This window comes from Pseudomonas benzopyrenica, from assembly GCF_036884265.1.
Classification (GTDB): Bacteria; Pseudomonadota; Gammaproteobacteria; order Pseudomonadales; family Pseudomonadaceae; genus Chryseomonas; species Chryseomonas benzopyrenica.
In genome coordinates, this window is sequence record NZ_CP145723.1 from 1,758,111 (window position 1) to 1,813,001 (window position 54,891).

At 65.2% G+C, this 54,891-nt stretch carries 54 protein-coding genes and 6 tRNA genes (2 of these 60 running past the window's edge); 33 read left to right on the top strand and 27 right to left on the bottom strand.

What is annotated here, in order from left to right:
- Window positions 1-1,147, bottom strand: partial view of a glycosyltransferase gene (locus V6W80_RS08130; protein ID WP_338546534.1) — the 5' portion only. 122 nt of this gene lie to the left of the window's left edge; only the first 1,147 of its 1,269 coding nucleotides appear in the window; its start codon is at window positions 1,145-1,147; the stop codon falls past the left edge of the window.
- A gap of 26 nt (window positions 1,148-1,173) precedes the next feature.
- Window positions 1,174-2,223, bottom strand: coding sequence for a type 2 isopentenyl-diphosphate Delta-isomerase (fni, locus tag V6W80_RS08135; protein WP_338546536.1), 1,050 nt, complete (start codon window positions 2,221-2,223; stop codon window positions 1,174-1,176).
- Between the two features lie 135 nt (window positions 2,224-2,358).
- Here fni and V6W80_RS08140 point away from each other — a divergent pair, with 135 nt between their 5' ends.
- Together V6W80_RS08140 and V6W80_RS08145 are read left to right on the top strand one after the other, a co-directional pair.
- Window positions 2,359-3,240: a polyprenyl synthetase family protein gene (locus V6W80_RS08140; RefSeq protein WP_338546537.1), complete on the top strand. Its 882-nt coding sequence runs from the start codon at window positions 2,359-2,361 to the stop codon at window positions 3,238-3,240.
- Between the two features lie 67 nt (window positions 3,241-3,307).
- A complete protein-coding gene (locus tag V6W80_RS08145; RefSeq protein WP_017641806.1) occupies window positions 3,308-3,532 on the top strand; it encodes a hypothetical protein in 225 nt (74 codons plus the stop codon).
- A 193-nt stretch (window positions 3,533-3,725) separates the two neighbouring features.
- Here V6W80_RS08145 and pdeM read toward each other — a convergent pair whose 3' ends face one another.
- Window positions 3,726-4,385 carry a ligase-associated DNA damage response endonuclease PdeM gene (gene pdeM, locus V6W80_RS08150; protein WP_017641805.1) on the bottom strand — a complete coding sequence of 220 codons (660 nt, stop codon included), beginning with the start codon at window positions 4,383-4,385 and terminating at the stop codon, window positions 3,726-3,728.
- A gap of 261 nt (window positions 4,386-4,646) precedes the next feature.
- On the opposite strand from pdeM, the gene V6W80_RS08155 reads away from it, so the two are divergent.
- The 6 genes from V6W80_RS08155 to V6W80_RS08180 all read left to right on the top strand — a co-directional run bounded on the left by V6W80_RS08155 (window position 4,647) and on the right by V6W80_RS08180 (window position 11,854).
- Window positions 4,647-4,910 carry a YeaC family protein gene (locus tag V6W80_RS08155; protein ID WP_059314391.1) on the top strand — a complete coding sequence of 88 codons (264 nt, stop codon included), beginning with the start codon at window positions 4,647-4,649 and terminating at the stop codon, window positions 4,908-4,910.
- Window positions 4,911-4,994: 84 nt separating this feature from the next.
- Window positions 4,995-5,828, top strand: a complete 834-nt coding sequence (locus V6W80_RS08160; protein ID WP_017641804.1) for a DUF2797 domain-containing protein — start codon at window positions 4,995-4,997, stop codon at window positions 5,826-5,828.
- A gap of 12 nt (window positions 5,829-5,840) precedes the next feature.
- Window positions 5,841-8,480 (top strand): aminopeptidase N, encoded by a 2,640-nt coding sequence (gene pepN, locus V6W80_RS08165; protein ID WP_338546539.1) that lies wholly within the window; start codon window positions 5,841-5,843, stop codon window positions 8,478-8,480.
- A gap of 377 nt (window positions 8,481-8,857) precedes the next feature.
- Window positions 8,858-9,466: a hypothetical protein gene (locus V6W80_RS08170; RefSeq protein WP_338546540.1), complete on the top strand. Its 609-nt coding sequence runs from the start codon at window positions 8,858-8,860 to the stop codon at window positions 9,464-9,466.
- A 122-nt stretch (window positions 9,467-9,588) separates the two neighbouring features.
- Window positions 9,589-10,176, top strand: a complete 588-nt coding sequence (locus V6W80_RS08175; protein ID WP_338546542.1) for a LemA family protein — start codon at window positions 9,589-9,591, stop codon at window positions 10,174-10,176.
- A 4-nt stretch (window positions 10,177-10,180) separates the two neighbouring features.
- Window positions 10,181-11,854: a M48 family metallopeptidase gene (locus tag V6W80_RS08180; protein ID WP_338546544.1), complete on the top strand. Its 1,674-nt coding sequence runs from the start codon at window positions 10,181-10,183 to the stop codon at window positions 11,852-11,854.
- Between the two features lie 177 nt (window positions 11,855-12,031).
- Here V6W80_RS08180 and V6W80_RS08185 read toward each other — a convergent pair whose 3' ends face one another.
- Complete coding sequence (locus V6W80_RS08185) at window positions 12,032-13,222, bottom strand: serine hydrolase domain-containing protein (RefSeq protein ID WP_338546545.1); 1,191 nt, start codon at window positions 13,220-13,222, stop codon at window positions 12,032-12,034.
- Between the two features lie 53 nt (window positions 13,223-13,275).
- On the opposite strand from V6W80_RS08185, the gene def reads away from it, so the two are divergent.
- Window positions 13,276-13,815: a peptide deformylase gene (def, locus tag V6W80_RS08190; RefSeq protein ID WP_338546546.1), complete on the top strand. Its 540-nt coding sequence runs from the start codon at window positions 13,276-13,278 to the stop codon at window positions 13,813-13,815.
- On the opposite strand, the gene V6W80_RS08195 is transcribed toward def, so the two are convergent.
- On the bottom strand, window positions 13,812-14,450 hold the full coding sequence (locus V6W80_RS08195; protein ID WP_017641797.1) for a DsbA family oxidoreductase: 639 nt from the start codon (window positions 14,448-14,450) through the stop codon (window positions 13,812-13,814). The two genes, def and V6W80_RS08195, sit on opposite strands and share 4 nt — an antisense overlap.
- 304 nt (window positions 14,451-14,754) lie before the next feature.
- Between V6W80_RS08195 and V6W80_RS08200 the strand changes: the two genes are divergently transcribed.
- Window positions 14,755-15,672 (top strand): bestrophin family protein, encoded by a 918-nt coding sequence (locus V6W80_RS08200; RefSeq protein WP_051226173.1) that lies wholly within the window; start codon window positions 14,755-14,757, stop codon window positions 15,670-15,672.
- 41 nt (window positions 15,673-15,713) lie between these two features.
- On the opposite strand, the gene cprA is transcribed toward V6W80_RS08200, so the two are convergent.
- The gene (gene cprA / locus V6W80_RS08205; protein WP_338546548.1) at window positions 15,714-16,865 is read right to left on the bottom strand and encodes a cationic peptide resistance protein CprA; all 1,152 of its coding nucleotides are present in this window, start codon (window positions 16,863-16,865) and stop codon (window positions 15,714-15,716) included.
- Window positions 16,866-17,004: 139 nt separating this feature from the next.
- On the opposite strand from cprA, the gene V6W80_RS08210 reads away from it, so the two are divergent.
- The 13 genes from V6W80_RS08210 (at window position 17,005) to V6W80_RS08270 (ending at window position 23,101) form a co-directional block, all read left to right on the top strand.
- A complete protein-coding gene (locus V6W80_RS08210; RefSeq protein ID WP_017641794.1) occupies window positions 17,005-17,244 on the top strand; it encodes a DUF2789 domain-containing protein in 240 nt (79 codons plus the stop codon).
- A gap of 61 nt (window positions 17,245-17,305) precedes the next feature.
- Window positions 17,306-17,437 (top strand): hypothetical protein, encoded by a 132-nt coding sequence (locus V6W80_RS08215; RefSeq protein ID WP_007162893.1) that lies wholly within the window; start codon window positions 17,306-17,308, stop codon window positions 17,435-17,437.
- A 187-nt stretch (window positions 17,438-17,624) separates the two neighbouring features.
- Window positions 17,625-18,614: a DctP family TRAP transporter solute-binding subunit gene (locus V6W80_RS08220; protein ID WP_338546550.1), complete on the top strand. Its 990-nt coding sequence runs from the start codon at window positions 17,625-17,627 to the stop codon at window positions 18,612-18,614.
- Window positions 18,615-18,686: 72 nt separating this feature from the next.
- Window positions 18,687-19,808, top strand: coding sequence for a beta-ketoacyl-ACP synthase III (locus V6W80_RS08225; protein WP_338546552.1), 1,122 nt, complete (start codon window positions 18,687-18,689; stop codon window positions 19,806-19,808).
- 71 nt (window positions 19,809-19,879) lie between these two features.
- A complete protein-coding gene (locus tag V6W80_RS08230) occupies window positions 19,880-20,758 on the top strand; it encodes a ParB/Srx family N-terminal domain-containing protein (protein WP_338546553.1) in 879 nt (292 codons plus the stop codon).
- 99 nt (window positions 20,759-20,857) lie between these two features.
- A tRNA-Ala gene (locus V6W80_RS08235) sits at window positions 20,858-20,933 on the top strand.
- Window positions 20,934-20,974: 41 nt separating this feature from the next.
- Window positions 20,975-21,050, top strand: a tRNA-Glu gene (locus tag V6W80_RS08240).
- 39 nt (window positions 21,051-21,089) lie between these two features.
- Window positions 21,090-21,165: transfer RNA gene (locus tag V6W80_RS08245), tRNA-Ala, on the top strand.
- A 34-nt stretch (window positions 21,166-21,199) separates the two neighbouring features.
- Window positions 21,200-21,275 (top strand) — tRNA-Glu (locus tag V6W80_RS08250).
- A gap of 40 nt (window positions 21,276-21,315) precedes the next feature.
- A tRNA-Ala gene (locus V6W80_RS08255) sits at window positions 21,316-21,391 on the top strand.
- A 34-nt stretch (window positions 21,392-21,425) separates the two neighbouring features.
- A tRNA-Glu gene (locus tag V6W80_RS08260) sits at window positions 21,426-21,501 on the top strand.
- 134 nt (window positions 21,502-21,635) lie between these two features.
- Window positions 21,636-22,778, top strand: a complete 1,143-nt coding sequence (locus V6W80_RS08265; RefSeq protein ID WP_064307227.1) for a GNAT family N-acetyltransferase — start codon at window positions 21,636-21,638, stop codon at window positions 22,776-22,778.
- Entirely contained in the window at window positions 22,772-23,101 is a 330-nt protein-coding gene (locus tag V6W80_RS08270; protein ID WP_007162734.1) for a YnfA family protein, read from the top strand. The genes V6W80_RS08265 and V6W80_RS08270 overlap by 7 nt, the downstream gene beginning before the upstream one ends.
- A 15-nt stretch (window positions 23,102-23,116) precedes the next feature.
- On the opposite strand, the gene V6W80_RS08275 is transcribed toward V6W80_RS08270, so the two are convergent.
- From V6W80_RS08275 to V6W80_RS08290, 4 genes are read right to left on the bottom strand one after another with little or no spacing between them, the layout of a single operon-like run.
- Window positions 23,117-23,347 carry a YheU family protein gene (locus tag V6W80_RS08275; protein WP_007162735.1) on the bottom strand — a complete coding sequence of 77 codons (231 nt, stop codon included), beginning with the start codon at window positions 23,345-23,347 and terminating at the stop codon, window positions 23,117-23,119.
- 54 nt (window positions 23,348-23,401) lie between these two features.
- Window positions 23,402-24,589, bottom strand: a complete 1,188-nt coding sequence (locus V6W80_RS08280) for an osmoprotectant NAGGN system M42 family peptidase (RefSeq protein ID WP_017640298.1) — start codon at window positions 24,587-24,589, stop codon at window positions 23,402-23,404.
- A complete protein-coding gene (gene ngg / locus V6W80_RS08285; RefSeq protein WP_338546556.1) occupies window positions 24,586-26,325 on the bottom strand; it encodes an N-acetylglutaminylglutamine synthetase in 1,740 nt (579 codons plus the stop codon). Before ngg ends, V6W80_RS08280 begins: the two co-directional genes overlap by 4 nt.
- 13 nt (window positions 26,326-26,338) lie before the next feature.
- A complete protein-coding gene (locus tag V6W80_RS08290; protein ID WP_338546557.1) occupies window positions 26,339-28,111 on the bottom strand; it encodes an N-acetylglutaminylglutamine amidotransferase in 1,773 nt (590 codons plus the stop codon).
- A 397-nt stretch (window positions 28,112-28,508) separates the two neighbouring features.
- On the opposite strand from V6W80_RS08290, the gene V6W80_RS08295 reads away from it, so the two are divergent.
- Entirely contained in the window at window positions 28,509-28,769 is a 261-nt protein-coding gene (locus tag V6W80_RS08295; RefSeq protein ID WP_007162739.1) for a type B 50S ribosomal protein L31, read from the top strand.
- A gap of 22 nt (window positions 28,770-28,791) precedes the next feature.
- Here V6W80_RS08295 and metR read toward each other — a convergent pair whose 3' ends face one another.
- From metR to V6W80_RS08320, 5 genes are all read right to left on the bottom strand, one after another.
- The gene (gene metR, locus V6W80_RS08300) at window positions 28,792-29,709 is read right to left on the bottom strand and encodes a transcriptional regulator MetR (RefSeq protein WP_064307222.1); all 918 of its coding nucleotides are present in this window, start codon (window positions 29,707-29,709) and stop codon (window positions 28,792-28,794) included.
- 148 nt (window positions 29,710-29,857) lie between these two features.
- Window positions 29,858-31,387: a glycerol-3-phosphate dehydrogenase gene (gene glpD / locus V6W80_RS08305; protein ID WP_338546558.1), complete on the bottom strand. Its 1,530-nt coding sequence runs from the start codon at window positions 31,385-31,387 to the stop codon at window positions 29,858-29,860.
- Window positions 31,388-31,543: 156 nt separating this feature from the next.
- Window positions 31,544-32,308, bottom strand: coding sequence for a DeoR/GlpR family DNA-binding transcription regulator (locus V6W80_RS08310; RefSeq protein WP_338546560.1), 765 nt, complete (start codon window positions 32,306-32,308; stop codon window positions 31,544-31,546).
- Between the two features lie 171 nt (window positions 32,309-32,479).
- Window positions 32,480-33,988 (bottom strand): glycerol kinase GlpK, encoded by a 1,509-nt coding sequence (gene glpK, locus V6W80_RS08315; RefSeq protein ID WP_093249319.1) that lies wholly within the window; start codon window positions 33,986-33,988, stop codon window positions 32,480-32,482.
- Between the two features lie 30 nt (window positions 33,989-34,018).
- Window positions 34,019-34,891, bottom strand: a complete 873-nt coding sequence (locus tag V6W80_RS08320) for an MIP/aquaporin family protein (RefSeq protein ID WP_017640304.1) — start codon at window positions 34,889-34,891, stop codon at window positions 34,019-34,021.
- A gap of 295 nt (window positions 34,892-35,186) precedes the next feature.
- Here V6W80_RS08320 and V6W80_RS08325 point away from each other — a divergent pair, with 295 nt between their 5' ends.
- Entirely contained in the window at window positions 35,187-35,969 is a 783-nt protein-coding gene (locus tag V6W80_RS08325; RefSeq protein WP_017640305.1) for a PhzF family phenazine biosynthesis protein, read from the top strand.
- 45 nt (window positions 35,970-36,014) lie between these two features.
- Here V6W80_RS08325 and argF read toward each other — a convergent pair whose 3' ends face one another.
- Window positions 36,015-36,932: an ornithine carbamoyltransferase gene (gene argF, locus V6W80_RS08330; RefSeq protein ID WP_026083758.1), complete on the bottom strand. Its 918-nt coding sequence runs from the start codon at window positions 36,930-36,932 to the stop codon at window positions 36,015-36,017.
- A gap of 193 nt (window positions 36,933-37,125) precedes the next feature.
- The gene (locus V6W80_RS08335) at window positions 37,126-37,530 is read right to left on the bottom strand and encodes a DUF3597 domain-containing protein (protein ID WP_231356353.1); all 405 of its coding nucleotides are present in this window, start codon (window positions 37,528-37,530) and stop codon (window positions 37,126-37,128) included.
- Between the two features lie 243 nt (window positions 37,531-37,773).
- Here V6W80_RS08335 and grxD point away from each other — a divergent pair, with 243 nt between their 5' ends.
- Window positions 37,774-38,100 (top strand): Grx4 family monothiol glutaredoxin, encoded by a 327-nt coding sequence (gene grxD / locus V6W80_RS08340; protein WP_017640308.1) that lies wholly within the window; start codon window positions 37,774-37,776, stop codon window positions 38,098-38,100.
- A gap of 59 nt (window positions 38,101-38,159) precedes the next feature.
- Here grxD and bfr read toward each other — a convergent pair whose 3' ends face one another.
- The 4 genes from bfr to pyrC all read right to left on the bottom strand — a co-directional run bounded on the left by bfr (window position 38,160) and on the right by pyrC (window position 40,881).
- Window positions 38,160-38,636 carry a bacterioferritin gene (gene bfr, locus V6W80_RS08345; RefSeq protein WP_017640309.1) on the bottom strand — a complete coding sequence of 159 codons (477 nt, stop codon included), beginning with the start codon at window positions 38,634-38,636 and terminating at the stop codon, window positions 38,160-38,162.
- Between the two features lie 193 nt (window positions 38,637-38,829).
- Window positions 38,830-39,045: a bacterioferritin-associated ferredoxin gene (locus tag V6W80_RS08350; protein WP_026083759.1), complete on the bottom strand. Its 216-nt coding sequence runs from the start codon at window positions 39,043-39,045 to the stop codon at window positions 38,830-38,832.
- A 118-nt stretch (window positions 39,046-39,163) separates the two neighbouring features.
- Complete coding sequence (rnt, locus tag V6W80_RS08355) at window positions 39,164-39,835, bottom strand: ribonuclease T (RefSeq protein ID WP_371099781.1); 672 nt, start codon at window positions 39,833-39,835, stop codon at window positions 39,164-39,166.
- A gap of 2 nt (window positions 39,836-39,837) precedes the next feature.
- Window positions 39,838-40,881, bottom strand: a complete 1,044-nt coding sequence (pyrC, locus tag V6W80_RS08360; RefSeq protein ID WP_338546564.1) for a dihydroorotase — start codon at window positions 40,879-40,881, stop codon at window positions 39,838-39,840.
- A 141-nt stretch (window positions 40,882-41,022) separates the two neighbouring features.
- On the opposite strand from pyrC, the gene V6W80_RS08365 reads away from it, so the two are divergent.
- Both V6W80_RS08365 and V6W80_RS08370 read left to right on the top strand, forming a co-directional pair.
- Window positions 41,023-41,973 (top strand): flagellar protein MotY, encoded by a 951-nt coding sequence (locus V6W80_RS08365; RefSeq protein ID WP_338546566.1) that lies wholly within the window; start codon window positions 41,023-41,025, stop codon window positions 41,971-41,973.
- A 116-nt stretch (window positions 41,974-42,089) separates the two neighbouring features.
- Window positions 42,090-43,307 carry an argininosuccinate synthase gene (locus V6W80_RS08370; RefSeq protein WP_017640314.1) on the top strand — a complete coding sequence of 406 codons (1,218 nt, stop codon included), beginning with the start codon at window positions 42,090-42,092 and terminating at the stop codon, window positions 43,305-43,307.
- 50 nt (window positions 43,308-43,357) lie between these two features.
- Here the strand turns inward: V6W80_RS08370 and V6W80_RS08375 are convergent, their stop codons facing one another.
- The 5 genes from V6W80_RS08375 to V6W80_RS08395 all read right to left on the bottom strand — a co-directional run bounded on the left by V6W80_RS08375 (window position 43,358) and on the right by V6W80_RS08395 (window position 48,900).
- A complete protein-coding gene (locus V6W80_RS08375; RefSeq protein WP_338546568.1) occupies window positions 43,358-43,546 on the bottom strand; it encodes a PA3496 family putative envelope integrity protein in 189 nt (62 codons plus the stop codon).
- A gap of 140 nt (window positions 43,547-43,686) precedes the next feature.
- Window positions 43,687-44,325, bottom strand: a complete 639-nt coding sequence (gene nth, locus V6W80_RS08380) for an endonuclease III (RefSeq protein WP_160923034.1) — start codon at window positions 44,323-44,325, stop codon at window positions 43,687-43,689.
- The gene (locus tag V6W80_RS08385) at window positions 44,322-45,296 is read right to left on the bottom strand and encodes an RnfABCDGE type electron transport complex subunit B (RefSeq protein WP_338546570.1); all 975 of its coding nucleotides are present in this window, start codon (window positions 45,294-45,296) and stop codon (window positions 44,322-44,324) included. Before V6W80_RS08385 ends, nth begins: the two co-directional genes overlap by 4 nt.
- A 192-nt stretch (window positions 45,297-45,488) precedes the next feature.
- Window positions 45,489-47,528, bottom strand: a complete 2,040-nt coding sequence (metG, locus tag V6W80_RS08390) for a methionine--tRNA ligase (RefSeq protein WP_338546572.1) — start codon at window positions 47,526-47,528, stop codon at window positions 45,489-45,491.
- A 220-nt stretch (window positions 47,529-47,748) separates the two neighbouring features.
- Window positions 47,749-48,900, bottom strand: a complete 1,152-nt coding sequence (locus V6W80_RS08395; protein ID WP_231356345.1) for a M14 family metallopeptidase — start codon at window positions 48,898-48,900, stop codon at window positions 47,749-47,751.
- A 122-nt stretch (window positions 48,901-49,022) separates the two neighbouring features.
- On the opposite strand from V6W80_RS08395, the gene apbC reads away from it, so the two are divergent.
- The 5 genes from apbC to V6W80_RS08420 all read left to right on the top strand — a co-directional run bounded on the left by apbC (window position 49,023) and on the right by V6W80_RS08420 (window position 53,572).
- Window positions 49,023-50,117, top strand: a complete 1,095-nt coding sequence (apbC, locus tag V6W80_RS08400) for an iron-sulfur cluster carrier protein ApbC (protein WP_158896505.1) — start codon at window positions 49,023-49,025, stop codon at window positions 50,115-50,117.
- 80 nt (window positions 50,118-50,197) lie between these two features.
- The gene (gene dcd, locus V6W80_RS08405; protein ID WP_007162761.1) at window positions 50,198-50,764 is read left to right on the top strand and encodes a dCTP deaminase; all 567 of its coding nucleotides are present in this window, start codon (window positions 50,198-50,200) and stop codon (window positions 50,762-50,764) included.
- A 115-nt stretch (window positions 50,765-50,879) separates the two neighbouring features.
- Entirely contained in the window at window positions 50,880-51,809 is a 930-nt protein-coding gene (locus tag V6W80_RS08410) for a chemotaxis protein CheV (RefSeq protein ID WP_017640322.1), read from the top strand.
- A 72-nt stretch (window positions 51,810-51,881) separates the two neighbouring features.
- Window positions 51,882-52,685 carry an MOSC domain-containing protein gene (locus V6W80_RS08415; RefSeq protein WP_338546579.1) on the top strand — a complete coding sequence of 268 codons (804 nt, stop codon included), beginning with the start codon at window positions 51,882-51,884 and terminating at the stop codon, window positions 52,683-52,685.
- Entirely contained in the window at window positions 52,682-53,572 is an 891-nt protein-coding gene (locus V6W80_RS08420; RefSeq protein WP_338546581.1) for a S66 peptidase family protein, read from the top strand. Before V6W80_RS08415 ends, V6W80_RS08420 begins: the two co-directional genes overlap by 4 nt.
- 21 nt (window positions 53,573-53,593) lie before the next feature.
- On the opposite strand, the gene V6W80_RS08425 is transcribed toward V6W80_RS08420, so the two are convergent.
- A protein-coding gene (locus V6W80_RS08425) for a pyruvate kinase (RefSeq protein ID WP_338546583.1) crosses the window boundary here: on the bottom strand, window positions 53,594-54,891 show its 3' portion. Its footprint extends 556 nt past the window's final position; only the last 1,298 of its 1,854 coding nucleotides appear in the window; its start codon lies off the right edge, out of view — the gene reads right to left on this strand; its stop codon occupies window positions 53,594-53,596.

Genomic DNA, 54,891 nt, shown 5'->3' on the forward strand with positions numbered 1-54,891 from the left:
CGGCCAGCACCGCGCCCAGGGCCTGGGTGAGGCGTGCCTTGCTGGCCAGGCGCGGCGCCAGGCAGATGCCGGCGCCGACCCGCTCCAACCGCCGGGCGATGCCGGGCTGGTCGAAGACCATGGGCAGGGCAAGCATGGGTTTGCCGGCCGCCAGGGCGTCCAGCACGGTATTGAAGCCGCCATGGGTGATGACCGCATCGGCGCGGGCGATGGCCGCTTCCTGGGGCGCGAAGTCGGTCACCCAGGTAGCGCCATCGTCCAGCAGACGCCGCTCGGCGTTGGGGTCCAGCCGCCCGCAGTGAGCGATCAGCACCTGGACATCGAGTTGGCGACAGGCCTGGGCGATGCGGCGGAACAGCGGTAGCCGGCCACCCTGCAGGGTGCCGAAGGAGGCGAAGACGAAGGGCCGGCGCGGATCGATCTCCAGTTCCAGCCGTTGCTCACGCACTGCCGGCGAGCGCAGCGGCCCGACCTCGTGGAAGTGCGGTGGCGGCGCGCGGCGCGGAAAGTCGAAGCCCGGCAGGCATTGGCTCAACTGCAGATATGGCGAGAAGCAGTCGTCGAGGGTGCGCCGGTCGCCAAGGCCGAAGGCCTGAGCCTGGCGCTGGATGACCTTGCCCTGGCTACGCATCATCAGGTCGAACACCTGGGTGGCGCCCTGGACGATCTGCCGCTCCCGCTCGGTGCCGGGATAGGCGAAGGGCAGGGTGGGCAGCGGCAGATGGGGCTCGCGATTCATCGGCACGGCGCAGGCCAGCGAGGCATAGGGCAGACCCAGGTGGTCGCCGAGCAGGCCACCGGCCGGCTCCATCTGGTCGGCGATCAGGCAATCGACACCCAGGTCGCGCAGGACGGTCGGGCCTTCGCGGCAGAACAATTCGGTATTGCGTGCCATGTCGGCGATCACCCCGAACACCGACCATGGCTTGCTGCTGGCGGTACGGGCGAGCAAGGGGCCCAGGCTGCCACGTGGATGGCTGGTCGCGCCTATTGCCTGAAACTGGATACCCGCTGGGAGCGTCCTATCGCCCACCTCCACCTGGTGCAGCAGGGTGACCCGGTGGCCAAGGGCGACCAGCGCCTCGCCCAGCACCAGATGGGTGGACAAATGGCTCGGCAGCGGCGGCGAGATCAGGGCAACATGCATGGCGGCGTCCGGTCGGGTGTCGGCCACTATGGGCACCGCAGCGGCGTGGCGTCCAGCAACTCGGCCTGGCGCAAGCTGGCCAGATCGGCCGAGCCGGTGCAGAAGCAGGCGATGCGCAGCTGTTCGATCACCACCTGGAAATGAGCGATCACTGCCTCGGTGGATTCCGTGGCGCCGGGCAGGGCCGCGGCGGCCTGGCCAGCCAGGTCCGCGCCGAGGCGGATGGCCTTGGCGGCGTCGATGCCGTCGCGGATGCCGCCGGAGGCGATCACCGTCGCCTGCGGGCAGGCCGCGCGCACCTGGCGCAGGCTCTCCGCGGTGGGGATGCCCCAGTCGGCGAAGGCGCGGGCGATGGCACGCTGCTGCTCGTCACGGGCGCGTTCGGCTTCCACCGCCGCCCAACTGGTGCCGCCGGCCCCGGCGACATCCAGCACCGCTACGCCAGCTTCCAGCAGTTGCCGGGCGACCCGGCCCGAAAGGCCGGCCCCGACTTCCTTGACGACGACCGGCACGGCCAGATGTGTAACCAGGTTTTCCAGCGCGCTGAGGATGCCATGCCAGGTCCGATCGCCACCGGCCTGCACGGCTTCCTGCAGGGGGTTGAGATGCACGATCAGGGCGTCTGCCTCGATCATCTCCACAGCGCGGCGTGCCTCGTCGAGGCCATAGCCGGCCACTAGCTGCGCGGCACCGAAGTTGGCCAGCAGGGGTACGTCCGGCGCCAGGCGCCGCAATTCGCCGGTCAGGCCCTGGTCGCCACCCTGCTGCAGGGCGATCCGTTGGGAGCCGACCGCCAGGGCGATGCCCAGGGTCTGGGCCGCTTCGGCGAGATGGCGATTGATCAGTGCGGCCCGCTCTGGCCCGCCGGTCATGGAGCTGATCAGCAGGGGCGCGGCCAGGGGGCGATCGAACAGCCGAGTCCCCAGGTCGATCTCGTCCAGATTCAGTTCGGGCAGGGCGCAGTGCGTGAAGCGGTAGGCGTCGAAGCCCGTGGTGACGGCGCTGCGGGCCTTGTGGGGATCCAGCACGATGTCCAGATGATCGTTCTTGCGGCTTGCCAGTTCCCAATCCACCATGTCTTCTAGAGTCCGCCCTGAATGACCTTTCGTCGGTCGTTGTGGTCTGGTAGGGGACGACGGGTTCGCTTTGCGAAGACCTAATCCACCGAGGTGCGACCGTTCGTCGGTTCCACATATGGAGTATCTCGACTCATGGCGACCGTATTAGTGCCGAACGCGACAGACAATTTTGCCGCTTCGCTGCAATGGCAGCGTACCCGTATCGACGAGCGTCTGGCAGAGCTATTGCCGGCCGGGACCGATCCGGTCGCCGCCGCCATCCGCAGTGGGGTCATGGCCCCGGGCAAGCGACTGCGTCCGTTGCTGATGGTCCTGGCCGCCGAGGACCTGGGTCAGTCCGACGAAGCCGTGCTCGATCTGGGCTGCGCGGTGGAAATGGTGCACGCGGCCTCCCTGTTCCTCGACGACATGCCCTGCATGGACGATGCGCGCCTGCGCCGTGGCCGTCCGACCCTGCATGTCGAGTTCGGCGAAGACGTCGCCATGCTGGCGGCGGTGGCCCTGCTCAGTCATGCCCTGCGGCTGGTCGCCGGCCTCGCCGGGGTGCCGGCGGAAACCCGGACCCAGATGGTTTGCCAGCTGGCCGATGCGGTCGGTACGGCCGGGCTGGTCTGCGGCCAGTACCATGACCTGCACGGCGGTCGCCAAACGCGTCCGGCCGAAGCCATCGCCCTCACCAACCAGCTCAAGACCGGGGCGCTGTTCTCCGCGGCCATGGGCATGGCCGGTGCCACCCTGGTCACCAGCGCAACGCAGCGCGAAGCCTTCCATGTTTTCGCCTGCCAGCTGGGCCTGGCCTTCCAGTTGCTCGACGATCTCGACGACGGCAAGGGCCTGGGCAAGGACGCCGGCAAGGATGGCGACAAGTCCACCCTGGTCAGCCTGCTCGGCCGCGACCATGCTCAACGACAGTTGCAGAGTCACCTCAAGCAGGCCCGCGAGGCGCTGGCCGTGGCCGATTGCGCCGATGGTGCCCTGGCCGGATTGCTGGATATCGTCTTTCGTCCGCGTTAGGGCGAATTACTGGGCGTCTGGCCCTCTAATCTCTCGATAGCCTTGTTCCCGTGTGAGGAGTCCTGAGATGTCGAAGTGGAAAATTGCTTACAGCAACGTTGACGGCAACACCTCGGTGGTCACCACCGAAGCCGAGCAGAAGCCGGACATGGAGCGGGTCGCCCAGATCGTCCGCGACGATGCCCTGGAAGAGTACGATGACAGCGAGGTCCCGCGGGATTACGACGAACCTACCGTAGCCCTGTTGGAGCGGCACGGCATCACCATCACCGGGATCACCGAAGAGGGCTGATCTCCGGGGTATCTGGTTCTAGGTTCTGTACGAAAAGTCGACGAGCGAAGGTCAGGCGAGGCGAAATAGGCTGAGGAAGCGGATCGGACTCGCGCTCGAGTTTACGAGCGGTAAATGAGCATTCCGACCGGGCTGGCGATCCAGGCCTTTTTCAACGAAGCATCACCGAGCGTAGGCACTTTTCGTACAGAACCTAGCGCAGGGGCCAGATACCGCCATCCCCTACCACGAAGATCCGTCGCGCCGGATCGGGCGCCAGCAGGTGGCCGCCGGTGAAGTCCCCAAAGGCCGGCAGGATCAGCACTTCATCGTTTTCCAGGCAGAAGCAGGGCAGGCGAAGCGCCTGACGCCCGCGGCCGTGCAGACGAAACGCCGGATGGATATGTCCGGCCAGCACCGGCAGTCGCGGATGGGGATCGGGTTCGTGCTGCAGCGACAGGCCGTCCAGTTCCAGCGGCTCAGCTACCACGTCGATACCCAGGGCGGCCGGTGGATCCCCCGCGCGGCGGTCGTGGTTGCCGCGGATCAACAGCAGCCGCAGGTGGGCCTGGTGTTCCCGCCAGCGCTCCAGGGTGTCCATGGTCAGGGGCGCGCGGGATTCCGGCGCGTGCAAAAAGTCACCGAGAAAGATGATCTCGCGGCAGTCGTAGCGCGCCAGCAAGCTGTCCAGTCGCGCGATATTGCCCGCTGTGGTGCCGTGGGGTACCGGCTGACCCAGTGCCCGAAACGCCGCGGCCTTGCCGAAATGGATGTCCGCCACCAGCAGCGCCTGGCGCGCCGGCCAGTAGATCGCCTTTTCCGCGAGCAGCCAGAGTTCGACACCGGCAAGGATGAGAGGGTGATAGGCAGGCATGGGGTCTCCAGAAAAGGCCTCCTGCTCTGATGGCGGCGGGGTGCCAGGGTTCAGCGGCGTTGCCTGTTGGGCAGCGCTGGCGCATGACTGGGTCAACCTGCGGCGATGACGGTCCGCCGATGCGGAGTAGGAGCGGCCCATGGCCGCGATCCTCCTTGCCCGCGCGCAAGACCTCACCCTATGACCGCCATTGAGCCAGGCCAGGTGCACCGTGGCGGGCAGCCCGGTAAACTGGAGTTTCACTAGAGTCCGGAGCGACCCATGTCGACATCCTTCGCCCAGATGCTGGAAAACATCACCCCCGATATCTACGACGGCCTGAAGCTGGCCGTGGAGATCGGCAAGTGGCCCGACGGTCGCAAACTCAGTCGTGACCAGGTCGAGCTCTGTCTGCAGGCGGTGATCGCCTACGAGGCCAAGCACCTGCCCGAAGACCAGCGGACCGGTTACATGGGCCCTCAGGAATGCGCCTCCAAGTCGGTGCCCATCGAGAACATCCTGTTCAAGTCCGACGCCATTCATTGATCGACTACGCCCTACCCGACGAGGTGCCCTTCGGTGACGAAGAGGCACCTCGCGTCTTTTAGAGATCGAGAAATTCCTACCGTGATGACCGAACTGGGCCGTGGCGCCCTGCGCAAGATGGCCGTGACCTTGGCCGACCCCGTCAACTATGCCTTCCGCCTCGATGAGCGGGAGGTGCCGGTCAACCCGCTGATCGGCCGCCGCGTGCGCCTCGAATATCTGGGTGCCATCCATTGCACCCACTGCGGTCGCAAGACCCGCAAGAGCTTCAGCCAGGGCTACTGCTATCCCTGCTTCACCGCCCTGGCCCAGTGCGACAGCTGCATCGTCAGTCCGGAAAAGTGTCACTACGAGTACGGCACCTGCCGTCAGCCGGAGTGGGGCGAAGCCCACTGCATGGTGCCGCACGTGGTCTATTTGGCTAATTCCTCCGGCCTCAAGGTCGGTATCACCCGCGCCACCCAGTTGCCCACCCGCTGGATCGACCAGGGCGCCTATCAGGCGCTGCCGATCCTGAGGGTCGCCACCCGCCAGCAATCCGGCCTGGTGGAGGACGTGTTGCGTAGCCAGGTGGGCGACCGCACCAACTGGCGCGCCATGCTCAAGGGCGTCGCCGCGCCGGAAGACCTGGTGGCGGTACGGGAGCGCATCTTCGATGCCTGCGCCCAGGGCCTGGACGATCTCCAGGGCCGTTTCGGCCTGCAGGCGATCCAGCCGGTGGTCGACATGGCGCCCATCGAGATCCATTATCCGGTCACGGTCTATCCCACCAAGGTGGTCAGCCACGACCTGGAAAAGACCCCCGTGGTGGAAGGCACGCTGCTGGGCATCAAGGGTCAATACCTGATGTTCGACACCGGCGTGATCAACATTCGCAAGTACACGGCCTATCAGCTGGCCGTGTCCGTTTCCGAGTAAGGATGTAAACCCATGCGCACCGACCAGCCCCAGACCATCTACCTCAAGGACTACCAGGCGCCCGAGTACCTCATCGAGGAAACCCGCCTCAGATTCGAGCTGCACGACGACCAGACCCTGGTGCACGCCGAGCTGCAGCTGCAGCGTAATCCGGCGCGTGGCGCCGGCCTGCCGCCGCTGGTGCTGCACGGCGAGGAGCTGGAACTGCTGGCGGTGGCGCTGGACGATCAGGCCCTGGCCGCTGGCGACTACCAGGTCGAGGCGGGCAGCCTGACCCTGCAGCCGCAGGGCGAGGCCTTCGTGCTCAAGACCTCGGTACGCATCCACCCGGAAAGCAACACCGCCCTGGAAGGGCTGTACGTCTCCGGCACGATGTTCTGCACCCAGTGCGAGGCCGAGGGCTTCCGCAAGATCACCTACTACCTGGACCGCCCGGACGTGATGAGTGTCTTCACCACCACGGTGGAGGCCGACAAGGCCCGGTATCCGATCCTGCTCTCCAACGGCAACCCGGTGGCCAGCGGTGACACCGAGGGTGGTCGGCACTGGGCCACCTGGGAAGATCCCTTCCCCAAGCCGGCCTATCTGTTCGCCCTGGTGGCCGGTGATCTCTGGTGCGTGGAAGACAGCTACCGCACCGGCAGTGGCCGCGACGTGGCCCTGCGCATCTACGTCGAGCCGGAAAACATCAGCAAGCTGCAGCACGCCATGGACAGCCTGAAGAAGTCCATGCGCTGGGACGAGGACGTCTACGGCCGCGAATACGATCTGGATATCTTCATGATCGTCGCGGTGAACGACTTCAACATGGGCGCCATGGAAAACAAGGGGCTCAACATCTTCAACTCCAGCGCCGTGCTGGCCAGCCCGCGCACCGCCACCGACGCCGCCCACCAGCGCGTCGAGGCCATCGTCGCCCACGAATACTTCCACAACTGGTCGGGCAACCGCGTGACCTGCCGCGACTGGTTCCAGCTGTCGCTCAAGGAAGGCTTCACCGTGTTCCGTGATGCCGGCTTCAGCTCCGACATGAATTCGCCGACGGTCAAGCGCATCGAGGACGTGGCCTTCCTGCGCACCAACCAGTTCGCCGAAGACGCCGGCCCTATGGCCCACCCGGTGCGTCCGGATCACTTCATCGAGATCTCCAATTTCTACACCCTGACAGTGTACGAGAAGGGCGCCGAGGTGGTGCGGATGCTGCACACCCTGCTGGGCCCGGACGGCTTCCGCAAGGGCACCGATCTCTATTTCGAGCGCCACGATGGCCAGGCGGTGACCTGCGACGACTTCATCAAGGCCCTGGAAGACGCCAACGGCGCCGACTTCAGCCAGTTCAAGCGCTGGTACAGCCAGTCGGGCACCCCGCGCCTGGCGGTCAGCGAGCAGTACGATGCGGCGGCCAGGACCTATCGCCTGACCTTCCGCCAGAGCTGCCCACCCACCCCAGGCCAGCCGACCAAGGAGCCCTTCGTCATCCCGGTCCAGTTGGGCCTGCTGGATGGCCAGGGCCGCGAGCTGCCCCTGCGCCTGGAGGGCGAAGCCGCTGCCCAGGGTACCGACCGGGTGCTGTCGGTCACCCAGGCCGAGCAGACCTTCACCTTCGTCGATGTGCCCGAGCGCCCGCTGCCTTCGCTGCTGCGCGGCTTCTCCGCCCCGGTCAAGCTCAGCTTCCCCTATAGCCGTGAGCAGCTGACCTTCCTCATGCAACATGACAGCGACGGCTTCAATCGCTGGGACGCCGGTCAGCAACTGGCGGTGCAGGTGCTGCAGGAGATGATCGCCGGCCAGCCGCTGGACACCCGGCTGGTGGAGGCCCTGCGCACCGTGGCGGCGGATGAGTCCCTCGATCCGGCCATGGTCGCCGAGATGCTGTCGCTGCCGTCCGAGGCCTATCTGGTGGAGCTGTCCGAGCAGGCTGATCCCGGTGCCATCCACGGTGCCCGTCGCCAGGCCCGCCGGACCATCGCCGAGGCCCTGCGCGACGTGCTCTGGCAGCGCTACCGCAGCGCTCGTGAGGAATCGCGCGCCACGCCCTACCAGGCCAGCGCCGACCATATCGCGCGTCGCAGCCTGCAGAACGCCGCCCTGGGCTACCTCATGCTGCTGGAGGAGCCGGAGGCGCGCGACGCCGCTCTGGAGCAATTCGAGCACGCCGACAACATGACCGAGCGCCTGGCTGCGCTGAGCGCCCTGGTCAACTCCGGTTTCGAGCAGGAGAAGGCGGAGGTACTGGCGCGCTTCTTCGAGGAGTTCAAGGCCGATCCGCTGGTCATGGACACCTGGCTCAGCGTCCAGGCTTCCAGCCCGCTGCCGGGCGGCCTGGCCCGCGTCCAGGCACTCATGGAAAACCCGGTCTTCACCCTGAAAAACCCCAACAAAGTGCGGGCGCTGATCGGCGCCTTCGCCAACAGCAATCTGGTCAACTTCCATGCCGAGGACGGCAGCGGCTACCGCTTCCTGGCCGATCAGATCATCACCCTCAATCGGCTCAATCCGCAGATCGCCTCGCGCCTGCTGACGCCCTTGACCCGCTGGAAGAAGTACGGTCCCGCGCGCCAGGCGCTGATGCGCGCCGAACTGGAGCGCATCCTGGCCAGCGGCGAGCTGTCCAGCGACGTCTACGAGGTGGTGAGCAAGAGCCTGGCGTAGGAGAGCCGACTGGGCTGCTTGTTAGGCTTCGACGATAAAGCCGTCTCAACCCAACCTACCTCGTCCCGTAGGTTGGGTTGAGCCCCGCGAAGCCCAATATCGCCCGCCGCCAAGGCTGACGCCCAGCGTCGGGCTTTTTTTTGCCCAGATTTTCCCGCGCGGCCCTAGCCTGTAGCGCCTCTGCCGCCCGCTGAAAAATCTCGCACATCCCCGTGCCTGACAACTCGTCCCCACTCGGGCGCCGCCTGGCTGATGAAAATGCTTTAGGCTGACAACTGTATTCAAATCAGCTGCAGAGAGGCGCCGCCGCCGACACGGTAGGCGTGCGGCCTCGCTTGGCACCCAGGCCCTATCACCGGAAGAGAGCGGAGCGGCAGATGAGTCATGCACAGCTGATGGATTGGGGATTCGTCCTGATAACCCTGTGCAACATCCTGCTGATCGCCCTGGTGGTGTTTCTCCTGTGGCAGCGCTACTTCGCCGGCGACGCCGCGGCCAAGGGCGAGGAGGCCAGCGAGGCGCAGGCGCCGGCCCTCCCTGCGGCGGTGGCCAATCCGCCTGCCGATACCCAGCCGCCACCTCTTCCGGTCAGCCCCGGCCCGGCGGTGAACCGCAACGTCGACCTCTTCGACGAGGGACCGGAGGAGGTGTACGACGAAAACTACCCCGAATGGAAAAAGAGCGACGACCCCTACGTCGAGGAGCTGCTGTCCCACCGCGAAGCCCTGGAGCTCAAGGTGGACAACATGGTCATGCGGCTCACCCGGGCGCACAAGGTGGTGACCGGGCTGCGCGCGCAGAATCGGGAATTGCGCGCCTCCGAGGCCCAGGCCCAGCGGCTGCAGGAAGAGCTGACCCGAGCTCAGACCAGTCTCGCCCAGATGCGCCAGGAGCGTGACGCCCTGCTGGTAGAGGTGCAGCACAGACGCAAGGGGGATTCGGCGCCACGGCAGCCGACCGACACGGGCGCGCCATCCTCGCCCTGAGCAGCGATGGTCGGCCCATGCTCCACCAGCCATCCCCTCAACCGCCGCATCCGTCGCGCTGAACAGCGATCGGCGCGGCTTGCTCCTAGACTGGCACTGTCACCACCTTCAAGGACGATTCGATGAAATTGCTGCTCCTGCTGGCTGCCCTGGTCGCCATCGGCCTGTTCGTGATCAGCCTCTACAACGCCCTGGTCACGGCGCGTAACGCCTATCGCAATGCCTTCGCCCAGATCGATGTCCAGCTCACTCGCCGACACGACCTCATCCCCAATCTGGTGGTGGCGGTGAAGGGCTATCTGCAGCACGAGCGCGAGACCTTGCAGGCGGTGATGGTGGCGCGCCAGCAGGCGCAATCCGGTCTGCATCAGGCCAAGACCCGGCCGGAGGATCCCGTCGCGCTGCATGCCCTGGAGCAGGGCGAGCAGGGGCTCGGCATCGCTCTCGGGCGGCTGTTCGCCGTGAGCGAAGCCTATCCGGAGCTCAAGGCCAACGAGACGGTGATCCAGTTGATGGAAGAGCTGAGCTCCACGGAAAATCGGCTGGCCTACGCGCGTCAGGCCCATAACGATGCGGTGATGGACTACAACAATCGCTGCGAGACCTTTCCCGGATCGCTGCTCGCCAGCCGCTTCGGCTTTCGCCTGGCGCAGCCCTTGGCGCTGCCGGATGGGGCCGCGCGCCAGGTGCCGCGAATCAGCCTGAGCTGAGTTCGTGCGCTTTCTCGACGACCAGGCCGCGGCGCGTCGGCGCACCCGGCTGTGTCTCGCCTTGCTGGCTCTGGTGGTGCTGCTCATGGCGCTGGCCAGTGCCGGACTGGCCCTGGTGTTCTTGCCGCGGGAGGTCGTCGACTACCTGGGCGGACGCGGGCCAACGCTGGTCAAGAGCGGATTGGTCTTTGTCGGCGTCATCACCGGAGCGTCCTTCTGGAAGGTCCGGCAACTCGCCCGTCAGGGTGGAGAGGCGGTGGTCAGGCGCATGGGCGCGGTGCCGCTGGACGATCAGGCCGATCCCCGGACCCGCCAGTTGCACAACGTGGTGGCGGAGATGGCGCTGGCCGCCGGCGTACCGGTGCCGCGGCTGTATCTGCTGCCGGACGAACCGGCCATCAATGCCTTCATCAGTGGCTATGGACCGGCTGATGCGAGCCTGTGCCTGACCCGCGGCGCCCTGCAGCAGCTGAACAGGGACGAGTTGCAGGGCGTGGTCGCCCATGAATTCAGTCATCTGCTCAATGGCGACATGCGCCTGAATCTGCGCCTGCTGGGCTGGCTGCATGGCATCAGCCTGATCGCCGATCTGGGACAGGAGCTGTTTTCCGATCGCACCTCGACCACCACCCGGGTCGACGGCAACCATCTGCTGGGCTGGTTGCTGGGTACCGTGCTGCTGGCGATCGGCGGCTGCGGACTGTTCTTCGCCAATCTGATCCAGGCCGCGGCGACGCGCTCGCGCGAGCGCCTGGCGGATGCCTCTGCCGTGCAGTTCACCCGCCATCCCCAGGGGCTGGCCGATGCCTTGAAAAAGATCGCCGCCCATCCGCTGCAGGGGCGGCTCTATCATCGCCGGGCGCGTAGCGTCGCCCACATGGTGCTGGGCGACTCCGGCGCGTCCTGGTTCGCCACCCATCCACCGGTCCTGGAACGCATCCAGCAACTCGAACCGGGGTTCGACGAATGGCAGCTGGAGCGCCTGCGGGCGGAGGCGCTGCTGCCCACGGGCGTGGCTTATGTCGCCGGCAGTCCGCCACCCGCGCCGGCACAACCGACTACGAGTCAACCAACAGCCCCGCCCGCGGTGGCCGACGAGCGCCTGGCGGACATCCCGCCAGCGCTGTACCTCTTCCTGCAAGACCCGCAACAGGCCGCCGAGGTGCTGCTGGCCCTGGCCGGTGCCTCCGCGCCGACTGCCGCGGGGGAGGGGCGACGCTGGGTGGATAGCCTGGACACGGCGCTGCATCTGCCGCTGGCCCAGCTGACCTTTCCGGCCATCCGGCAGTTGCCCCGGCCTGCCTTGCGCGCCTTGCTGGTCGCGCTCAAGACGCAGCTGCGATCCGCGGAGCTGGATCTGTCCCGCTATTACCTCGCCCGGATCATCCAGCGCCAGCTGATCGGTAGTCTGGCGCCCGGACGCCAACAGCCTGCAGGGCGGCGTACCCTGGCCCAGGAGCGGACGGCGGTGCTCACTCTTTACGCGGTCGCTGCCGAGCAGACCCACGAGAGCGTCCTGGCGGCGCGGCGCGCCTTCCTCCTGGCCGTGGCAACCACCTTTCCCGGACTGCACTGTGCCTACCAGCCGCCACTGGCCTGGCTACCCGCGCTCGAAGTGGCTCTGATGGGCCTGGCCGGTTGGGCGTCGAGGCGCGGACCCTGGTACTGGAAGGCTTGATCCGCTTGGTGGAGGCGGATCAAGCCGTACGAATCCGCGAACTGGAGCTGCTGAGGCTGTGTTGCGCCGTGCTGGAATTGCCCTTTCCCGTCATCCAGGCACAGCTTTCTCGCGGCGAGGACAGGCCGCTGCCACTGCCTCACCGCTCGACCGCTCTTGGCCGGTCCAGCTGAGCGATCAGTCCCGGTAGAGGGCATCGCGGATGGCGTCGGGAAAGGGGCCACTCATGCCGGCGATCGCCGTGTTGGTGAGGATCACCACGCTCAGCTCGCGCGCCGGATCGATGAACCAGGCGTTGCCGTAGACCCCGCCCCATTGCAGGGTACCGGGCGTCTGCGGCGTCTTCGCCAGCCGGGCATCGCGTAGCACCGCCGCGCCCAGGCTGAAGCCCCAGCCTGGCGCGTCGTCGCGTTGCAGTCTGGGGATCTGGTCTTCCATGAACAGACGCTGGCTGGTCGGGGTGAGCAGCCGGCCCTGGCGCAGCGCCTCCAGGAAGGCCAGGTATTCTCCCGCACTGCCCTGCATGCCGCCGCCGCCCGAGGGAAAGGCCGTGGCCGAAAGTGCCCGCGCCGGGGAATAGAGGATGCCGCCCTTGGGCAGGGGCAGCAGATAGGGCTCGCTCATGGGCTCCGGGCGTGGATAGCCGTCGCGATAGGCCGTGGCCAGGCGGCTGGGCTCGCTGACGTGAAAGCTCAGGTCGTGCAGGTCGAGCGGTGCCGCCACCTGCTGCTGGACGACCTGAGGCAAGGGCAGGCCGGTCGCGGCTTCCAGCACGCCGCCCAGGACATCCAGCCCGAGGGAGTAGCGCCACTGGGTACCTGGCTTGAAGTCCAACGGTACGCCGGCGAGGCGCCGCAGGTTTTCTTCCAGGGTCAGGGGGGCGCCATCCAGGCCGTCGGATACCCCGGCGCGGTGATAGGGACCGTCCTGGTCTTCGCCGAAGCCGTAGTGCAGGCCCGCGGTGTGGCTGAGGAGCTGGGCCAGCGTGGGCACGGCTGGAGTGCCATCGGCCAGGTGCGGGGTGAAGTAGGGCAGGTAGCGACTGACCGGCGCCTGCAGATCCAGGCGCCCCTGATCCGCCAGGCGCAGCGCCGTCACCGCCACCAGCGGTTTGGTCAGGGAGGCAAAGCGAAACAGCTGGTCTTCCTGCATCGGCCGCTGCGCGTCCCGATCGGCGAATCCCGCCGCGCGGTGATACACCACCCGGCCCTGACGGGCGACCATGACCACGGTACCGACGATGCGCTGCTGGGCGATGGCGCGCTCCAGGATCGGATCCAGCCGCGTGGCGAGGGCGTCCTCCTCGGCCTGGACGAGGGGAGCGCTCAGGCCGAGACCGAAGGCGCTGGCGAGCAGTAGGGAGGACATCTGGTTTAAGCTCCTGGCGAAACGCCGGTGACTGGCAAAGAAGGAATCCTCGCATGATTCGCGACATTTTGAAGATGGGTGATCCCCGGCTGCTGCGGGTGGCGCCGCCGATAGCCGCCGAGCGCCTCGGCTCGGCGGAGCTGCAGGCGTTGATCCAGGACATGTTCGATACCATGGCCGCCACGGGTGGCGTGGGTCTTGCCGCCCCGCAGATCGGTGAGGACCTGCAGCTGATGGTCTTTGGCTTCGAGCGCAATGCCCGCTATCCCGAGGCGCCGCCGGTACCGCTGCAGGTACTGATCAATCCGCGCATTGAGGTCCTTGATGCCAGCGAAGAACTGGGCTGGGAAGGCTGCCTGTCGATCCCCGGGCTGCGCGGCGAGGTACCGCGGCCGCGGCGAATCCGTTATCGAGGCGTGGATGGCGCGGGCAACCTGGTGGACCAGCAGGCCGAAGGCTTCCATGCGCGGGTGGTGCTGCACGAGTACGATCACCTGATCGGTCGGCTCTATCCCTCGCGGATTCAGGACTTTGCCCGCTTCGGCTTTACCGAGGTGCTGTTCCCCGAGTTGACGCCGGCCGCCCAGCGCTAGGCTTGGATCGCGTCCAGCTGCGCCCGGACGGCTGCCGCCAACTGGGCGAAGGGTACCGCTCCATCCAGAGCCCGCGCCTGTTCGATGGGCGCCTGCGCGGAACGCAGCAGCAGCGTCGGTACGGCCGTGATGCCCAGGGCTTCGGCGCGATCCTCGGCGTGCAGCACCACGTCGGTGTGGTCACCGCGCGCCAGGCTGGCCTGCAAGGCTTCGCCATCGAGACCGCTGCGGCGCGCCAGATCGATCAGCACCTCCCGCTCGCCGATATCGCGCCCCTCTTCGAAGAAGGCCTGGAAGACCGCCGTATGGAAGGCGTCGAAGCGGTCGTGGTCGCGGGCGAATTCCGCTGCTTCCAGGGCCAGACGGCTGCGCGGCTGGACCGGTGGTAGCCGCAGCACCATGCCGTATTCCGCCGCCATGGGATAGACCGCCCGGTCCCAGGTCCGGCGCAGATAATCCCCGGCGGGATCCAGGGTGGGCGTGGGTTCGGGGCGCAATTCGAAGGCATGCCACTCGATGGCCAGTTGATCGCCGAATTCCTCCTGCAGGCGCGCCAGCTGGGGCAGCTCTAGGTAGCAGAAGGGGCAGACGTAGTCGCTCCAGACATCCAGACGAACGCGCGGGGTGGCGGTCATGGCAGTGCTCCGGAAGGGCGTGGTGTCCGTCGGACCGCACCTGGGCGCGGATGTTCGCTGAACGGGTCGATATCCTCCGTGACGTGGCTACCAGCCAGGCGCTGCTGCCTTGGCGAGGTAACGGCCTGCGCGACGGGCCTCTTCATATCTGGAAACGCAATTGTCCCGGGCCTATTACATGAAATGGGCGGCGATCCGCGCTCTAGAGGCTTGCCTTGAACCTGTTTTCGACCCCAGGTTCCTATGGCTGCATCCCTTCTTTCTCGCGCTAAGGACTATCACCTTGGGTTTTTTCACCAGCAAAATGACCTTCCTTCGGCAAACCTTCACTTACGTCGGCTGGTCGGTGTTCTGGCTGCTGCTGTGGGACATCGCCGTTACCGTCGACTACATGATTTTCGTCGACAATCGGGCGCAGCTGCCCAACATTCCACTGACCCTGATCGGTTCGGCGCTGATCGTGCTGACCAGCTTTCGCAATACCAGTGCCTACCAACGCTGGTGGGAGGCGCGCACCCTCTGGGGCGGCATGGTCAATAGCTCGCGTAGCTTCGCCCGCCAAGCGCTGACGCTCATCGACGACGGCGATGAGCACTTCAATGCGATCAAGACGGTGCTCATCGAGCGTCACCTCGCCTATGTCCGCTGCCTGGCCTGCCAGCTCAGCGGTGATTCGTTGCCCAAGGAGGTGCGCACCTACCTGGGCAAGGAGGAGTGGGCGATGCGCAAGGAGACCAACAACTTCGCCAACGCCATCCTCAGCGGTTCCTCCAGCCTGATCGCCCTGGAATACCGCGCCGGTCGCCTGGACAGCATCCGTCTGGAGCGCCTGGAAGCCACCTTCGTCGACATGTCCAACTGGCAGGGCGGCATGGAGCGCATCGCCAATACCCCCTTGCCCTATCCCTATGTGAATTTCCCGCGGCTGTTCATCTTCCTGTTCTGCGTGCTGATGCCCATCGGCCTGGTGGAAAGCCTGGAGTGGTACACGCCGCTGGCCTCCACCGTGGTGGGCTTCATCTTCCTGGCCATGGAAAAGGTCGGCACCGATCTGCAGAATCCCTTCCAGCGCAGTCGTCACCAGATCACCATGGGTACCATCTGCAACACCATCGAAGGCAACCTGCGCACCATGCTGCGCGATGCCCGCGGGGGTTATGCTTCGGTCAGCGAGATCGTGCGGGATTCGCGGCTGAATTCGCCGGAAAAGGACCCCGTCTGAGCAAGACCCGGCCCTGGCGATTGCCAGGACCGGGGTAGGCCTTACTTGAAGTCCCACTGCATCTGCGCGGGTATGCTGATGTCCCGCGAGGAGTGCACGCAGACATCCAGATAATCGGTGAAGCGCGGTGGGGCGGCGATGCCTTCGTCGAGCAGCCGCTGGTTGTCGAACAGATAATTTAGATCGGCGAAGCCGCCGTACAGCTTGAGCGCGCGCAGCACCAGGCGTGGATTGGCCGGGCCGATGCGTTCGTTGAAGTCGGCGGCGAGTTCCTTGAGATCGGCGCTGTCCACCTGGCGATAGCGCTCGCCCACCGGGGCGTCGCCCATGGCGCCGGCATAGGCCTCGTCGATTTCGCCGAAGGTGCAGGCACCCGCATTGCCCGCCGAGATGTGGTACAGGCTGTGGTTCAGCTTGGGCTTGAGCGCCAGCTCCACCAGGGCTTCGGCGCAGTAGTCCACCGGAATGACATCGATCTGCTCATCCAGACCGCAGGTGAAGCGCTCCAGCGCGAAGCCCATGCGGAACACCCAGAAGATGCTGCCTGACGCCTTGCAGCCCGAGCGACGGTGACCCACGACGATGGAAGGACGCGCCACCACCAGCGGCAGCAGCGGCAATTCGTTACGCAGCTTGAGTTCGATGGCGGCCTTGGAGGCGGTGTAGTCCACTAGCTGCTGTTCGGGTTCGGGGAAGTCCCAGGTCTCGGCGACCGGTGACTGGCGCTGCGGGCCGCAGGCCATGGCGGTGCTGACGTGCAGGAAGCGCTTCAGCCGCCGGGACTGGGCGCAGGCCTCGGCCAGGGCGAAGGTGCCCTCGACATTGACCGGCCAGATCTTCGGATTGCGCGAGAAGGAGGCCACCGCCGCACAGTTGATGACCTCGTCCAGCGCCAGCAGTTGCGGTTTGGCGGCCTCGATCCAATGGGTGTCCAGCAGATCACCACAGAGGATCTGCTCGGGTTTGAGCAGCGCCGCCAGGCGCTCGTCGACGTCATGGACACGGAGATTCTGTAGCAGCCGCTCCAGACCTTCCGCCGGGGTGGCCGCCCGGACCAGGAATTGCAGCCCCTCGACATGTCCCAGCTCCAGCAGGCGCAGGGTAACGGCGCCGCCGAGAAAGCCGGTAGCGCCGGTGACGAGAATGCGGCGCGGTACGGCGGTGAAGTGAATGGCAGAGACGGGAAGCGACATGGCGAAGGCCCTGGTTGGCGAAACGTGGGCGTACCTTAAGGCCCGACGCTGAAGGATTTATTAAGGCCGGGGAACCCCTCAAGGCTGGCGTCTTTCTAGATGCTTGCCGTTACCGACCGATACCTGCCTGGAGACCCCTATGGAACTTCCCGTTCACGATCTGACGACCCTCTTCGAGCAACTGGGCCTGGATTCCGATCCGGCTGCCATCGATGCTTTCATCGCCAGCCATTCCCCGCTGCCCGACGAGGTGAAGGTCTCGGAAGCCGATTTCTGGTCACCGTCGCAAAAGGCGTTCCTCAAGGACGAGATCATGGAAGATGCCGATTGGGCACCGATCGTCGACGAGCTGAACGTCCGCCTGCATCGCCATGACTAACGTACAGGGCCGAACCCTTTCGGCCCTGTAGTCCTTCTCTTTCCGCGTCTGGAGATTTGCCATGAACGCCGTCCATGCCCAACAGCAGCCGAACGATCCGCCCGTCGCCGACGATGAAGACGAGGTAAGCGAAGAGCAGCTCGACGAATCCGTCGAGGAAACCTTTCCTGCAAGCGATCCCATTTCGCCTTGATGATTTCCTGGCGCCGTTTCGACGGCGCTGGTCCTACCCCTGATCCTACTTTCTTGCACATTCGTCGTGCCATTTCCCTGTGCTGACCAGCCATTCACCTCGCGACTGCTAAGGTAACCGCGTCGCGCACGCAGCGTGACCGGGGTCGCGCAGGCGATCCGATGGATCGTTCAACGCAGGGAATTCCATGATCAAGACCTTCTTCGCCACCCTGGCCGGCTCGCTTATCGCCTTGGCCATGCCCTTCGCCGTGGCCGAGCCGATCGTCATCAAGTTCGCCCATGTGGTGACGGACGATACGCCCAAGGGCCGTGGTGCCCTGCAGTTCCAGAAGCTGGTTCAGGAGCGACTGGCCGGCCAGGTCAAGGTGGAGGTCTATCCCAATTCCAGCCTGGTGGGCGACGCCGACGAACTGGACGCCCTGCGCAGCAACAAGGTCCAACTGCTGGCACCCTCGGTTTCCAAGCTCAACGCCCTGGCCAAACCACTCAGGGTCTACGATCTGCCTTTCCTGTTCGACAACATCGAGGCGGTCAAGCGCTTCCAGCGCCGCGACAAGAGCCGCGAACTGCTAGGCAGCCTGGTCAGCCACAACATCACCGGACTGGGCTACTGGAACAACGGCGGCCGCCAGCTCTCGGCCACGCGGGAAATCCACACTCCCGCCGATCTCAAGGGGCTGACCTTCCGCGTCGAATCCTCCGAGGTGCTGGCCGCCTACTACCAGCAACTGGGTGCCGAGGCGGTCAAGCTGCCGTTCGCCCAGGTCTACGACGCCCTCCGGACCGGCAAGGTGCAGGGCGCGGAGAATCCCTGGTCGAACCTGCTGGGACAGAAGATCAACAGCGTGCAGCCCTATATCGTCGAGGACAACCACAGCTTCCTCACCTATATGCTCATCACCAACACCACCTTCTGGAATGGCCTGCCGTTCCAGATCCGCAGCGAGCTGGAGGCCATCCTCGACGAAGTGACCCAGTCGGTGAACCGCGATGCCGAAGCCATCAACGCCAAGGCGCGCGAACGGGTGGTCGCGGCCAATACCAGCAGGATCCTGGTGCCGACGCCTGCCGAGCGGGAAGCCTGGCGCACGGCCGTGGCGCCGTTGCTCAAGAGGTACGAAAGCGAAGTAGGCAGCGACGTCCTGCGCGCCGCCGAGGCCGCCAATCGGCGTTGAGATTGCACGGGCGTCCACCCTGGATTTGCGGCAAACTGGCACGGCTTCATCCTGACAACAAGAGGAATAGCCGTGCAGCACGCGGTCATCAGCGGTAGTGGGCTCTATACGCCGCCCGAAAGCATTTCCAACGACGAGCTGGTTGCGTCCTTCAACCAGTGGGCTGGCCAGTGGAATGCCGAGCATGCCGACGCCATCGCTCAAGGCAGTCTGGCGCCCCAGCCGGAATCCAGCGCCGCCTTCATCGAGAAGGCCTCCGGCATCCGCAGCCGCCATGTGGTCGACAAGGCCGGTATCCTCGATCCGGCGCGCATGGTGCCGCGCATTCCCGAGCGTTCCAACGACGAGCCCTCGATCCTCTGCGAGATGGGCGTCGCCGCGGCGCGCGAGGCGCTGGAACGGGCAGGGCGGACCGCCGCCGACATCGACGGTGTCATCGTCGCCTGCTCCAACCTGCAGCGGCCCTATCCGGCAGTGGCCATCGAGGTCCAGGCCGCGCTGGGCATCCAGGGCTACGGCTTCGACATGAACGTCGCCTGCTCCTCGGCGACCTTCGGCCTGCAGACCGCAGCCAACGCCGTGCAACTGGGCCAGGCACGGGCACTGCTGGTGATAGATCCGGAGATCTGCACCGGGCACCTGAACTTCCGCGACCGCGACAGCCACTTCATCTTCGGCGATGCCGCCACCGCCCTGGTGGTAGAACGCGCCGACCAGGCGACCTCGGCGCACCGCTACGAGATCCTCGGCACGCGGCTGTTCACCCAGTTCTCCAATAACATCCGCAACAACTTCGGCTTCCTCAACCGCGCGGCGGAGGAGGGCATGACCCACCCGGACAAGCTGTTCGTCCAGGAAGGGCGCAAGGTGTTCAAGGAGGTCTGCCCGCTGGTGGCCGAACTGATCGCCAATCACCTCGCCGAGCTGGATATCCCCGTCGAGCGGGTCTCGCGCTTCTGGCTGCACCAGGCCAACCTGACGATGAACCACCTCATCGTCAAGCGCCTGCTGGGGCGCGAACCCGAGCCTGGCGAGGCGCCGGTCATCCTGGATACCTACGGCAACACCAGCTCTGCCGGCTCGGTCATCGCCCTGCATCTGCACCACGAGGATCTGGTCAGTGGCAGTCTGGGGGTGCTCAGTTCCTTCGGCGCCGGTTACTCCATCGGCAGCGTGGTCCTGCGCAAGGTCTGATCGACGGCAGGAGTCTTCCCGGGAGGACCGTTGTCGGACCTGGGAAGACCTCTCGAGAAAGGAAGACCCCCGTGTCGCCAGGAAGCCTGCTCCGGGTGCAATTGCGCCAGCTGCGCCCCACCCAGCCCGCGATCGGCCACGACCAGGTGCTGTACAAGCTTGGCAAGTACGTCTGCGACCGACGCAAGCTGTTCGACGACTACTGCGAAGCCAACGGCCAGCACCTGAGTGGCGGTTTTCAGCCGAGCACCAGTCTGCGCTCGGCTGGCGACGCCCTGGGCGTCAAGCCACCCGGCACCTATCCAGACGAAATGAAGACCGTGGTCATCGGCCCCGGACAGCAGCTCTACCTCACCGATGGTCACCACACCTTTTCCGCCTTCTGGGAACACCCCGGCGGTGGCGCCGAGACCTCGGTGTGGGTCAGGGTCACCGACGATTTCAGCGGCGCGGCGAGCATGGCCGAGTTCTGGATTCGCCTGCTCGACGAGCGCAAGGCTTGGCTCAAGGACCCCCAGGGGCGTCCGATCCTGCCCGAACAGCTGCCTGAATCCCTAGGGCTCACCGCCATGGCCGACGATCCCTACCGCGCCCTGGTGTATTTCACTCGCCAGATCGGCTACGACAAGCCGCGTACGCCGGATGGCCGGGTACTGCCCTCGGAATTCCTTGAATTCTACTGGGCCGAATGGCTGCGCATGCTGCTGCCCTTGCAAGGCTATGACCTGAATGATCGCAAGAGCTACGCCAAGGCCGTGGATCAGGCGGCCCGGCTGATGGTGGCCAATCCCGGCATGCTGATCGGCAGCTCGGGGCGTACGGCGCTGGAGATGGGCGGCTACCGCGCCCTGGACAAGAAGGTCCTGCGCAAGCTCTCCGCCAGCGATGGCAAGTTCACCTACCTGCTGGCGGCCCGCGCCCAGCGTGCGGCCCTGGCGCGGGCGATCTGACCCTTTTCCGGCTTAAGTGTCTGTTACTAGCAGGTTTTTTTCTGATTGGTGTTGACAGGGGAGGCCGGGCCTCTTAACATGCGCCCCGTCCTGACCGACGGGGCTATAGCTCAGCTGGGAGAGCGCTTGCATGGCATGCAAGAGGTCGACGGTTCGATCCCGTCTAGCTCCACCAAATTTCGGTTTCGCCCTCGGGGGAAATCGGTAGAAGGTTTCGTCCCCTTCGTCTAGTGGCCTAGGACACCGCCCTTTCACGGCGGTAACAGGGGTTCGAGTCCCCTAGGGGACGCCATATCAGTCACGTATCCCAGACGTGGCGAACGTTGTACGCGGGGCTATAGCTCAGCTGGGAGAGCGCTTGCATGGCATGCAAGAGGTCGACGGTTCGATCCCGTCTAGCTCCACCAATTTCGTGATTCGTAAGGATCGCACCAGGGTAACGTCCCCTTCGTCTAGTGGCCTAGGACACCGCCCTTTCACGGCGGTAACAGGGGTTCGAGTCCCCTAGGGGACGCCATATCGGTCACGCATCCCAGGCGTGGCAAGATGCTGTACTTGGGGCTATAGCTCAGCTGGGAGAGCGCTTGCATGGCATGCAAGAGGTCGACGGTTCGATCCCGTCTAGCTCCACCAATTTCGTGATCCGCAAGGGTCGCACCAGGGTAACGTCCCCTTCGTCTAGTGGCCTAGGACACCGCCCTTTCACGGCGGTAACAGGGGTTCGAGTCCCCTAGGGGACGCCACACTCGAAAGAAACCGCCTCACGGCGGTTTTTTTTCGTCCGCACGAAAGCCATTCACCAGGGTCTTTCCCAGGTGCCCGTCAGGGCATTGAATTGTGTTAGACCTGTACGCCGAGTCCAAGCAAGGGGAGTGGGATGATCGTCGAGTATCTCTACAGCCTGGCCCAGGTGTCTGCCGAGCAGTGGAACGGTTTGCTGGTGGACGACCAGCCCTTTCTGCGGCATGAATTCCTCTCCACCCTGGAAGACAGCGGCAGCCTGGGGCAGGGGACCGGCTGGCAGCCCGCGCACCAGATCCTCAAGGATGAACAGGGTCGACTGCGGGCCGCGATGCCGGCCTATCTCAAGGCGCACTCCTATGGCGAATACGTCTTCGACTGGGCCTGGGCCGATGCCTGCCGGCGCGCCGGGATCGACTACTATCCCAAGCTGCTGGCCGCCGTGCCCTTCTCGCCGGTGCAGGGGGCGCGTCTGCTGGGCGAGCCAGCCGCCTGCGCGACCCTGCTCGACGCCACCACGGGCAGCCTGGCCGGTCTGGAGCTCTCCAGCCTGCACGTAAACTTCACCGACCCCAAGGCCGATGCCGTGCTGCAGGATCGCGATGGCTGGCTGGCCCGCCTCGGTTGCCAGTTCCACTGGCATAACCGCGGCTATCGCGACTATGGCGACTTCCTCGCCGCCCTGACCTCGCGCAAGCGCAAGCAGCTGCGCAAGGAGCGCGACCAGGTCGCCGGCCTGGGGGTGAGTTTCGAGTGGCGTAAGGGCGATGAGTTGAGCGAGGCGGAGTGGGACTTCGTCTATGCCTGCTATGCCAATACCTACGAGGTACGCGGCCAGGATCCCTACCTGACCCGCGCCTTCTTCAGCCTGCTGGCCGAGCGGCTGCCCGAGGCGATTCGGGTGGTGCTGGTGCGCCAGGGCAGCCGGCCGGTGGCCATGGCCTTCTATCTCAAGGACGATGACACCCTCTATGGCCGTTACTGGGGCTGCCTGCAGGAATTCGACCAGCTGCACTTCGAGACCTGTTTCTACCAGGGTATCGAGTACGCCATCGCCGAAGGGCTGCAGCGCTTCGATGCCGGCGCCCAGGGTGAGCACAAGCTGATTCGGGGCTTCGAGCCCACCCTGACCCATTCCTGGCACTACCTGGTACATCCGGGTTTGAGAGCCGCTGTGGCGGAGTTTCTCGACCAGGAGCGAGAGGGGGTCCAGGCCTATGCGCGCCGGGCCGCCGAGGCCTTGCCCTATCGCCAGGAAGACGGCGCGGCACCATGCTGAACTATCTCTGGTTCCTACTGGCGGCGCTGTTCGAGATCGCCGGCTGCTATGCCTTTTGGCTCTGGCTCCGGCTGGATCGCAGTCCCTGGTGGATAGCGCCCGGGCTTGCCAGCCTGGTGCTCTTCGCCCTGTTGCTGACCCGTATCGAGGCGGCCTACGCCGGGCGCGCCTACGCCGCCTATGGCGGCATCTATGTGGTGGCGTCGCTGGGCTGGCTGGCGCTGGTCGAGCGCACCCGGCCGACTTGGACGGATCTGGCGGGCGGTCTGCTGTGCGTGGCCGGGGCGCTGGTGATCCTGTTGGCGCCGCGCGGCAGTGCCTGACAGGCGCGAGACGCGCTAGTCGTCGAGCAACTCGGGCGGCACGTCGCGGCGCAGCACCAGTTGGCACAGCGCACTGTCCGGATCGAAGAGGATGACGGCTTCGCCGGTTTCCAGGGCACGGCGCGCGCGCTGGGTACGGGTCGCCAGGGGCGTCTCGTCACCGTTGTCGGTGCCGTCGCGGGTGACGAAGTCTTCCAGCAGGTTGTCGAGGGTGGCGGCAGCGAGCTGGTCGTGGGGGATGATCATGGAGAGGGGCCTGAAAAAAGGCGCCCAGGATACCCCAGGCGCTTGGTTCGAACGCTATTTGCTGCCGTCGCCAACGACCTCCTCCAGCGGCGGCAGGTGCGTCTGGTTGTCCATCTGGGTGTCTTCCGGCAGCAACTGGTGACCGAAGCGGTCCAGCGAGCTGTCGGCCGGTTGCGCATCGCTGTCGAACACCGGCGGGCTGAGCATGTAGCCGGTCAGCAGCTGGCTGAGCGCCGCCAGGCTGACGATATGGGTGCGCTCGTAGCCATGGGTGGCGTCGCAACCGAAGGCCAGCAGGGCGACCCGCACGTCCTGGCCGGAACTGATCGCCGAGTGGGCGTCGCTGTAGTAGTAGCGGAACAGGTCGCGGCGCACTGGGATGTCGTTGCGTTGCGCCAGGCGCAGCAGGTGCCGTGACAGGTGATAGTCGTAGGGGCCGGCGGAATCCTGCATGGCCACGCTGACGCGGTGCTCGTCGGAGCGCTGGCCGGGCGCGACTGGGGCGATGTCGATGCCGACGAATTCGCTGACGTCCCAAGGCAGGGCACCGGCGGCGCCGGAGCCCACTTCTTCGGTGATGGTGAACAGCGGATGGCAGTCGATCGGCGGCGTCTGGCCAGTTTCCTTGAGCATCTTCAGCGCGGTGAGCAGGGCGGCGACGCCCGCCTTGTCATCCAGGTGACGCGAGCTGATGTAGCCGCTGTCGGTGAATTCCGGCAGCGGATCGAAGGCGACGAAGTCGCCGACCTGCACGCCCAGCTGTTCGGTCTCATGGCGGCTCTTGGTCACGGCATCCAGGCGCAATTCGATGTGGTCCCAGGTCACCGGCATCTTGTCGATTTCGGTGTTGAAGGCGTGACCGGAGGCCAGCAGCGGCAGCACACTGCCTCTCAGGGTGCCGTCATCGGTGAACAGGCTGACCCGGCTGCCTTCGGCGAAGCGACTCGACCAGTGGCCGACCGCCGCCAGGCCCAGGCGGCCATTGTCCTTGATCTCGCGGACGATGGCGCCAATGGTGTCCAGGTGCGCGGAGACGGCCCGGTCGGGACTCTCCTTGTGGCCCTTGATGGTGGCGCGGATGGTGCCGCGGCGGGTCAGTTCGAAGGGGATGTCGAGTTCGTTGAGCCGTTCGGCCACGTACATGACGATGGTGTCGGTGAAACCCGTGGGGCTGGGGATGGCCAGCATGTCCAGCAGGACCTTGCGCAGGTAATCCAGATCGGGCTCGGGCAAGCGATTCATAGCGGAACCTCCCGGGAGAGCGGGAACAGCAGGTCGATGAAGCGTTCGGCGGTGGGGCGGGGCTCGTGATTGGCCAGGCCCGGCCGCTCATTGGCTTCGATGATGACGTAGTCGGGCGAGTCGGCAGCCGGGACCAGCAGGTCCATGCCGGTGACGGGGATGTCCAGTGCCCGGGCCGCCTGGATGGCAGCGTCGGCCAGCACCGGATGGAGGCTGTCGGTGACGTCTTCCAGGATGCCGCCGGTGTGCAGGTTGGCGGTCTTGCGCACGGCCAGGTGGGTGCCGGTGGGAAGCACGCTGTCCCACTCGTAGCCGGCACCGCGGATGGCGCGTTCGGTTTCCTCGTCCACCGGGATGCGCGACTCGCCGCCGGTGGCGGCCTGGCGACGGCGACTCTGGGCTTCGATCAGGTCCCGGACGCTGTGCTGACCGTCGCCGACGATTTCCGCCGGCCGGCGGATGGCCGCAGCCACCACCTCGTGGCCAATGACCACTATCCGCAGGTCGAGGCCCTGGTGAAAGCTTTCCAGCAGCACGCGATCGTCATAACGCTGCGCCGCCTGGATGGCGGTGGCGAGGTGTTCGGCGTCGCGGATATCCACGGCCACGCCCTTGCCCTGTTCGCCATTGACCGGCTTGACCACCAGAGCGCCATGCTTCTCCAGGAAGGCGGCGTTGTCTTCGTCGCTGCCCGCCAGTTGCTGTTCAGGGACCTTCAACCCGGCCCGGGCCAGGGTACGGCTGGTCAGCACCTTGTCGGCGCAGAGGGTCATGGTCACGGCGGAGGTGAGATCGGTGAGGGATTCGCGGCAACGGATGCGCCTGTTGCCCTGGATCAGGGTGAAAAGACCCCCTTCGGCATCGTCCACCTGCACCTCGATGCCACGCCGCAGGGCTTCGTCGACAATGATCCGTGCATAGGGATTCAGTTCGGCAGCAGGGCCGGGGCCGAGGAAAAGCGTCTGATTGATGCCGTTCTTGCATTTGATGGCGAAGGTCTGCAGCGGTCGGAAACCCAGCTTGTCGTAGAGGCGCTTGGCCTGCAGGTTGTCATGCAGCACCGACAGGTCCAGATAGGCCAGGCCGCGACTGGCATAGTGCTCGATCAGGTGGCGCACCAGCGCCTCGCCGACGCCGGGTCGGCTGCACTCGGGCGATACCGCCAGGCACCACAGCGAGGAGCCGCCATCGGGATCCTGGAAGGCCTTGACGTGATTGAGGCCCATCACCGAGCCGATGATGGCGCCGCTGTCGTCGTCTTCCGCCAGCCAGTAGACCGGGCCGCCCTTGTGCCGGGGCGTCAGCCGCTCGGTGTCGACGGGCAGCATATGGCGCTGCTGATAGAGCCGGTTGATCTCGCTCCAGTCCTGCGCGGAGCAGGCGCGGCGGATACGAAAGCCGCGATAGATCCGGCGTGCCGGGCGATAGTCGCTGAACCAGACCCGCAGGGTATCGCTGGGGTCGAGAAACAGCTGTTGTGGCGCCTGGGCCAGCACCTGGTGCGGAGCGGCCACGTAGAGGGCGATGTCGCGCTCGCCCGGCGTTTCGGTGAGCAGCTCCTTGGCCAGGCTGGCGGGGTCGGGATAGGTATGGCCGACGAGCAGCCGTCCCCAGCCGCAATGCAGGCAGAGCGGCTGGGAGGTCGGATGATCGCCTTCCGCCAGGCGCGCCTGCAGCCGTTCGTAGGAGGGCGTCTGGGCACGCTGGAGGCGCTGGTTGTAGCTGGTCGCTTTCATGCGTCTTGCACCCTCACAGTCCGTGTTCGCTCAGCCAGAGGTTGAGCGCGGCGAGTTGCCAGAGCTTGGAGCCACGCAGGGGCGTGATGCGGTCGGCTGGATTGGTCAGCAGGCGATCGATCTCGGCGGTGTCGAACAGGCCGCGATCCTGGCTGGGATCCAGCAGCAGCTCGCGTACCCAGCTGAGTGTGTTGCCTTCCAGGTGCTTGAGGCCCGGCACCGGGAAATAGCCCTTGGGCCGGTCGATCACCTCTTGGGGAATGACCTTGCGCGCGGCGGCCTTGAGCACCTGCTTGCCCCCATCGCCCAACTTGAATTCGGCGGGAATGCGCGCCGAGAGTTCGGCGAGGCGATAGTCGAGGAAGGGCACCCGAGCTTCCAGGCCCCAGGCCATGGTCATGTTGTCGACCCGCTTGACCGGGTCGTCCACCAGCATCACGGTGCTGTCCAGGCGCAGGGCCTTGTCGACCCCGGCGCTGGCGCCCGGCTTGGCGAAGTGCTGACGCACGAAGGCCTCGGCGGCGTCTTCCTCCAGGCGCATGCCTGCCTGCACCGTGGCGGCGTACTGGGCATAGTCGCGGTCGAAGAAGGCAGCGCGATAGGCGGCGAAGGGATCGGCGGCGCCATGCACCTGGGGATACCAGTGGTAACCGGCGAAGAGTTCGTCAGCGCCCTGGCCGCTCTGTACTACCTTGCAGTGCTTGGAGACCTCGCGCGACAGCAGATAGAAGGCGATGCAGTCGTGGCTCACCATCGGCTCGCTCATGGCCGAGAAGGCGCGCGGCAGCTGCTGGATGATCTCGTCCTCGGCGATGCGCAGTTGATGGTGACGGGTGCCGTAGTGATTGGCGATCAGATCGGAATACTGGAATTCGTCGCCACGCTCGCCGCCGGCATCCTCGAAGCCGATGGAGAAGGTCAGCAGGTCCTTGACCCCCGAATCGTGCAGCAGGCCCACCAGCAGGCTGGAGTCCACCCCGCCGGAGAGCAGCACGCCGACCTCGCGCGCCGCGCGCTGCCGGATCGCCACGGCGTCCTTGAGACCATGCAGGACGCGCTCGGCCCAGTCGTCCAGGGTGTAGCGACGCTCGTCTTCACGGGGACCGTAGTCCAGATTCCACCAGGTCTCCTGATGCTGCTGGCCAGACGCATCCACGGTCATCCAGGTCGCTGGCGGCAGCTTCTGCACGCCCTGCAGGATGGTGCGCGGTGCCGGCACCACGGCGTGGAAGTTCAGGTAGTGGTTGAGCGCGACCGGATCGATGCGGGTGTCGATGTCACCGGCTTCCAACAGGGCGGGCAGGCTGGAGGCGAATCTCAGGCGTTTGTCGGTGAACGATAGATACAGCGGCTTGATCCCCAGGCGATCCCGGGCGATGAACAGCCGACCGCTGTCTCGCTCCCAGATGGCGAAGGCGAACATGCCGTTGAGCTTGGGCAGCATGTCCTTGCCCCAGGCGTGATAGGCCTTGAGCAGGATTTCGGTGTCACCACCGGAATAAAAGCTATAACCCTTGGCTTCCAGCTCGGTACGTAGTTCCGGATAGTTGTAGATGGCGCCGTTGAACACCATAGACAGACCCAGTTCCGGCTCGATCATGGGTTGGCCCGAGGCTTCCGCCAGATCCATGATCTTCAACCGCCGGTGGCCCAGGGCGACCGGCCCCTGGCTATGGAAACCCCAGGCATCCGGTCCGCGCTGTTCGAGGCGGTGAGTGATGCGCTCCACCGCGCTGATGGCTGCAGGTTGTTGATCGAAACGAAGCTCTCCGGCGATGCCGCACATGGTGCTGTGCCTCTTGAATCCTTGGGATGCGGCGCGGTGAGTTCAATCCCGAACCCGGCGTGCGCATCCAATGCGTGTGGACTTCTCGCGATCCTTGAGAAGCCAATGCAGGGCGTCGTGCGGGCGCAAAGGGCAGGGGCGGACAGCTCGTCTGTCTGGCGCCGTGGGCCTGAACGCACGCACCGACCGACAGCGGGTCTCAAAGAGAGTGGGGTACCGCCGGTCAGGGCCTCAGGTTACGAGCCCCAGGCGCGGCGGATGGTTCCATCGCAAGGGTCATGGCTGCCGCCACCGTCACAGGCGGGACTGCAAAAGTGATCTTTATATGTTATAATGTATCTTTAATCGGCGCGCGGAAGGCATCCTGTCTTCGGCGCCCCAGACCAGGAGACGTCTCATGAAACCCGGTATCCATCCCAACTACCGTCCCGTGCTGTTCCACGACACCACCTCGGACACCTACTTCCTGATTCGCTCCACGGCTGAGAGCGACCGCACCCAGGAATACGAAGGCGAGACCTATCCCTACATCAGCCTCGACGTATCCAGCGCTTCCCACCCCATCTACACCGGCGAGCAGCGCCAGATGAAGGTCGAAGGCCGCGTCTCGAGCTTCAACAAGAAGTTCGCCGGCTTCCCGGGTGGCAACAGCAAGTAAGCGCCACGGGCAGCGCGCCGGCTCAGCGCGCGCTGCTGACCCCTTCGAGGGTGGCGAAGGAGGTGTCCTTGGCGGTCAGCAGGAAATCCTGCATGAAGGGCGCTTCCAGCATGTCTTCGCGAATCGCCGCATGGAGCGTCGCATAGAGGCCTTTCTCCCCCAGCCGGCGCGCCGTCACGTAGCCGCGCGAGCTGTACTCATGGATCGCCCAGTTGGGCAGGCAGCAGACGCCACGGCCTGACGCCACCAGTTGCAGCATCATCACCGTCATCTCCGCCGTGCGAATCGACAGCGGTTCGACATCGGCCGGATCGAGAAAGCGGGTGAAGATATCCAGTCGATCACGCTCCACCGGATAGGTGATCTGGGTCTCCTGGGCGAGGTCCTCGGGCACGATATAGGGCCGCTGTGCCAGGGGATGCTGGTTGGCCACCGCCAGCAGGGCTTCGTAGGTGAACAGCGGCACATAGGTGACCCCCGAGAGGTCCACTGGATCGGCGGTCACCACCAGATCCAGATCGCCCCGCGCTAGCGCGGGCAAGGGTGCGAAGGAGAATCCGGAGGCCAGGTCCAGCTCCACTTCCGGCCAGGAATCGCGAAACTGGTCGATGGTCGGCATCAGCCATTGGAAGCAGCTGTGGCATTCGATGGCCATGTGCAGCCGGCCCGCCGTCCCGCCCACCAGGCGCGCCAGATCCCGTTCGGCACTGCGCAGATGCGGCAACACCGCGTCCGCGGTCTGCAGCAGGCGCAAACCGGCGCTGGTGAAGCGGATGGGTTTGGTCTTGCGAATGAATAGCGGGGTCCCCAGCCGTTCTTCCAGTTCCTTGAACTGATGGGAGAGGGCGGACTGGGTCAGATGCAAGCGTTCTGCAGCCTCCACCAGACTGGAGGATTCGCGGAGTGCATGCAGGGTTTTCAGGTGGCGAAGTTCGAACATGGCGTCGGCGCTGGAGGTAAAGGTGCATCATGAAGACTTTTCATGGTGCTGCCTATGCTCCAACGCGCCTGGCGCGCTGTTTCAGTGTCTATTGCAAGGGTGAACACCATTGTTCCTGAGCGGATTGCCCGCTCAGGAACAGCAGGCGTCAGGCCGCGTTGCTGTCCTTGGCGCTCCGGGCGGGTTCGGAATGCGCCAGGAGGTTTTCCAGAGCGGCCCGCTCCGCATTGGTGAATACCAGGCCCAGCTTGGTCCGCCGCCAGAGCACGTCATCGGCACGGGTGACCCACTCGTGGCGCTGCAGGTATTCCACTTCACGCACGTGGAGGTCAGCGCCGATTACCGCACCTAGTTCCTCCACCGAGCGCGAATCACCCAGCAGGGTCCAGACCCGACTGCCATAGGTGGTGGCCCAGCGCTGCGCCAGGGCCGGCGTCAGGCCGCTGACCTTGTCCAGCAGTTCGCGGGTCAAGGCCTGGGGCGTGGTCATGTTCTCGCCACCGGGCAGCGGTGCCGAGGCTGTCCAGCTGTTGCCCAGCCGGGGGAAGAAGGGCTGCAGCTGCGCCATCGCCGACTCGGCCAGCTTGCGGTAGGTGGTCAGCTTGCCACCGAACACCGACAGCAGCGGGGCGCCCTGTTCTTCGGCCAGCGACAGGGTGTAGTCGCGCGTGATGGCGGAGGGGTTATCCGACTCGTCGTCGCACAGCGGGCGGACACCGGAGAAGGTGTGCAGGACGTCATCGCGACTGAGCTGCTTGCGGAAGTGGGCATTGGCCACCCCCAGCACATAGTCGATTTCCTGGTCGGTGATGGTCACCTTGGCCGGATCGCCCTGGTACTCGCGATCCGTAGTGCCGACCATGGTGTATTGGCCCAGGTAGGGAATGGCGAAGACAATGCGGCGGTCCTCGTTCTGCATGATGTAGGCTTGGTCGCCTTCGTACAGTTTGGGCACGATGACATGGCTGCCCTGGATCAGGCGGATGCCATAGGGCGACTTCTGCTGCAGGTCCTGACGGATGAAGCTGGCGACCCAGGGGCCGGCGGCATTGACCAGGCCCTTGGCACGGATTTGCTGGCGACCCTGAGGACCTTCGACCTCAACCTCCCAGTGACCCTCGACGCGACGGGCACTGACGCAACGGGTGCGGGTCACGATGTCGGCACCCTTGTCCCGCGCCTGCATGGCGTTGAGCACCACCAGCCGGGCATCGTCCACCCAGCAATCGGAATACTCGAAGCCACGCTTGATCTCGGCCTTGAGCGGCCCCTGGGCATCGAATTTCAGGCCGCGCGAACCCGGCAGCTTTTCGCGCTTGCCGAGGTGGTCATAAAGGAAGAGACCGGCACGGATCATCCAGGCCGGACGCAGGTGCGGGCGATGGGGCAGGACGAAGCGCATCGGTTTGACGATGTGGGGCGCCTTCGCCAGCAGTACCTCGCGCTCGGCCAGGGCTTCGCGCACTAGCCGAAACTCATGGTGTTCCAGGTAGCGCAGGCCGCCGTGGATCAGCTTGCTGCTGGCAGAGGAGGTGTGGCTCGCCAAGTCGTCACGTTCACAGAGGAACACCGACAGGCCACGACCGGTGGCGTCGGCGGCGATGCCGACGCCATTGATGCCACCGCCGATGACGGCGAGATCGTAGGTCCGGGGAGTTGCAGTGGGTGCCTGGGCCATGGTGCCTCCTGTGAAACGAACATAATTATTCGGTTTCGAACATAATAGCCCAGCAAAAACTCAGGTTCTAGCCAGGCCTGTGTCTTCAGACCGCTAAAACGAAAAAAAACGAATATGGAGAGGGGGGAGGCGACGAATGGTCGTCGCCCCTGGAGGTCAGCGCGGGCGCGCTACCTCGACCTTGACCTGCCATTCGCGCAGGCAGCGCGCGAAGGCCGGAGAGGGCTCCTTCTCGGTGAACAGCTGATCGATCTGCTCCAGGCTGCCCAGGCGGATCATGGCGTTGCGGCCGAACTTGCTGGAGTCGGCGGCGAGAAACACCTGGCGGGCATTGTGGATGATGGCCTGGGAGACGCAGACCTCCTGGTAGTCGAAATCCAGCAGGGTGCCGTCTTCGTCGATACCGCTGATGCCCACCAGGGCGTAGTCGACCTTGAACTGCTTGATGAAGTCGGCCGTGGCCTGGCCCACCACGCCGCCATCGCTGCGCACCTTGCCGCTGGCGATCAGCACGTCGAAGTCGTCCTTGGCGCTGAGGATGTTGGCCACGTGCAGATTGTTGGTGATGACCTTGAGGCTGCGATGCCCGAGCAGGGCATGGGCGATGGCCTCGGTGGTGGTGCCGATGTTGATGAACAGCGAGGCATGGTCGGGCACGGCAGCGGCCACGGCTTCGGCGATCAGGCGCTTTTCCTCGCGCATCTGTCCGGCCCTCATGCTGTATTCGGTGTTTTCCACGCTGGAGTCGTGGGCGGCACCCCCGTGGTAGCGCCGCAGCAGCCCGGCTTCGGCGAGCTGGTTGATGTCGCGGCGGATCGTCTGGGGGGTGACGGAGAAATGCTGGGCCAGCTCTTCGATGCTGACGTAGCCGCGCTCACGGACCAGTTCGAGAATCTGCTGTTGGCGAGGCGCCAGGCTCATTACGGCTTCCTTGAGGTGATCGAGTAAATTCACAGAGGATGCCGTAGCTCTTTCAAGGTGGAAAGCGCTTGTCGCGCAAAGCAAGACCGGCGTCGGAAGACGCCGGCCTCGTGGGGGAGCCTTGCGGGAAGCGGCCCGGCGAGTACCGGCCGCCTCCCGGTCGGATTCGACTCAGTCCAGCGCCCAGCCGCGGGTACGCTCGACTGCCTTCTTCCAACCCTTGTACAGGGTGTCTCTCTTGCTCGGATCGCAAGCCGGTTCGAAGACCCGCTCGATGGTGCTCTTGCTGCGCAACTCGTCCAGGCTGCTCCAGAAGCCGGTGGCGAGACCCGCGAGGTAGGCCGCGCCCAGGGCCGTGGTCTCCTTCATTTCCGGTCGCTCGACCCGGGTGCCGAGCACGTCCGACTGGAACTGCATGAGGAAGTTGTTGGCGGTGGCGCCGCCGTCCACGCGCAGGGACTTCAAGGCTTCGCCGGCATCCTGCTGCATGGCGTCCAGCACGTCGCGGGTCTGGAAGGCGATGGATTCCAGAGTGGCGCGGATGATGTGGTCCACTTTCACGCCCCGGGTCAGGCCGAACAGCGCGCCGCGGGCATAGGGATCCCAGTAGGGCGCGCCCAGACCGGTGAAGGCCGGGACCAGGTAGACGCCGTTGCTGTCGGTCACCTTGGTGGCGAAGTACTCGGAGTCCAGGGAATCGTTGATCACCTTGAGCTCGTCACGCAGCCACTGGACGGTGGAGCCGCCGTTGAAGATGGCGCCTTCCAGGGCGTAGTTGACCTCGCCGCGAGGACCGCAGGCGATGGTGGTCAGCAGGCCGTGCTGGGACTGCACCGCCTTCTCGCCGGTGTTCATCAGCAGGAAGCAACCGGTGCCATAGGTGTTCTTGGCCTGGCCGGGCTCTACGCACATCTGGCCGAACAGCGCCGCCTGCTGGTCGCCGGCGATACCGGCGATGGGGATGCCGGTGGTCTGGCCGCTGCCCAGGTGCGCCTGGCCATAGACCTCGGAGGAGGATTTCACTTCCGGCAGCATCTCGCGCGGGATGTCGAGCACCTCGAGCATGGTGGCATCCCACTCACGCTTGTGGATATCGAACAGCAGGGTGCGGGAGGCGTTGGTGTAGTCGGTGACGTGGGCTTGACCGTGGGTCATCTTCCAGATCAGCCAGGTGTCCACGGTGCCGAACAGCAGCTCGCCGCGGCGGGCGCGTTCACGGCTGCCTTCGACGTGATCGAGGATCCACTTGATCTTGGTGCCGGAGAAATAGGGATCGATCACCAGGCCGGTGGTCTTGCGGATATGGTCTTCCATGCCGTCGCGCTTGAGCTGGTCGCAGATCGCGGTGCTCTGGCGGCTCTGCCAGACGATGGCGTTGTAGATGGGACGACCGGTGAGCTTGTCCCAGACGATGGCGGTTTCACGCTGGTTGGTGATGCCGATGGCGGCGATCTGCTCGGTGCTGATGCTGGCCTGGGCCAGGGCCTCGACGAACACCGCGCTCTGGGTGGCCCAGATCTCCATGGGGTCGTGCTCGACCCAGCCGGCCTGGGGATAGATCTGCGCGAATTCGCGCTGGGCGATCGTCACCACGTTGGCATTGCGGTCCAGCACGATGGCACGCGAGCTGGTGGTGCCCTGGTCGAGCGCGACGATGTACTGCTTGTTCTGGTCGGTCATGGTCGTATTCCTTATTGTGATTCGCGGCGATCAGGACGCTTTGGAAGCGGAGTTCACTTCGGTGCGGGCGCTGTCCTCGGCCTTGGCCGGGACGTCGCAGGCACCGGAAGCCAGGCCGGGCAGGTGGCGGCAGATCAGCGCCTTGTAACCGGCGGCGCCCAGGCAGGCACCGACGATGGGGCCGAAGATCGGCACCAGGAAGTAGGGGATGTCGCGGCCACCGGTAAAGGCGATTTCACCCCAGCCGGCGAAGAAGGCCATCAGCTTGGGTCCGAAATCCCGGGCCGGGTTCATGGCGAAGCCGGTCAGCGGACCCATGGAACCACCGATCACGGCGATCAGCAGGCCGATCAGCAGGGGGGCGAGCGGGCCACGGGGCAGGCCGTTGCCGTCGTCGGTGAGGGCCATGATCATGGCCAGCAGGATGGCGGTGATGACGGCTTCCACCAGGAAGGCCTGACCGATCGACAGGGAAGGATGGGGATAGGTGGAGAAGACGCCGGCCAGTTCCAGGCTCGCCTGGCTGCCGCGGACCATGTTGTGGGCCTGTTCATAATCGAAAAACAGGCTGCTGTAGAGGCCGTAGACCAGCGCCGCGCCACAGAAGGCACCGGCGACCTGGGCCAGGATGTAGGCCGGGACCTTGCGTCTTTCGAAGCCACCGAACAGCCAGAGGGCGATGGTGACGGCCGGGCTGAGATGCGCGCCGGAGACACCGGCGGATAGGTAGACCGCCATGCTCACGCCGACGCCCCAGATGATACTGATCTCCCACAGGCCGAGGGTAGCGCCGCCGACCTTCGCGGCCGCCACGCAGCCGGTACCGAAGAAGATGAGCAGGGCTGTGCCGAGGAATTCGGCGATGCATTGACCGCGTAGTGTTGGAGCGAGAAGAGTACTCATGGGGGAGCCTCGTGGTTGTTGTATTTATAGGTGGCCGATGGGCCATTTGTTCGCAACCGAAAATCTAATTTCAAATATGAAAACTGTCAAAGCTCCTGAGCGCAAAAACAGTGACGACGTTCGACAATTCATTGCCGATGCGACGCCGCCTGCTATTTTGGTCATAGGACTTGTGAAGACAACCTGTCCATCGGCCGGTCTTAGGCTGTAGCCGTCGCTACAGGGATCATCAGAGGCCGGGTGCCCGTGCGACGTTGACGCTTGCTGTTTCTCTTCTTCTGCTCAGGTAGCGTGCATGTCCCTAGAATTTCATCAGGTCGATGCCTTCACCGATCAGGCCTTTCGCGGCAATCCTGCTGCCGTCTACCGCCTGGATAGCTGGCCGGCCGACGAGCTGCTGCAGCGAATCGCCACCGAGCACAATCTTTCGGAAACCGCCTTCGTGGTGCGCGAGGGCGAGACCTGGCGGATTCGCTGGTTCACCCCGCGGACCGAGGTGCCATTATGCGGTCATGCCACCCTGGCAGCCGCCCATGTGCTGTTTGAAGCCTATGGAGAGCCTGGAGATCGACTGGAGTTCATCTGCCAGTCGGGCGTGCTGCGGGTGTTTCGCGAGGGCGATGGCCTGCTGGCGCTGGATTTTCCGGCGTTGGTGCCCACGGAGCTGGGGGTGACGCCCGAACTGGAGCGAGCCCTGCAGGTCTCGCCGGTGGATGCCCTGGCGGCGGACAAGCTGCTGGTGCTGCTGGAGTCGGAACAGGCGGTGCGTGACTGCAAGCCGGATCTGGCTGCCATTGCCCGGCTGCCCTGGCAGGGCGTCATCGTGACCGCACGGGGACAGGAGGTCGACTTCGTCTCGCGCTTCTTCGCCCCGGCAGTGGGCGTGGACGAGGATCCCGTCACCGGCTCGGCGCATTGCAGCCTGATTCCCTACTGGTCGCGGCGACTGGCCAAGCGGATGCTCACCGCCCAGCAACTCTCCGCTCGCGGTGGGCAACTCAGGTGTCGGTTGGAAGGCGATCGGGTCAGTATCGCCGGGCGGGCGGTAACGGTCATGCGCGGGCAGCTGTTGCTGTGAGCCAAAGGCCTCGGCTGCCTGGCGCAACCGAGGCCTACGCCAGGATCAGGCGTGTAGCGGCGGCTTGATGAGGAATTCGAGTAGCGCCTTCTGGGCGTGGAGGCGATTTTCGGCTTCGTCCCAGACCACGGCGCGCGGATCGTCCAGCAGGGTATGGCTGATTTCCTCACCGCGGTGAGCCGGTAGGCAGTGCATGAACAGCACCTCGGGGGCGGCGCCATCGAGCAGCTCGGCGGTGACCTGGTAGGGCTTGAAGGCTGCCAGGCGCAGACGGGTTTCTTCTTCCTGGCCCATGGAGGTCCAGACATCGGTGCTGACCAGGTGCGCCTGGGCCACGGCCTCACGCGGATCCCGGGTCAGCTGCACGCGGTCGCCGGCCCGTTCGAGAAAGCGCGGGTTGGGCTCGTAGCCTTCCGGACAGGCAATGCGCAGGGTGAAGTCGAGCTGTTCGGCCGCCTCGATGTAGCTGTTGCACATGTTGTTGCCGTCGCCGATCCAGGCCACGGTCTTGCCACGGATATCGCCCCGGTGTTCGAAGAAGGTCTGCATGTCGGCCAGCAGCTGGCAGGGGTGGAGGTCATCCGACAGACCATTGATCACCGGCACCTGGGAATGGGCGGCGAAGGTGGTCAGCATCTCGTGGGCGTAGGTGCGGATCATCACGCCGTCTAGCATGCTCGACATGACGCGGGCGCTGTCCGGAACGGGTTCACCGCGGCCGAGCTGGGTATCCCGGGAGGAGAGAAAGATCGCCTGGCCGCCGAGCTGGATCATGCCGGCCTCGAAGGAGAGGCGGGTGCGGGTCGAGGCCTTCTCGAAGATCATGCCCAGGACGCGATTGCGCAGGGGTTCGTGCAGCACACCCCGGTTACGCAGGGCCTTGAGCTCGATGCCCCGTGCGATGAGTTGGCGGAGTTCCGCGGAGGAACAATCCATGAAAGAGAGAAAGTGGCGAACCGTCATTTCGTTACCCTAGCGTCCCGTCCCGGTAACGGCCGTCCCTGGAGGACGCGGCGAACCTGAGAGCATGCCGTTTCAAACGGCGGAAAGACCAAAGGCGAAATGGTATAAGTTCATGTCGCATTTTACCACCATCGCAGGCTAGGCCCTCAATTCAGGGCGGCTAGCCTGGGACAGGGTAGCGGACGGGTGGGGGTTACAGCAGGTCGGTGGGAACGTTGCCGCCGTTGTCGGCCAGCTTCTGCAGAACGGCCTTGTGCAGCCACATGTTCATCTGGGCGGAGTCGTTCAGCTTGTCGGCGGGGCAGTTCAGCTCCTTGGCCAGTTCCTGGCGCGCGGTCAGGCTGCTGTCCAGGTCGAGCAGCTTGAGCAGGTCGACGATGGAGGTCTTCCAGTTGAGCTGTTCGCCTTTCTGGGCGGCCAGGCCGTCGAGCTTGGCGGCGACGTCCACCTGGCTCATGGAAGTGGCGCTGCCGGTCGCGGCCGGGTTGCCGGCAGGTGCGGCGGTATCGGTCGTGCCGGTGGTGGGCGCTGCGGCGGGGGTATCCGCGTGGGCTTCACCAATGCCGAGCTTCGAGAGGATCTTGCTGAACAGGCTCATGGAGTTCTCCTGGGTCTTGGATCAGGCGCACCGAGTGGCGCCTACCCTTAACCTGACCACAGCCTCGCCGCCAAAGTTTGCCAGTTGGTCTGCCAAATCGCTGCGGGCGGAGCGAACGTGCCTCGACAGACGTGGTCGATTGCCAGGTCGAGCCGCGCTTGTTTCGGGCTGGACGTCGCGGAAATCCCGGCGTTCCACCGGCCTTTCCGTTACAATCGTCCCACCGTATTAGCGAGGTGCATCGTGGAAATCATCGATACCATCAAAGACCAGATTGCCAACAATCCCGTGCTGCTCTACATGAAGGGTTCGCCGAACGCGCCTCAGTGCGGCTTCTCTTCCCGTGCCGCTCAGGTGTTGATGGCCTGTGGCGAAAAATTCGCCTATGTCGACATCCTGCAGAATCCGGAAATCCGTGCCAATCTGCCCAAGTACGCCAACTGGCCGACCTTTCCCCAGCTGTGGGTGGGCGGCGAGCTGGTCGGCGGCAGCGACATCCTGGCCGAGCTGTACGAGAAGGGCGAGCTGCAGACCCTGATCAAGCAAGCCGTGGAAACCAAGGACGCCTGAGTCTTTGGCCCATGAAAAAGCCCGCAGCGTGCGGGCTTTTTTTATGGGCGTTTGCCCGATCAATCGTCGTCGTGCATCTGCGACTGGATGTAGTTCTCGATCCCGACGCTGGCGATCAGACTCAGCTGGGTTTCCAGCCAGTCGATGTGCTCTTCCTCGGACTCGAGGATGCTCTTGAGCATGTCGCGGCTCACGTAGTCCCGTACGCTTTCGCAATAGGTGATGGCTTCACGCAGGTCAGCCACGGCGCTGATTTCCAGGCGCAGGTCGCACTGGATCATTTCCTGGGTGTTCTCGCCGATCATCAGCTTGCCCAGGTCCTGCAGATTGGGCAGGCCTTCCAGGAATAGGATGCGCTCGATCAGGCGATCGGCGTGCTTCATCTCGTCGATGGATTCCTTGTACTCGTGATGGCCCAGCTTGCGGATACCCCAGTCGTTGTACATCCGCGAGTGCAGGAAGTACTGGTTGATGGCCACCAGTTCGTTGCCGAGGATCTTGTTCAAATGCTGGATGACGGTGATATCGCCTTTCATGGCCGGACCTGCAAATCGGGTGGGATTGCCGGCAGTCTGAGCGTGGAAGGGCCCTTTGTCAAAAGCTTAAGTTGTTGAAAAATCGACGAAAATCGAACGGTAATCGAAAGCTTTTTCATCCTTTCCGTAAGCGTTTGATTAGACAATAAAAAAGCCGGACGCAAGGTCCGGCATTTTTTTGCAGGGATGTCGCTCAGGCGCGCGGGACGTCCAGGGCGTAGGCGAGCTGCTGGGCACCATGCAGTTCACCGAGGGTTTCCTTGACCACCTGTTTGGCGAGGCAAGCGCACTTGCCGCACTGGGTGGCGCAACCCGTGCTTTCCCGGACTTCCCGATAACTGCAGCAGCCTTCATAGATGGCTTCGCGAATATGCTTGTCGGTCACGCCACGGCAAAGACACACGTACATGGATCGCCTGCTGTATGAGTGGAGGTGCCGCCAAAGCTAATGACAATGAGAATGATTGTCAAAGTTGTAGGCGGCAAAATCTCATCAAAGGTGTCCTGGGCGACAGGCGGTTGTCCGATCAGTCCAGGTCGACCCAGCCGCCCATCTCCCGCCAGCGATTGACGATGCCGCAGAACAGCTCGGCAGTCTTCTCGGTGTCGTAACGGGCCGAGTGGGCTTCGCGATTATCGAATTCGATACCGGCCGCCTGACAGGCCTTAGCCAATACCGTCTGACCATAGGCCAGGCCGGCGAGGGTTGCGGTATCGAAGCTGGAGAAGGGGTGGAAGGGATTGCGCTTCAGGCCACAACGCAAGACCGCGGCATTGAGGAAACCCAGGTCGAAGCTGCTGTTATGGCCGACCAGGATGGCTCTCTTGCAGCCACTGGCCTTGAGCGACTTGCGCACGCCCTTGAAGATCTCGCTCAGCGCCTGCTCTTCGCCCACCGCCATGCGCAGCGGATGGTCGAGCTTGATGCCGGTGAACTCCAGCGCCGCCGGTTCGATGTTGGCGCCGACGAAGGGTTCGACGCGGAAGAAGTAGGTGTGATCCGGATAGAGCACGCCTTCCTCGTCCATGGCCACGGTGGTGGCGGCAATTTCCAGCAGGGCATCGGTGGCGGCGTTGAAGCCACCGGTCTCGACGTCCACCACCACCGGCAAATAGCCGCGAAAGCGGCGCGCCATGGGGATGCGCGAGTCGGACATCGGCTGGCTGGCATCCAGTTCGTCGCTGAAGGTCTCATCCATGCTCATGCGCCCACCTCCAGCCGCCAGCGCAGCGTTTCGCCCGCGCGCAGCGGAATCACCTCATGGTCGCCGAACGGCAGGGAGGCCGGCGCCTGCCAGTCCTCGCGCACCAGGGTGACGATCTCGGTATTGCGCGGCAGGCCGTAGAAGTCGGCACCGAAATGGCTGGCGAAGCCTTCCAGGCGGTCGAGGGCGTTGCGGCTCTCGAAGGCCTCGGCATAGAGTTCCAGGGCGCCATAGGCGGTGTAGCAGCCGGCGCAGCCACAGGCGGCTTCCTTGGCGTGACGGGCATGGGGCGCCGAGTCGGTGCCGAGGAAGAACTTGGGATTGCCGCTGGTGGCGGCGTCCAGCAGGGCGCTCTGGTGGGTGTTGCGCTTGAGGATCGGCAGGCAATAGAAGTGCGGCCGGATCCCGCCCACCAGCATGTGGTTGCGGTTGTACAGCAGGTGGTGGACCGTGATGGTGGCACCGACGTTGGCCGGGGCCTCGCGCACGAAGGCAGCGGCATCACCGGTGGTGATGTGCTCGAACACCACCTTCAGCGTCGGGAAGCGCTGGACGATACGCACTAGGTGCTCGTCGATGAATCGCTTCTCGCGGTCGAAGACATCCACCTCGGCATGGGTGACCTCGCCATGCACCAGCAGCGGCAGGCCGATCTCGGCCATGGCTTCCAGGGTGGGGAAGAGGTTGTCCAGCGAGGTGACCCCGGAATCGGAGTTGGTGGTGGCACCGGCCGGATAGAGCTTGGCGGCGTGCACGAAGCCGCTGGCCTTGGCGCTACGTACGTCGTCCGGGCTGGTGCGATCAGTGAGGTAGAGCACCATCAGCGGCTCGAAGCGACTGCCGGCCGGGCGTGCGGCCAGGATACGCTCGCGGTAGGCAGCGGCCTGTTCGGCGTTGCGCACCGGTGGCACCAGGTTGGGCATGACGATGGCGCGACCGAATTCCCGGGCGGCGTCGGCGACGGTCTGCGGCAGGGCGGCGCCGTCGCGCAGGTGAATGTGCCAGTCATCGGGACGGGCAAGGGTGATCCGGTCGGTCATGCGGGATTCCAGGCTGCGGGAAAGTGGGGAAATGCTACCGGAAAAGGGGGTAGCCGGCATCCGTGCGGCGGGACCGCGCTCAAGTTTTCCGTGCCCTCGACCGATAAGAAGCCCAGGTACTTTTTCTTTCCGGAGCCCGACGTGCGACCGCGTTACCTCTTCCTTTCCTGTCTGCTGCTCGCCGTGCCGGCCTGGGGAATGACCTTCCAGAGCCGGCTCGAGAGCGTGGAATGGAAAGTGGAGGGCGACATCTTCGCCTGTCGGCTGGTGCAGCCCATCCCGCGCTTCGGCAGTGGTGGCTTCCTGCGCCGCGCGGGCGAAGCCACGGTGTTCGAGCTGCGGCCCAATGGCCAGTGGCTGCCGGCGGGCAGTGCCCACCTCAAGGCGGCCGCAGTGCCCTGGAAGCCGGGGCTCGGCGACATCAGCCTCGGCTCGGTCAAGGTGGTGGAGGGCGAACAGGCGCTGGCCACCAGCGCACAACAGGCGCAGCGCCTGCTGGCGGGGCTGATGGAAGGGCGTATGCCCCAGGTGAGCAGGGCAGGTGCCCTGGACGACCAGGTCGAGGTCCGGCTGCTGCCGGTGCGCTTCGAGCCGGCGTACCAGCAATTCCAGGCCTGTACCCAGAAGCTGCTGGCGGTCAACTTCGAGCAGATCCGTCATTCCCAGGTCGGCTTCCCGGGCGGCGGCGATACCCTGGACGACCTTGCCAAGGCCAAGCTCGATCTCATCGACGAGTACCTGAAGGCCGATCCGACGGTCAATCACGTCATCGTCTCCGGCTACAGCGACAACCAGGGCACCCGGTTGGACAATCGCCAGGAATCCCGCCTGCGGGCCATCGCCGTGATGGAGTACCTCAAGAGCAAGGGTTTCGCCGCCGAGCAGATCGAGCTGCGCTTCTTTGGCGAGCAGTATCCCGTGGCACCCAACACCAGCAAGGCCAATCGCGCGCTCAATCGCCGGGTGACCCTGGTGTTCTCGCGGGCGCCGGCAAGCAGCGAACCAGCGGCCGCGCCAACCACCAGCACCGCCGCCAATCCGGCCGAACCGCCGGCGCCTACCCCGGCACCGCCCGCCAAACCCAAGGGCTGATCCACCCGACCGGATGTCGCCCAGACATCAGAGTGCGTCGCGCCCCTGTAAAAGCGGCGAGGCGACCAGTAGACTTGTCGCTTTCCGACTCAACGCAACACACGGGAGCGAACGGCATGGCGGATGTGAAGAAGGTAGTCCTGGCGTATTCCGGCGGCCTGGACACCTCGGTGATCCTCAAGTGGCTGCAGGATACCTATAACTGCGAAGTGGTGACCTTCACCGCTGACCTCGGCCAGGGCGAGGAAGTCGAACCGGCACGCGCCAAGGCCCAGGCCATGGGCGTCAAGGAAATCTACATCGACGACCTGCGCGAAGAGTTCGTCCGCGACTTCGTCTACCCGATGTTCCGTGCCAACACCGTCTACGAAGGCGAGTACCTGCTGGGTACCTCCATCGCCCGTCCGCTGATCGCCAAGCGCCTGATCGAGATCGCCAACGAAACCGGTGCCGACGCCATCTCCCACGGCGCCACCGGCAAGGGCAACGACCAGGTGCGCTTCGAGCTGGGTGCCTATGCGCTCAAGCCAGGCGTCAAGGTGATCGCCCCCTGGCGCGAGTGGGACCTGCTGTCCCGCGAGAAGCTGATGGACTACGCCGAAAAGCACCAGATCCCGATCGAGCGCCACGGCAAGAAGAAGTCGCCGTACTCCATGGACGCCAACCTGCTGCACATCTCCTACGAGGGTGGCGTGCTGGAAGACACCTGGACCGAGCACGAAGAAGACATGTGGCGCTGGACCAAGTCCCCGGAAGCCGCACCTGACACCCCGACCTACATCGAGTTGACCTACCGCAACGGTGACATCGTCGCCATCGATGGCAAGGAGCTGAGCCCGGCCACGGTGCTGGCCGAACTGAACCGCATCGGCGGCGAGAACGGCATCGGTCGCCTGGACATCGTCGAGAACCGCTATGTGGGCATGAAATCCCGTGGCTGCTACGAGACCCCCGGCGGCACCATCATGCTCAAGGCCCACCGCGCCATCGAGTCCATCACCCTCGACCGCGAGGTGGCCCACCTCAAGGACGAGCTGATGCCCAAGTACGCCAGCCTGATCTACACCGGCTACTGGTGGAGTCCCGAGCGGTTGATGCTGCAGCAGATGATCGACGCCTCCCAGGCCAACGTGAACGGCGTGGTGCGGCTGAAGCTGTACAAGGGCAACGTCATCGTCGTCGGTCGCCAGTCCGACGAGTCGCTGTTCGACGCCAACATCGCCACCTTCGAAGAAGACGGCGGTGCCTACAACCAGGCGGACGCGGCGGGCTTCATCAAGCTCAACGCCCTGCGCATGCGCATCGCCGCCGGCAAGGGTCGCACCCTGCTGTAAGGGTCGCCCTGCAACGCGAAACCCCAGCCTAGGCTGGGGTTTTTCATGGCCTAGAGATCGAAGTCGTACTCGGAGATCTGCCGCTTCAGGCGGCGCTCTTCGAGCATGTTGTCGATCAGGCGCCGCTTGGTCAGGTTGGTCTTGCTGACGATGGGCTCGACGGGATCGACGGTTTCGGACGCCTCGTTATCGGTCTCGAAATCGTCGTCTACATCGATATCGCTTTTGTCTTCGGCCATTGGTAACTCCTGCAAGGCTGGACAGGGTCACACGCACTCATGACAGGGCGGCGGGACCTTTTCGCGCACCTTATAACGACAAAGCAGGGGCCGGTAAAAAAGATTTTTTCAATCGCCGAAGGGCTTTGATACGCCCTTTTTCAATCGTCAGAGGTTTTTGCCTTGTATTCGCAGAGATCTTCGATGCGGCAGCTGCCGCAGCGGGGCTTGCGCGCCTGGCAGACATAGCGGCCATGCAGGATCAGCCAGTGGTGGGCATCCAGCAGGTAGGCCTTCGGCACCACCTTGAGCAGCTTGAGCTCGACCTCCACCACGTTCTTGCCGGGGGCCAGATTGGTTCTGTTGCTGACCCGGAAGATATGGGTGTCCACCGCCATGGCGAGCTGGCGGAAGGCGGTGTTGAGCACCACGTTGGCGGTCTTGCGGCCCACGCCGGGCAGGGCCTCCAGTTCTTCGCGGGTCTGGGGTACCTCGCCGCCATGGCGCTCCAGCAGCAGCCGGCAGGTCTCGATGACGTTCTTGGCCTTGCTGTTGTAGAGCCCTATGGTCTTGATGTACTCCGACAAACCCTCTACCCCGAGATCCAGGATGGCCTGGGGCGTGTTGGCCACCGGATAGAGGCGGGCGGTGGCCTTGTTGACGCTGACGTCGGTAGCCTGGGCGGAGAGGATCACCGCGATCAGCAGCTCGAACGGCGAGGCATAGGCCAACTCCGTCTTGGGGTCGGGATTGTCTTCGTGCAGGCGACGAAAGATTTCCAGGCGTTTGGCGGCGTTCATGGGGCGATTCGCTCTTCCAGGGCCGCGAGGCGGTGAGTCGCCTGCTGAGCGGCGCTGCGCAAGGTTTCCAGTTGCGCGTTCTGCTCGGGTGTTGGCTCGGTACCAAAGGCCCGCTCGGCCTTGGTCAGCTGGGCACGCGCCAGGGTGGCAGCGATCCGCGCCCGCTTGAGGGCGGCGGGATCGGCGGCTGGCGTCGCCAGGGCAGGTGCGCTGGCAGTGGCGGGCGCTTGCTGCGCCTGGTCGAGGGCCGCCTGGGCCTGCTGGGCGGCTTCACGCAACTGCTGCACCTGGGTTTCCAGTGCGGGCGTGCCGTATTGGGTCAGTTGCCGTTCGGCCTTCTGCAGGGCGACACGTGCCATGGCGGCAGCGATCTTCAGCGGCTTGAGCGAGGATTCCGCCGTGGCGGGGTGCTCTGCAGCCGTGGCGGTCGCAGGTGGCACCTGACGGCGCTGGCGCTCGGCGTCCAGTCGCTCGCGGTCCCGCTGCAGGCGCGCCTGGCGGGCGTCGAAGCGGCGGCGGTAGTACTGCGCGCGCTGACGTTCAGCCTGGCGATCGACCGGTGCCGGCACCGCCACCAGATCGATGCAGTCCACCGGACAGGGCGCCAGGCACAGCTCGCAACCACTGCATTCGCTTTCGATCACCGTGTGCATCAGCTTGGCCGCGCCGAGGATGGCGTCGGTAGGGCAGACCTGGATGCACTTGGTACAGCCGATGCACTCGGCCTCGCGGATCACCGCGCGCTGGCTGGGCGTCACCGGATAGGGCGAATCCAGGGGCAGCGGCGGACGCTGCAGCAGCGCTGAAAGCTCGAGGATGGTGGCTGCGCCCCCGGGCGGACACTTGTTGTGCGCTTCGCCCGCGGCGATGCCCGCCGCATAGGGCTGGCAACCGGGGTGGCCGCACTTGCCGCACTGGGTCTGGGGCAGCAGGGCGTCGATGGCGCTGATGAGGGTGGCGTGAGCGTTCATGATCAGGGTCGGGACTGGGGGAAGAACGGCGCCCTGAGAGCCTACTCAAAGTCGGCTGCGCGTCGGCCAAACTGCGTTGAAAATGGCTTCGGAATGCTCATTTACGCTTTGTAAACTCCGCTTCCTCAGCCATGTTCGCCTTGTTTGTCGCTAGCTCGCTCGGCTTTGCGCAGGCTCTCGGCGCCGTCGCTGTCACATCACCCGCTGGCCGGGCTTGGCGCCGCTGTCGGGGCTGAGCAGGTGGATCTCGCTGCCGCCGGGGCCGGCAGCCAGGACCATGCCTTCGGAGACGCCGAACTTCATCTTGCGCGGCGCGAGGTTGGCGACGTACAGGGTCAGGCGGCCTTCGAGCTGGCTCGGCTCCGGGTAGGCGCTCTTGATGCCGGAGAAGACGTTGCGCTTGGCGTCGCCGATGTCCAAGGTCAGGCGCAGGAGCTTGTCGGCGCCCTCGACGAATTCGGCCTTTTCGATCAGGGCGATGCGCAGGTCGACCTTGGAAAAGGTATCGAAGTCGATGGTCTCGGCCAGCGGGGCCTTGGTCAGTTCGCCGTTGCCGGCGGGCTCGGGCGCGGCCTGGGCGGCCAGGTCTTCCTTGGAAGCGTCGATCATGGTCTGCACCTTGGCGGGTTCGATGCGGGTGAGCAGGGGCTGGAAGGCGTTGAGCTGATGATTGGCCAGGCGGGTGTCCAGGTCGGCCCAGGTCAGGGGGGCGACGTTGAGGAAGGCCTCGGCGGCGGCGGTCAGGTTGGGCAGTACCGGCTTGAGCAGGATCGCCAGCTGGCGGAACAGCTCGATGCCCTGGGCGCAGATGGCCTGGACTTCGTCGGCCTTGCCGTCCTGCTTGGCCAGGCTCCAGGGCGCCTTGTCGGCGATCCAGGCATTAGCGCGGTCGGCCAGGGCCATGATCTCGCGCATGGCACGGCCGAAGTCACGGGTCTCGTAGGCCTCGGCGATGCTCGGCGCAGCGGCGCGGAAGGCGGCTTCCAGTTCGGGTGCGGCCTGGGCATCCACCAGCAGGCCGGCGTTGCCCTTGTGGATGAAGCCGGCGCAGCGGCTGGCGATGTTGACCACCTTGCCCACCAGGTCGGAATTGACCTTCTGCACGAAGTCCTCGAGGTTCAGGTCGATGTCCTCGACGTGGCGCGAGAGCTTGGCGGCGAAGTAGTAGCGCAGGTATTCGGGATTCAGGTGATCCAGGTAGGTGCGCGCCTTGATAAAGGTGCCGCGGGACTTGGACATCTTCTGGCCGTCGACGGTGAGAAAGCCGTGGACGCTCAGCGCGGTCGGCTTGCGGTAGCCGGCGCCTTCGAGCATGGCCGGCCAGAACAGCGCATGGAAGTTGACGATGTCCTTGCCGATGAAGTGGTACAGCTCGGCGGTGCTGTCCTTGTTCCAGTAGGCGTCGAAGTCCAGGTCGTCGCGACGATCGCAGAGATTCTTGAAGCTGGCCATGTAGCCGATGGGGGCGTCCAGCCAGACATAGAAGTACTTGCCCGGGGCGTCGGGGATCTCGAAGCCGAAGTAGGGCGCATCGCGGGAGATGTCCCATTCCTGCAGCCCGGCGTCCAGCCATTCGGCGATCTTGTTGGCCACCGATTCCTGCAGGGCGCCGCTGCGGGTCCAGCCCTTGAGCATCTCGGCGAAGTCGGGAAGCTTGAAGAAGAAGTGCTCGGATTCACGCAGCACCGGGGTCGCGCCGGAGATGGCCGACTTGGGATCCTTCAGTTCGGTGGGCGCATAGGTGGCGCCGCACTTCTCGCAGTTGTCCCCGTACTGGTCGGCGCTGCCGCACTTGGGGCAGGTGCCCTTGATGAAGCGGTCGGCCAGGAACATCTGCTTGTCCGGGTCGAAATACTGGGTGACCGGCCGAGTGGCGATATGGCCGTTCTCCCGCAGCTTCAGATAGATGGCGCGCGACAGCTCGCGATTCTCTTCCGCGTGGGTGGAGTGGAAGTTGTCGAAGGCCACGCCGAAGTCGGCAAAGTCGGCACTGTGCTCGCGCTTGACGTTGTCGATCAGTTGCTCGGGCGTGATGCCCTGGCGCTCGGCGCGCAGCATGATGGCCGAACCGTGGGCGTCGTCGGCGCAGACATAGAGGCACTGGTTGCCGCGCAGCCGCTGGAAGCGGGCCCAGATGTCGGTCTGGATGTACTCGACCATGTGGCCGAGGTGGATGGAGCCGTTGGCATAGGGCAGGGCGCTGGTGACGAGAATCTTGCGGGGCTCGGTCATGGTCTTGGCTGGATCGCGGCGCTGATAAGTTGACCGACCATCATAGCGAAATGGCCGGTCGGTTTCATCCGTGGGAATGGGCGTTGAAAAGCGCGAAGTCCTGCGAGCTAGCGCCAGGCAAGGCGGAAATTGCCGAAGAAGCGCAGTTTACAACGGGTAAATGAGCATTCTGAGGCAGTTTCCAACGCAGTCTGGCCGACGCGCAGCAGACTTCGAGCATTCAGAGATCGGCCAGCTGCCAGTACAGGGCATTGACCATGGCCGCGCCCAGGGCGGCGCTGCGGGCACCGTTCCAGCCCACATCCGGGCGGGGATCGTTGGCGTTGTCCTTGAACGGCAGCTCCAGGGTCAGGGCCAGGCAGCCATGGGTATGGCCGACGTACTTGGTGGCGAGCTTGAGGGTCTCGCTGCCGAAATGACCGCGTGGATAGCCGTACCGGGTCTGGAAATCCGGGCTGGCACGTTGGAAGCGCTGCAGGAAGGCCTGTTGCTCGGCCTCTTCGCGCTCACCGAAGTTGGGCAGGCCATTGCAGCCGTCGACGAAGACATAGGGCAGGGCCTCGTCGCCGTGGATGTCGAGAAACAGGTCGCAGCCGCTCGCGGCGATGGCGCGGCGTACCGCCAGGATCTCGGGGCTGCGCTCCTCGTCCGGCTCCAGCCATTCCCGGTTGAGGTTGGCACCGGCGGCGTTGGTTCTCAGATTGCCCAGGGCCGAACCGTCGGGATTCATGTTGGGCACCACGTGCAGTACCGCGTGCTCCAGCAGCTTGGCACCGACCGGGTCGCCCTGGTATTCGCCCAGGCCGAGCAGGCGGCGCAGCAGGCCTTCGACGAACCACTCGGCCATGGGCTCGCCGGGGTGCTGGCGGGCGATGATCCAGATGTTCTTCTTGCCAGCGCCCGGCGTACCGATGCGCAGCAGGTCCAGCGAACGTCCCAGCAGCGAACGGCCGACGGTTTCCAGACGGACGGCGGGGTGGCGTTGCGCCTCGCCCATGAAGGCCAGGTGACGGCTCTCCGGATAGGGCTCGAAATAGGCGAAGAACAGGCTGTCGTGTTCCGGGGTGACGGTCCAGCTCAGGGTCTTGCCGTCGTAGCGGGTGGGAATGCGGAACCACTCCTGGCCGCAATAGCTCGCGACCACGCCATAGTCGCGCCAACCCTCTGGGTAGGCGCACGCGCCGGCGTTGTCGAAGCTCAGCTGGCAGGGCAGGTCGCGGGCGCCTTCGAGACGGAAATGGAACCACTGGGTGAAGGGCGAAGCGGTGTCCGGGCGAATGCGCAGGCGGATATCCGCGTGATCGGCCAGGGACAGCACCTCGACGGCGCCGCTGTCGAAGGTAGAACTGATGTGCAGGGAAGAGGCGTTCACGCAGGGCTCCACGGGCGAGGGGAAAGCCGGGAGTGTAGCGCCGCGTGGATAGGCTTTAGCAAGGACAGTGGGTAGCATAGGCCGCAGCTTCTCTTTCCTATCCGCTGTTTCCGGGAGTCTGCATGACCGCTCCGACTCGCGAGGCCATCGAGGCCGCGCTGCGCCAGTATCACGATCCCTATCTCGAACAGGACCTGCTCAGCGCCGGCGCCCTGCGCGACCTCGCGCTGGACGGTGGCCGGGTGCGGGCCCGCTTCGAACTGGGCTATGCCGCCGGACTGTTCAAGGGTGGCCTGGCCCAGGTGCTCAAGACCGCGCTGGAGAACGTGCCCGGGGTCGAGACCGCCGAGATCCAGGTCGATTGCATCATCGCGCCTCACGCCGCCCAGCCGCAGCTGGAGGCCATGGGCAACGTCAAGAACATCATCGCCGTGGCCTCGGGCAAGGGCGGGGTGGGCAAGTCCACCACCGCCGCCAACCTGGCCCTGGCACTGGCCCGCGAAGGGGCCCGGGTCGGCGTGCTGGACGCCGACATCTATGGCCCCAGCCAGGGCATCATGTTCGGCTTCGCCGAGGGCACCCGCCCCGAGGTGCGCGACGAGAAGTGGTTCATCCCGCTGCAGGCCCATGGCGTCGAGGTCATGTCCATGGCCTTCCTGACCAACGACAAGACCCCGGTGGCCTGGCGCGGTCCCATGGTCTCTGGCGCCCTGATCCAGCTGATCACGCAAACCGCCTGGAATGACCTCGACTACCTGGTGATCGACATGCCCCCGGGCACCGGCGACATCCAGCTGACCCTGGCGCAGAAGGTGCCGGTGGCCGGTGCGGTGATCGTCACCACGCCCCAGGATCTGGCCCTGCTGGACGCCAGGAAGGGCGTGGAGATGTTCCAGAAGGTCAACATCCCGGTGCTCGGGGTGGTGGAGAACATGGCGGTGCACATCTGCTCCAACTGCGGCCATGCCGAGCACCTGTTCGGCGAAGGCGGCGGCAGCAAGCTGGCCGAGCAGTACGGCGTGGATCTCCTGGCTTCCTTGCCGCTCGCCATGGCTATCCGCGAGCAGGCTGACGCCGGACGTCCCACCGCCATCGCCGATCCCGACAGCCAGATCGCGCTGATCTACCAGGAGCTGGCGCGCAAGGTCGGCGCTCGCATCGCCCAGGGCGGTCAGGCCGGCGGCGGCATGCCCACCATCACCGTCAGCGACGACTGATTTCGTCCGTTCGCCTTTGAGACCGCGCGGCTATCCACTAGAATGCGCGGTCAATTTTTCGCCGCGGAGCCAGACCTGCCATGAGCATCAAATCGGATAAGTGGATTCGCCGCATGGCCCAGGAGCACGGCATGATCGAGCCCTTCGTCGAGCGCCAGATGCGCGGCGCGGATGACAGTCGGGTGATCTCCTACGGGGTGTCCAGCTACGGCTACGACGTGCGCTGCGCCAATGAATTCAAGGTCTTCACCAACATCCATTCCGCGGTGGTGGACCCGAAGAACTTCGATGACAAGAGCTTCGTCGATGTGGTCAGCGATGTCTGCATCATTCCGCCGAACTCCTTCGCCCTGGCACGCACCGTGGAATACTTCCGTATCCCCCGTGACGTCCTGACCATCTGCCTGGGCAAGAGCACCTATGCCCGCTGCGGCATCATCGTCAACGTCACGCCGCTGGAGCCCGAGTGGGAAGGCCACGTGACCCTGGAGTTCTCCAATACCACCACCCTGCCGGCCAAGATCTACGCCAACGAGGGCGTGGCCCAGATGCTGTTCCTGCAATCCGACGAGGCCTGCGAGGTCTCCTACAAGGATCGCGGCGGCAAGTACCAGGGCCAGCGCGGCGTGACCCTGCCGCGCGCCTGATCCGCGCGTCCGTTCTGGAAGCCGCCCTCGGGCGGCTTTCCTGTTTCCGGGACTCAAGAACTGGCGTCAGCCGCCGATAGCCTGTGACCTGACTTATCTTTGGAGTGGACTTTCCATGGCCGGCATTCTCGACACCGTCGATCAACGCACTCAGCTGGTTGGCGAGAACCGTCTGGAAATTCTCATGTTCCAGCTGTCCAGCCGGCAGATGTTCGCCATCAACGTGTTCAAGGTGCAGGAAGTCCTCAAGCTGCCGCGCCTGACCCAGATGCCCAAGCGCCATCCGATGATCTGCGGCGTGGTCCACCTGCGGGGCCAGACCTTGCCGGTGATCGACCTGGCCGCCGCCATCGGCATGCGACCCATCACCCCCGACGAGAACAGCACCATCATCGTCACCGAGTACAACCGCTCGGTGCAGGCCTTCCTGGTCGGTAGCGTCGATCGCATCATCAACCTCAACTGGGACAGCATCCAGGCTCCGCCCGGTGGCGCCGGACGCCAGCACTACCTGACCGCCATTACCCGCATCGAAGACCGCCTGGTGGAGGTGATCGACGTAGAAAAGGTGCTGGCGGAGATCGCCCCCTATAACGTCAAGGTCTCCCAGGAACGCCTGGCCGATCCGCTGCTGGCCAAGGCCCGCGGCCGCGAGGTGCTGCTGGTCGACGACTCCAGCACCGCCATTGGCCAGTTGCGCGACACCCTGGTGCAGCTGGATCTGAAATTCCACGTCGCCACCGACGGCCTGCAGGCCCTGCGTAAGCTCAAGGCCTGGGCTGACGAGGGCGTGGTGCTGACCGAGAAGCTGCTGATGGTACTGACCGATGCCGAGATGCCGGAAATGGACGGCTACCGCTTGACCACCGAGATCCGCCAGGATCCGCGCCTCGCCGATCTCTATGTGGTGTTGCACACCTCGCTGTCCGGCAGCTTCAACGAAGCCATGGTGAAAAAGGTGGGCTGCAACGCCTTCCTCTCCAAGTTCCAGCCCGATCAACTGGTCGAGGAAGTGCGCCGGCGCCTGGCGCTGGCCGAGGAGTAGTTCCCGCGGTTTCGCCGCTCCGGCGCCTCCCTTACACTGGCGGCCTTTGTCCGCCGCCAGGAAGCCGCGCCCATGTCGTACCTCAGTGCCCTCTATCGTTATCCCGTCAAGTCGACGGCCGTGGAATCGCTGGCGCAGGCCGAGGTGGACGCCTTGGGCCTGGTGGGTGATCGCCGCTGGATGGTGGTGGATGCCGACACCGGCCGCTTCCTGACCCTGCGCCAACTGGCGCAGATGAATCACATCGAGGCGCGCTGGTTGGCCGCTGACCGCCTGCGCCTGAGCGCGCCGGGCCAGGAGCCGATCGAGGTGACCGTCCCGGAGGCCACGGGCGAACGCCTGGGCGTGACCATCTGGCGTGACACCCTGCAGGCGCCGGTGGCTGCCGAAGCCGATGCCTGGCTGAGCGACTTCCTCGGGCGTCCTTGCCGCCTGGTGCACATCGCCGAAAGCCATGCTCGCCAGATCAACACTGATTTTGCCGAGCCCGGGCAGAAGGTCCACTTCGCCGATGGCTTTCCCCTGCTGCTGACCAGCGAGGCCTCTCTGGCCGATCTGGTGGCGCGCGTCGGCAAGCCGCTGGAAATGCTGCGCTTCCGGCCGAATCTGGTGGTGGAGGGTACGCCCGCATACGCCGAAGACGGCTGGAAGCGCCTGCGTATCGGCGCGGTGGACTTCGCCGTCGCCTGTCCCTGCGCGCGCTGCATCGTCATCACCCAGGATCCGGTGACCGGCGAGAAGGACCCGGATCGGCAACCGCTGACTGCGCTGCGCGAATACCGCTTCAATGACAACCGCATGTTGTTCGGCATGAACGTCATCCCCCTGGGCCGTGGCGTCATCGAGGCCGGCATGCCAGTGGAGGTGCTGGAATGAGTCCCGTGCGGCGTGTGGCGCTGGTCAGTCCGGCAGGTGCGGTCAAGGAAGAGCTGGTCACGGCAGCGGTCGAGCAGTTGCAGGCCACCGGTATCGAAGCGGTGCTGGGGGAGCAGGCGCTCAAGCGTCATCGCTATCTCGCCGGAACCGCCGAGGAGCGGGCAGCGGATCTGCATTGGGCGTTCAGCCAGGCAGACGTGGATGCGGTCTGGTGCCTGCGCGGCGGCTATGGCTCCGCCCAGTTGCTGCCCTGGCTGGACTGGTCGCGGCTGTCCAGCAGCAAGGGGCGGCCCCTGATCGGCTACTCCGATCTGACCGTACTGCTGGAAGCCTTTCACCGCCGTGGCCTCACCGCAATCCACGGTCCCGGCGCGCTGGACTGGGGGCGTCGTGACGAGGATCCTGAAGCCCAGGTCGCCCGTACCCGCTCGCTGGAGTCGGTGCTGGAGCTGTGCGCCGGTGCCCGTCCGGGCTGGCAGCTGGAGCGCCTGGCCGGTCCGGCCCAGGTGCCTGCCGGCGAGCTGATCGGGGGTAACCTCACCACCCTGGCCAGCGTGGTCGGCACGGCGGCAGCGCTGCGTCCCCATGATGGCGCCATCCTCATGCTGGAAGACGTCGGCGAGCCCTACTACCGGCTGGAGCGCAGCCTCTGCCAGCTGCTGGGCAACCTGACCGAACATCGCATCGGCGCCGTCTGCCTGGGCACCTTCACCGACTGCCCGCAGCGCAACGTCGAGCAGTCGCTGGAAGAGATCTTCACCGAATGGCTGGCCCCGCGCGGCATCGCCCTCTACCGCGGCCTGCCCAGCGGCCACGGCCCGGAAAACCAGGCCTGGCCCTATGGGGCTCGTGTCCGTCTGGAAGCGGGTCGCCTGCAGGTTCTCTAGGCCTGACCGGCCCTGGGCGGATCAGTCCGCCCAGGGCGAGGCCAGTTCCAGCTTGCGCAGCATCTGGCGCTTCTTGCTGTTGTAGCCCTGCATCCGCACCAGCAACTCATCCAGGGTGGCGACCGCCTTGAGGATGTGCGGGCCCTTGTTCAGCATCACACATTCGGCGCGGACCCCGGTGGCGGCATCGGTGATCTCGGCGCGGGAAGGCGAGCCCTTCTTGGCCAGGTTCTCCAGGACCTGGGTCGCCCAGATCACCGGCACATGGGCCGCTTCGCACAGGCAGAGGATGTCTTCCTGCAGGGCCGCCAGACGCTCGAAGCCGCCTTCCACCGCCAGATCGCCACGGGCGATCATGACGCCGAATCCGCCGCGCTGCATGCCCGCCAGCAAGAGCGCGGGAAGGTTGTCGAAGCCTCGCCGAGTCTCGATCTTCAATATCACGGCCAAGTGGTCGGCCTGCAGGCGTTCCAATTCCGCGAGCAAGGCGCGGACGTCGTCCGCGCTGTTGACGAAGGACATCTCGATGCCGTCGGCATGCTCGGCGGCAAAGGCGAGGGCGGCGAGGTCCTGGTCGCCCAGCGGTGCCAGCCGCAGGGTGCTCTGGGGAAAGTTGATGCCCTTGTCGCCCTTGAGCTTGGCGCCGCCGGGCGCATGGGTGATGCGGACGTGCAGTGCTTCTTGGTCGGCGCGCTCGATCACCCCGCCGATCTTGCCGTCGTCGAACCAGACCGGCTCGCCGCCGCGCACGTCGGCGAACACCTGGGGCAGGGTGCAGCCCAGGGTGGCCGGTGTCAGCAGGCGACCGCCGCTGTCATGGCTGGCGGACTGGCCGGGCGTCTGGTCGGCGGTCAGGATCAGCAGGTCATCCTCGGCCAACCGCAGAGCGCCCGGCTGCGGAGCGAAGTCACCGATGCGGCTGTGCCGCTTGCGTCCGTCGCGCTCGACGCTCAGGTGCAGCCCAGGTGCGAGATAGGTGGTCTTGGCCGCCTCCGCCCAGCAGCCGCGGTCCGTGACCTCGACGACCGTCCAGCGGCGCTGCGCCCGACGCGTGTCCGTCAGCTGGATCCGGTCACCTGGCTGCAAGCCGCTCAGCCAGCGCTCGCCTACCTGGATACTGGCCGCCGCGGGGGAGGGCGCCGGTCGCGACCGGCGGCGACCGGTCAGCCAGACCCGCGCCGGATGGTGTACGCGACCCTGGGCGTCGCGCTCGGGCTTTACCTTCTGCACCGCCGCGCCCGTGGCGATGGGGCCGGTGCGCAACTTGGGTCCCGGCAGGTCCATGAACACCCTGCACGGCAGGTCCAGCTCCGCGCTGG

Excerpts from the sequence above, each read along its gene's own strand:
- V6W80_RS08175 (WP_338546542.1), top strand. The coding sequence starts at position 9,589 with ATGAAATTGCTGCTCCTGCTGGCTGCCCTGGTCGCCATCGGCCTGTTC.
- dcd (WP_007162761.1), top strand. The coding sequence starts at position 50,198 with ATGAGCATCAAATCGGATAAGTGGATTCGCCGCATGGCCCAGGAGCAC.
- V6W80_RS08170 (WP_338546540.1), top strand. The coding sequence starts at position 8,858 with ATGAGTCATGCACAGCTGATGGATTGGGGATTCGTCCTGATAACCCTG.
- glpK (WP_093249319.1), bottom strand. The coding sequence starts at position 33,988 with ATGACCGACCAGAACAAGCAGTACATCGTCGCGCTCGACCAGGGCACC.
- pdeM (WP_017641805.1), bottom strand. The coding sequence starts at position 4,385 with ATGCCTGCCTATCACCCTCTCATCCTTGCCGGTGTCGAACTCTGGCTG.
- rnt (WP_371099781.1), bottom strand. The coding sequence starts at position 39,835 with ATGGATGAGACCTTCAGCGACGAACTGGATGCCAGCCAGCCGATGTCC.
- V6W80_RS08415 (WP_338546579.1), top strand. The coding sequence starts at position 51,882 with ATGTCGTACCTCAGTGCCCTCTATCGTTATCCCGTCAAGTCGACGGCC.
- ngg (WP_338546556.1), bottom strand. The coding sequence starts at position 26,325 with ATGAAAGCGACCAGCTACAACCAGCGCCTCCAGCGTGCCCAGACGCCC.
- V6W80_RS08310 (WP_338546560.1), bottom strand. The coding sequence starts at position 32,308 with ATGAGCCTGGCGCCTCGCCAACAGCAGATTCTCGAACTGGTCCGTGAG.
- V6W80_RS08215 (WP_007162893.1), top strand. The coding sequence starts at position 17,306 with ATGAACGCCGTCCATGCCCAACAGCAGCCGAACGATCCGCCCGTCGCC.
- V6W80_RS08420 (WP_338546581.1), top strand. The coding sequence starts at position 52,682 with ATGAGTCCCGTGCGGCGTGTGGCGCTGGTCAGTCCGGCAGGTGCGGTC.
- fni (WP_338546536.1), bottom strand. The coding sequence starts at position 2,223 with ATGGTGGATTGGGAACTGGCAAGCCGCAAGAACGATCATCTGGACATC.
- V6W80_RS08335 (WP_231356353.1), bottom strand. The coding sequence starts at position 37,530 with ATGAGCCTGTTCAGCAAGATCCTCTCGAAGCTCGGCATTGGTGAAGCC.
- V6W80_RS08270 (WP_007162734.1), top strand. The coding sequence starts at position 22,772 with ATGCTGAACTATCTCTGGTTCCTACTGGCGGCGCTGTTCGAGATCGCC.
- metR (WP_064307222.1), bottom strand. The coding sequence starts at position 29,709 with ATGTTCGAACTTCGCCACCTGAAAACCCTGCATGCACTCCGCGAATCC.
- V6W80_RS08350 (WP_026083759.1), bottom strand. The coding sequence starts at position 39,045 with ATGTACGTGTGTCTTTGCCGTGGCGTGACCGACAAGCATATTCGCGAA.
- V6W80_RS08200 (WP_051226173.1), top strand. The coding sequence starts at position 14,755 with ATGACCTTCCTTCGGCAAACCTTCACTTACGTCGGCTGGTCGGTGTTC.
- V6W80_RS08325 (WP_017640305.1), top strand. The coding sequence starts at position 35,187 with ATGTCCCTAGAATTTCATCAGGTCGATGCCTTCACCGATCAGGCCTTT.
- argF (WP_026083758.1), bottom strand. The coding sequence starts at position 36,932 with ATGACGGTTCGCCACTTTCTCTCTTTCATGGATTGTTCCTCCGCGGAA.
- V6W80_RS08370 (WP_017640314.1), top strand. The coding sequence starts at position 42,090 with ATGGCGGATGTGAAGAAGGTAGTCCTGGCGTATTCCGGCGGCCTGGAC.
- pyrC (WP_338546564.1), bottom strand. The coding sequence starts at position 40,881 with ATGACCGACCGGATCACCCTTGCCCGTCCCGATGACTGGCACATTCAC.
- V6W80_RS08160 (WP_017641804.1), top strand. The coding sequence starts at position 4,995 with ATGACCGAACTGGGCCGTGGCGCCCTGCGCAAGATGGCCGTGACCTTG.
- V6W80_RS08280 (WP_017640298.1), bottom strand. The coding sequence starts at position 24,589 with ATGAATCGCTTGCCCGAGCCCGATCTGGATTACCTGCGCAAGGTCCTG.
- V6W80_RS08320 (WP_017640304.1), bottom strand. The coding sequence starts at position 34,891 with ATGAGTACTCTTCTCGCTCCAACACTACGCGGTCAATGCATCGCCGAA.
- metG (WP_338546572.1), bottom strand. The coding sequence starts at position 47,528 with ATGACCGAGCCCCGCAAGATTCTCGTCACCAGCGCCCTGCCCTATGCC.
- glpD (WP_338546558.1), bottom strand. The coding sequence starts at position 31,387 with ATGGCCCAGGCACCCACTGCAACTCCCCGGACCTACGATCTCGCCGTC.
- V6W80_RS08195 (WP_017641797.1), bottom strand. The coding sequence starts at position 14,450 with ATGACCGCCACCCCGCGCGTTCGTCTGGATGTCTGGAGCGACTACGTC.
- apbC (WP_158896505.1), top strand. The coding sequence starts at position 49,023 with ATGACCGCTCCGACTCGCGAGGCCATCGAGGCCGCGCTGCGCCAGTAT.
- V6W80_RS08185 (WP_338546545.1), bottom strand. The coding sequence starts at position 13,222 with ATGTCCTCCCTACTGCTCGCCAGCGCCTTCGGTCTCGGCCTGAGCGCT.
- V6W80_RS08265 (WP_064307227.1), top strand. The coding sequence starts at position 21,636 with ATGATCGTCGAGTATCTCTACAGCCTGGCCCAGGTGTCTGCCGAGCAG.
- V6W80_RS08155 (WP_059314391.1), top strand. The coding sequence starts at position 4,647 with ATGTCGACATCCTTCGCCCAGATGCTGGAAAACATCACCCCCGATATC.
- V6W80_RS08295 (WP_007162739.1), top strand. The coding sequence starts at position 28,509 with ATGAAACCCGGTATCCATCCCAACTACCGTCCCGTGCTGTTCCACGAC.
- pepN (WP_338546539.1), top strand. The coding sequence starts at position 5,841 with ATGCGCACCGACCAGCCCCAGACCATCTACCTCAAGGACTACCAGGCG.
- bfr (WP_017640309.1), bottom strand. The coding sequence starts at position 38,636 with ATGAAAGGCGATATCACCGTCATCCAGCATTTGAACAAGATCCTCGGC.
- nth (WP_160923034.1), bottom strand. The coding sequence starts at position 44,325 with ATGAACGCCGCCAAACGCCTGGAAATCTTTCGTCGCCTGCACGAAGAC.
- V6W80_RS08385 (WP_338546570.1), bottom strand. The coding sequence starts at position 45,296 with ATGAACGCTCACGCCACCCTCATCAGCGCCATCGACGCCCTGCTGCCC.
- def (WP_338546546.1), top strand. The coding sequence starts at position 13,276 with ATGATTCGCGACATTTTGAAGATGGGTGATCCCCGGCTGCTGCGGGTG.
- cprA (WP_338546548.1), bottom strand. The coding sequence starts at position 16,865 with ATGTCGCTTCCCGTCTCTGCCATTCACTTCACCGCCGTACCGCGCCGC.
- V6W80_RS08410 (WP_017640322.1), top strand. The coding sequence starts at position 50,880 with ATGGCCGGCATTCTCGACACCGTCGATCAACGCACTCAGCTGGTTGGC.
- V6W80_RS08275 (WP_007162735.1), bottom strand. The coding sequence starts at position 23,347 with ATGATCATCCCCCACGACCAGCTCGCTGCCGCCACCCTCGACAACCTG.
- V6W80_RS08375 (WP_338546568.1), bottom strand. The coding sequence starts at position 43,546 with ATGGCCGAAGACAAAAGCGATATCGATGTAGACGACGATTTCGAGACC.
- V6W80_RS08145 (WP_017641806.1), top strand. The coding sequence starts at position 3,308 with ATGTCGAAGTGGAAAATTGCTTACAGCAACGTTGACGGCAACACCTCG.
- V6W80_RS08220 (WP_338546550.1), top strand. The coding sequence starts at position 17,625 with ATGATCAAGACCTTCTTCGCCACCCTGGCCGGCTCGCTTATCGCCTTG.
- V6W80_RS08140 (WP_338546537.1), top strand. The coding sequence starts at position 2,359 with ATGGCGACCGTATTAGTGCCGAACGCGACAGACAATTTTGCCGCTTCG.
- V6W80_RS08210 (WP_017641794.1), top strand. The coding sequence starts at position 17,005 with ATGGAACTTCCCGTTCACGATCTGACGACCCTCTTCGAGCAACTGGGC.
- V6W80_RS08290 (WP_338546557.1), bottom strand. The coding sequence starts at position 28,111 with ATGTGCGGCATCGCCGGAGAGCTTCGTTTCGATCAACAACCTGCAGCC.